We start from the raw sequence: 56,907 nt of genomic DNA, 5'->3' as shown, positions 1-56,907 counted from the left end.
GAGTGGATCCACGAGGCGCACCGGCTCGCCCAGCGCAGCGGGTATCGCCACCCGCTGCTCGGGTTCGTCGGGGTGCTGGAGCGGATGTTGCAGGGCCCGGCGGAGTTTCTCCCCGCGTTCGAGCCGCTCATCGCCGACGACGATCCGTGGGTGCGCGCGCAGGCCAGGCTCGCTCGTGGCCGGCTGCGGCTGATGCTCGGCGGCGATGAGACCGATGTGGACATCGACGCCGAGATCGCCCTTGCCGAGTTCCGGACGCTGGGCGAGCGGATGGGGATCTCGCTGGCGCTGACCTTCCTGGCCGATCGGCTCGCCATGCGCGGCGAGTTGGCACGCGCGTGTGAGCATTTCGAAGAGGCGATCGTGGCGCTGACCGAGGTGGGCGGGGCCGAGGACGTGGTCGGCCTGCTGGCGCGGCAGGCTCAGCTGTACTGGCTGCTCGGCGACGAGCGGTCCAGCGCTCGCGCCATGGCGGAAGCGCAGCGGCGCGCGGGCGGGATCGCCTGGCCGGACTCACTCGCCGAGCTGGCGCTTGTGCAGGCACAGCTGGCGCGCTGGCGCGGCGAGCCGGACCAGGCACACGAGCATCTGGCCACGGTGCGTGCGGTGCTGAACGACGCGGAAAGGGGCGACTCCGTCCGTGCCTCGATCATGGACCTGTACGCCTACCTCACCGAGGATCTCGACAAGGCCCGCGCGTATCGGACCGAGGCGCTCCGCGCGGTCATGAAGTACGAGTATCCGCCGGCGATCGCCGAGGTGCTGATCGGGATCGCGGATCTCGCGCTGCGCCAGGGAGACCACGAGCAGGCCGCGCGACTGCTCGCGGCGAGCGACGCCGTGCGCGGCACGCCGGATCGTTCGCAGCCGGATGTTTCCAGGATCGCCGCGGACGCGCGGAATCGCCTCGGCGAAACCGTGTTCACCGAGGCGATCCGTGACGGCGGGAGGCGGGACTGGCGCGAGCTGGCCGAGATCACGCTCGCTTGTTGAACGACGCGCGCGCCCACAGGTAGCCGACCAACGTCAGCCCGGCACACCAGGCGATCGCCGTGATGGCCGAGCCCGCCGACGGCGCGCCGGTCAGCAACCCGCGCAGGGTTTCGATGATCGGGGTGAACGGCTGATACTCGGCGAACTGCCGCGCGCCGGGCCCCATCTTGCCGGCCGGCACGAACGCGCTGCTCAAGAAGGGCAGGAGCATCAGCGGGACAGCGGCGAGGCCCGCGCTTTCCGGCGTCTTCGCCGCGAGACCGAACGCGACGGTCAGCCAGCCGATCGCCAGCACCGTCAGCGCGACGATGCCGATCACACCGAGCCATTCCGCGAAACCCGCCGACGGCCGGAATCCCATCAGGAACGCGACGCCGGTGACGAACGCGATGGCCACCAGGCTCCGCAGCATGGTGACGATCACGTGCGCGTTCAGCACCGCGGCCCGGGACACGTCCATGACGCGAAGCCGGTTGATGAATCCGGTCGTCATGTCGGAGTTCACCGCGATCGCGGTGGCACCGATGCCGTAGCAGATGGTCGTCAGCATCAACCCCGGCGTCGCGTAGTCGGCGTAGTCGACGCCGACGCTGAACGCGCCGCCGAACACGTAGACCATCAGGAACATCAGGAAGACCGGCATGACGATGCCGTTGAACAGCGCCACCGGATTGCGCATCGTGTGCCGGAAGTTGCGCCGCAGCATGGTCGTGGAATCCGCGATGACCTTCATCGGGCGTTGACCTCCTTGTTCGCGGTGCCGGTAAGGGCGAGGAAGACGTCATCCAGGTCCGGGGTGTGCACCGACAGCTCCTCGACGTCGACGGAGTGCGCGTCGAGCCGTTCGAGCAGTGCGCGCAACGACCTCACTCCACCGTCGCCGGGCACCTGCAAGGTCAGCTCTTCGTCGTCCCTCGTGGACCCGGGCAGGATCCGTGCCGCGGCGTCGAGTTCGTCCCGGCCGGTGAACCGCAGCCGGACATGGCTGCCGGGAACCCTGCGCTTGAGCTCGCCGGCGGTGCCCTCCGCGACCAGCCGGCCCTGATCGAGCACCGCGATGCGGTCGGCGAGCTGGTCGGCCTCCTCCAGATACTGGGTGGTGAGGAAGATGGTCGTACCGCCGGCGACCAGTTCCCGGATGATCTCCCACATGGTGCGGCGGCTGCGCGGGTCGAGTCCCGTCGTGGGCTCGTCCAGGAAGATGATCTGCGGCTCGCCGACCAGGGTCATGGCGAGGTCCAGCTTGCGGCGCATGCCGCCGGAGTAGGACGCCGCCGGTTTGCCCGCCGCTTCGGCCAGATCGAACCGGTCGAGCAACCGGCCGGCGATTCGTCTGCCCTCCGCCTTGGGCAGGTGCAGAAGATCCGCCATCAGCAGCAGGTTCTCCTCGCCGGTGAGCAGGTCGTCCACCGAAGCGAACTGCCCGGTGACCCCGATCGCCGCGCGCACCGCCTTGGTCTCCGTCGCCACGTCGTGCCCGGCGACGACCACCGTGCCGGCGTCGGGTGCCAGCAGCGTGGTCAGCACGTTCACCGTCGTGGTCTTGCCGGCGCCGTTCGGCCCGAGCAGGGCGAAGATCGTGCCGGCCTTGACGTCCAGGTCGATGCCGTCGAGCACGACCTTGTCCTTGTATGCCTTTCGCAGTCCCGAGGCCGCGATCGCTGATCCGTTCATGGCGTTCACGATCGCCGACCGCTCTGATACCGGGCCGTTGCCGTGCTGACGCGGCCGCTGACACGGGTTGTGTCTCCCGCTTCGCTCGGCGGGACGCTCGGGTTGCCCGCTTCGCTCGTCGCGGTGTTCGGTGTCTCCCGCCTATCGGGACAGGGCGAGGTTCACCACGTCGGCGACGGCGCCGTCGGCGCAGGCGCCGACCACGACGTCCGCCGCGGCCCGGACGTCCGGGTGACCGTCGCCGACCGCGACCCCGAGCCCGGCCAGCGCGATCATGTCGATGTCGTTGGGGTTGTCCCCGACCGCGGCGATCTGCTCGAGCGGCACGCCGTGGGACGCCGCCAGAGCGCGGAGCGCGGTGCCCTTGGTCGCGCCTTCGGGCAGCACCTCCAGGTAGGTGGCCTCGGACCGGACCGTCACGGTGCCGGGGATCGCCAGGTCGGGGAGCGGGTCGCCGATCAGCATGCACTTGGTGATCCCACCGGGCGGCAGGGCCGACCAGTCGCCCGGATCCCGCAGGTCGATGCCGTCGCGCCGGGCGTAGTCCCGCAGCTGCGGCACGTCGTGCACCGCCAGCGCCTCGCCGCCGCAGAACGCCACCGGATAGACGCCCTCGGGGAGGTCGCCGAACATCTCCAGCAGCGTCCGCCACGCGCCCGGCGGCAGGTGACGGGAGCGGAGCACCGCTCCCGTGCCGAGGTCCACCGTACGGGCGCCGTTGTAGAGGATCGCCGCTCCGTCGAGCCCCAGCTCGTCGTAGAACGGCCGGGCCGACAGCTCCATCCGCCCGGTGGCGATGACGACCTCCCCGCCCGCGGCGCGGAAGCGGCACAGCGCGTCCCTGCTGGCGGGCACCATGGCGAGGTCGCGCCCCACGAGCGTGCCGTCCAGGTCGGTCACGATCCAGCGGATCACGAGGCCGCTCCGGCCGCCCCCGCCGCGACCGCCGCCGAGATGCCCGGGAAGACCTCGGCCATCACCGACCCGGCGAGGTCGAACCCGCCGACGCACGCGACGTAGCCGCCGGGGGTGAAGACGCTGCCGGACAGCGGGACGAACACCCCGCCCGCCTGCGCGACCAGGAGCGACCCGGCCGCGACGTCCCAGGCGTTGACGTTCGTGCCGTGCGCGACGTCGGACCAGCCCGCGGCGACGTGCGCGAGCTTCAGCGCCGCGCTGCCGGGACGGCGGGTGGTGGCGAAGGCGTGCTGGATGCGGGCGAACCGGTGCAGCGCGTCGTCGCCACCCGCGCTGAGGTCGCGCGGGGTGGGGTAACTCGACAGCAGCACGGCCTCCCGGTCGGTGCGGGCGCCGGAGCTGCGCAGCGGCACGCCGTTGCAGAAGGCCCCGCCGAGCGAGGCGGTGTACTCGTCGTCGCGCACGGGGTCGTAGACGACGCCCGCCACCACCTCGTCGTCCACGGCGGCGGCGATCGAGGTGCAGAAGAACGGCAGTCCGGCCGCGAAGTTCGCGGTGCCGTCGATGGGGTCGACGTACCAGCGGACCTCACCCTCGCCGCGTACGCCGCCCTCCTCGCCGACCACCACGCTGCCGGGGCACAGGCGGTCGATGACCTCCCGGATGCGTGCCTCGGCCGCCTTGTCGTGCTCGGTCACCGGGTCGTGGAAGTCGCGCTTGGTGGTGATCTCGGGCCGGGAGCGGAAGGCGTGGCGGAGCATGTCGCCGACCGATCTGGCCGCCCTGACCGCGATGGCGGCCAGCTCACGTGAGGTGTTCAGGTCCATGTCTCCTCCAGAAGGGTCAGCAGGCCGCGCGGGTCCTCCACGGTCGCCTGGGGGCTCTGGCGCACCCGGTAGGGGATCTTGCCGGTGCTGCCGGAGACCATCAGGACGGTCGCCCCGACTCCGGCGCGGGCGCCGCACACCACGTCGCGGTCGTAGTTGTCGCCGACGTACCAGACCTGGGCGGGGTCGGCGCCCAGCGCCCGGCAGGCGATCCAGATCATCTCGGGGTTGGGCTTGCGCACGCCGACCTCGTCGCTGTAGACCTGCACGGCCACCTGGCGGTCGAGCCCGGCCGTCGTCATGAAGTCGCGGTGGACGACGCCGCACAGCGCGTTGCTGACGACCGCCGGAGTGACGCCGTTCGCCCAGCAGGCCTCCAGCAGCTCCTCTATCCCCGGCCGGAGCTTGCGCCCGCTGCGCAGCTCGCCCATCCGCCGGCACAGCGGGGTCGCCTCGGCGGTCACCAGGGTGCGGGCCTGCTCGGGCCAGTCGCCCCCGACGTAGTCGGCCCAGAACTCCCGGTGTGTCATCTCCTCGGGCGCGAAGCGCCGGGAGGTCGAGTCCTTCCAGTACTTGTCGGCGCGCGCGCCCGCCCGGATGTCGGTCTCGACCTCCTCGACGGTGAGGCCGTCGAACCCCGCACGGCGCAGGAGCCCGTGCACCTCGGCGGCGAGCTCGGCCGCCCATGACGGGCGGCGGGCGGTCTCCACGATCACGCCGCCGAAGTCCAGCAGCAACGCCACGGGCCTGATCATGCCACCGCCCCCTTCGCCGCGGACACGGCTCCGTCCCAGGCGGACAGCCGCGCGCCGTCCGCGCCGAACAGGTGCATCCGCTCGGTCCAGCAGGTCACCACGTCGCCGGGGGCCGCCTCGACCGGGGTGTAGGACACCGCGTAGAGCTCGGTGTCGAGCACGCGCAGCCGTACGGTCCAGGACGACCCGGCGGGCAGCACGGCCTCGACGACGGCCTCCTCGCACCAGGAGGCGCCGGGCGGCGGCCCGAGGCGCAGCGCCTCGGGCCGGATGCCGACGGCCGCGGGCACGCATCCGGGTACGCGGGCCTCGGCGAAGCGCAGCAGCGACCCGGCCAGGCCGGCGGGGGAGGGCCCGACGTCGACGATCGCCATCGGCGGGCTGCCGACGAACTCGGCGACGAAGCGGTTGGCGGGCCGGTCGTACATGTCCATCGGCGCGGCCACCTGCTGCAGCTCGCCCTCGTTCATCACCGCGACGTCGGTGGCCATGGTGAGGGCCTCCATCTGGTCGTGGGTGACGAAGACGATCGTCGCGCCCGACTCCTCGTGGATGCGCTTGAGCTCGGCGCGCATCTCCAGGCGCAGCCGGGCGTCGAGGTTCGACAGCGGCTCGTCGAGCAGCAGCACCGACGGGTTGACGGCGAGCATGCGGGCGAGCGCTACGCGCTGCTGCTGGCCGCCGGACAACTGGGAGGGATACCGGTCCATGGCGGCGTCGACGTGCACCATCTTCAGCGCGGCCTCGGCCCTGGCCCTGCGCTCGGGGGCGGGCACCTTGCGCATGCGCAGGCCGAACTCCACGTTGTCGCGCACGGACAGGTGGGGCCACAGCGCGTAGTTCTGGAAGACCAGGCCCATGCCGCGCTTCTCCGGCGGGACGTACAGGCCGCGCTCGACGGAGTCGAGCACCCTGTCTCCCACGGCGATGGTGCCGGCCGTGGGCTGTTCAAGACCGGCGATCATGCGCAGGGTCGTGGTCTTGCCGCAGCCGGAGGGCCCGAGGAGGCACATGAACGCGCCGTCGGGGACGGTGAGGTCGAGGTTCTTCACGGCGTGCTCGCCGCCGCCGTAGCTCTTGGCGACTCCGGTCAACGTGATGGCTGGCATCTATCCTCCTAGCCCGGACGCCAGGCTGCTCTTGGTCAGCCGCTGGGTCAGGTACGTCATGGTGAAGGAGACCAACGCGATGACGAGGACGACCGCGTTGGCGAGCTGGGTGTATCCGTAGTCCACGAGGCCGATCGACAGCGTCGTGAGCAGTTCGGTGCCGGTCGTGGTGAGCATGACCACGATGCTGAGCTCCTTGAGCCCGGAGATGAACGGCAGCACGATCCCGGTTACGAGCGCGCCCTTCTGGATCGGGAAGATGATCCGCCCCATCCGCTGGAACCAGGGCGCGCCGGCGATCTGCGCCGCCTCCTCCGGCTCGCGGCCCAGCTGCGTCATCGCCGCGATGCCCGAGCGCGAGCTGTACGGCAGGTGGGTCACCGCCATGACCAGGATCAGCAGGAACGTCGTGCCGTACAGCGCGGGGATCGGGCCGCGGGCCACGGCGAACAACGACAGCGACGCGGCGGCGAACGCGATGCCGGGGACGAGATAGGGCAGGAAGGAGACCTGGCGGAGGAAGAAGGCGACGCGCGGTGCCGTCCCGCGCACCACGACATACCCCACCAGCAGCCCGGCGACCGCGCAGATCACCGAGGCCAGGCCGACGATGCGCAGGGAGTTCCACGCCGCCGCCCACAGCTCGGAACCGCGGAAGACGCCGTGCGGGAACCCGACCGCCCCGGGCAGCCGCTCGGCGAGCCAGTAGTCGAGGGTGAAGGTCGACAGGTCCAGCGGCGTACGGGTGACCGTGGACAGCAGCAGCGTGAACACCGGGACCAGCACGCTCACCCCGAAGACCACCAGGCCGAGCGCGAACGCCGGCCAGCGCATCCGGCGCAGGTCGCTCAGCCGGTCCATGCCGCCCTTGCCGCCGACGGTGACGAACCGGCGGTGCTCGCGGGTCATCCGGGTGTCGGCGAGCACGATCACCACCCCGACGACCACGATGACCGTGGCGAGCACGGACGCCACGCCCGTGCTGCGGTCGCGGATCGACTGGAACAGCCCCGTCGACAGCACCCGGAAGTCGGCGGGCAGCCCCAGCACGTACGGCGTGCCGAACGTGCCGAGCACCCGGCCGACCACCAGCAGCACGGCCGACGACAGCGCGGGGAGCATCAGCGGGATCACGATGCGGCGCACGACCGTGCGCTGCGGCGCGCCGAGGATGCGCGCCGAGTCCACGAGTTGCGCGTCGATGCGCCGCAGCGCGTTGCCGACCAGGAGCAGCACGAACGGGTAGTAGTGCAGCCCGAGGGTCACGATGATCGGCAACGCGCCGTACGCCAGCCAGTCGGGCGTGTGCACGCCCCGCGCCTGGAGGAACCCGACCTGACCGCCGGCGCGCTCGTTCTTGAACAGCGTGAGCCACGCCAGCGAGAAGGTCCACGACGGCAGCATGTAGGGGACCACCAGCGCGCCCGCCAGCCACTTGCGCCCCGGCACGTTGGTGCGGGTCACCAGCCACGCCATGCCGCCGCCGAGCACCAGGGCGAACAGCACGGTGCCCAGCGCGACCACCAGTGTGTTGAGCAGCGGCTGCCAGAACAGCAGCCCGCTGATCTGGGAGCGGAAGACCCGCCAGAGGTAGTAGCCGGTCCACTCGCCGGCCGCCTGCCCGGCGTGCACGTCGTCGCCGTACTGCAGGCGGAAGGCGTCGGACAGCACGGCGATCAGCGGCGCCACGACGAGATAGCCGAGCACGACGACGAGGATCAGCCCGAGCGCGGCAGTCGGGTCGTGGCGCAGGACGCGGAGCCGATAGAGCAGCCTGCGCGATCTGGGTGGTCGGGGCGGCGTCTCCGCCTTGGTGACAACAGCCATGGGGGGTACTTCCTCCGAGGTCGGGGACCGCCGCGGTGCGGGGCCCCGCTTTCAGGGTTGGCGGGAAGCCGGGAAGGGGCGGGGAACGGGCCGTCGGGTTTCGGACGCGGCGGAGCGGGGTTTCCGCCTGGTGGGACGCGGCTCAGTGGCTGCGTTTGAGCATGGCGTCGGCGAGCGCGTCGGCGGCCTCGCCGAGCCGCCGGCCCACCGCGTCGAGGCGGCCCAGCAACTCGCGCTCGCGCAGCGTCTCCATCCGCAGCGGGCCGCGGAACAGCTCGGCGAGCCGGGCCTGGCACAGCTGCCGCAGGCGGTTGCAGCACTTGCGGGTGGCGAGCACGGCGACGGTCACCGAGCCGGGGTCGTCGAGCATCTTCAGCACGGCCGCGTCCAGCTCGGCCAGGCCGTCGATCACCGCCTGCAGCGGCTCGACCGCGAAGCCGAGGTCCTCCGGCCCGAACAGGTCGGTCTCGCGTACGTAGTCGCGCAGGTGGTCGAGGACGTCGTCGATCGACCGGGAGAGCCGGAACAGGTCCTCCCTGTCGATGGGGGTGGCGAGCACCCGGCGCAGGGTCTCCACGAGCTCGCCCCGCGCCGCGTCCCCCTCGTGCTCCACCTCGGTCATCCGGGCCCGCGCGGCCGGCCGGTCCGTCGCGCCGGTGGCGGTGGCGCGGGCGAGCCCGGCCCCGTCCCGCGCGACCGCGATCTGCCCGCGGACCAGGTCGACCACCCGCCGTGCCGACCGCCCCCGCAGGTCGTCCCAGGCCCGCGAGAACCGGCGGGCGCGCCCGCGCGCGCCGGTCACAGCAGCCTGAGCGTCAGCCCCGCGAGGCAGCCCAGCGCCAGCGACGACGGCAGCGTGACCAGCCACGCCGTTCCCATGTTCACCACTGCCTGCCATCGCACCCTCCGTGCTCCTTCGCTTGCCGCCACGCCGACCACACCGGCCGTGATGGACTGGGTCATGCTCACCGGGCTGCCGAGGGCCGAGCTGCCGAGCACGGCGCCGGTGGCCGCCGTCTCCGCCGAGACGACGTGCAGCGGCCGGGTGATGACCAGGCCGCGCCCGAGCCGGGCGCCGACCCGGGGGAGACCCGCCAGCGCCCCGGCGAGGAAGAGCGCCGCGAGGACGGCCATCCACACCGGCGGGACGTCGACGGGTCCCACCCGGCCGAGCCCGCCGCGGCCCACGCCGATCGCGACGCTCGCGACCGCGATCATCTTCTGGCCGTCGTTCACCGCGTACGCCAGGCACTGGGCCGCGTACGCCAGCAGGTGGGCGGTGCCCACGAGCCGGGGCATCCGCTGGTAGGACGGCACCCGGCGGGACGCCGTCCCCAGCAGGTAGCCGAGGACCAGCCCGGCCAGGGGCGCCCCGGCCCCGACCGCGAGGACGGTGGCCACCCCCCGCCACGCCACCGGCAGCCCCGCGCCGAGCCCGGCGCCGGTGATGCCGCCGATCACGGCGAGCGTGAGGCTCGTGGGCAGGCCGCGGCCGGTAAGGATCGCGACCACCGTCACGGCGACCACCACTCCGGTGAGGAACGCCGTCGCCCCCTGCCCGGTGTCCAGCCCCGCCAGCCGTTCCGTGAACGTCCGGGCGACCGTGACGCCCAGCACGTACGGCCCGGCGAACAGGGCCGCGGTGAGCAGGGCGGCGGCCGTCCAGCCCGGTGAGCGGGGGAAGCGCAGCCCGAGCCCGATCAGGGTCGCCCCGTCGTTGGCCCCGCTGATCAACGTGAAGAGCACCGCCGCCGCGGCGAACGCGAGCGTCCACCCCATCAGAGGTAGGGCCGCTGGTCACGCTTGGCCTCGTCGTAGCGCTCGCGCGCGGCGCGCGCCTCGGCGAGCCCGGACACCTCGGCCACCGGCACGTCCCACCACGCCTCGGCGGCGGGCGCGGGGCCGGGGACCGTCTCGACGTAGACCACGGTCGTGCGGGGCGACGCGACGGCCTTGGCGAGCGCGGCACGCAGGGTTTGCGGATCGGCCGCCGTCAGCACGTCGGCGCCGAGGCTGGCGGCGTTGGCGGCGAGGTCCACCGGCAGCCGCTCCCCGTCGAGCCGGCCGTCCGGGCCGCGCTTGCGGTAGGCGGTGCCGAGCCGGAGCGCGCCGACCGACTCGCTCAGCGCGCCGATCGAGGCGAAGCCCTGGTTGTCCACCAGGACGATGACGAGCTTGACGCCCTCCTGCACGGCGGTGGCGATCTCCTGGGCCATCATCAGGTAGGAGCCGTCGCCGACGAGCACGAACACCTCACGCTCCGGGGCGGCGAGCTTCACCCCCAGCCCTCCGGCGATCTCGTAGCCCATGCAGGAGTAGCCGTACTCGACGTGGTACTGCCCGGGGTCGGAGGCACGCCAGAGCCGGTGCAGGTCGCCCGGCATCGACCCGGCCGCGTTGACCACCACCCCGCCCGCGGCGACCTCGTTGAGGACACCGAGCACCACCGGCTGGGTCAGCTCGGTCCCGCCGTAGAACCGGTCGGTCTCGGCCTGCCACCCGGCCGCCAGCTCGGCCGCCCGGCTCGTCCAGCCGGGGTCGGCCCGCCAGTCCACGTCGCCGAGTGCCTTCAGGGCCTCCCGCGCGTCGGCGACGAGCGTCTCGGCCGCGTGCTTGGCCGCGTCGAACGCCGCCACGTTGACGTTGAGGAACCCGGCCTGCCGGAACAGCGTCCGCGAGGCGGTGGTGAAGTCGCTGTAGCGGGTGCCGATCCCGATGACCAGGTCGGCCTCGCGGGCCAGGGTGTCGGCCGCGCGGGTCCCGGTGTGCCCGATCGCGCCCACGGCGCACGGATGGTCGTACGGCAGCGCGCCCTTGCCGGCCTGGGTCTCGGCCACCGGCACGCCGTGGCGTCCGGCGAAGCGGGCCAGCTCGGCGCAGGCGCCGCTGTACTTGACCCCGCCCCCGGCGACGATCAGCGGGCGGCGCGAGCCGCGCAGCAGCTCGGCGGCCCTGGCCAGGGCGGCGGGTTCGGGGACCGGCCGGGCCACGTGCCAGACCCTGCGGGCGAACAGCTCCTCGGGCCAGTCGTGCGCCTCGGCCTGCACGTCCTGCGGCAGCGCCAGCGTCACCGCGCCGGTCTCGGCCGGGTCGGTGAGCACCCGCATGGCCCCCAGCAGCGCCGCCGGAAGCTGCTCGGGCCGGTTGACCCGGTCCCAGAAGCGGCTGACGGGCTTGAGGCAGTCGTTGACGCTGACGTCGTACGACCGGGGGTCCTCCAGCTCCTGCAGCACCGGCGAGGCGACCCGGGTGGCGAACAGGTCGCCGGGCAGCAGCAGCACCGGCAGCCGGTTGATCGTGGCCAGCGCGGCCCCGGTGACCATGTTGGTCGCGCCCGGCCCGATCGAGCTGGTGCAGGCGAGCGTGGACAGCCGGTCGGACTGCCGGGCGTAGCCGACGGCCGTGTGCACCATCGCCTGCTCGTTGCGGGCCAGATAATAGGGCAGCGGGTCGTGGGTGCCCGCGCCCTGCTCGGCCAGGGCCTGGCCGATTCCCGCGACGTTGCCGTGCCCGAAGATGCCGATGCACCCGGCGATCAGCCGGTGCTCCACGCCGTCGCGCTCGATCCACTGCTGCGCGAGGAAGCGCACCAGCGCCTGCGCCACGGTGAGCCTCGTCGTGTTCGTCATGAGACACCTCCCAGCCGGGGATCGACGGGCTGGTCGGCCCACGAGCCGCGGATCCACGCGTGCCTCGGGTCGTCGGAGAAGGCCATGGACCGCTTGTCCGCCGGGCCGGCCAGGACGTTCAGGTAGTAGAGGTCGTAGCCGGGCGCGGCCATCGACGGGCCGTGGTAGCCGTGCGGGACGAGCACCACGTCGCCCGCCGACACCTCGGCCAGCGTCTCGTGCGTGCCGTACACCCGCTGGTAGCCGGGGCCGCCCTCGAAGTAGTAGATCTCCTCGAGCACCGCCTCGTGCTCCGACGGCGTGTCGTGCTTGTGTGGCGGATAGGACGACCAGTTGCCGCCCGGCGTGATCACCTCGACGGCCACGAGCTTGTCGCAGTCGAAGGACTCGGGGGAGCAGAAGTTGTTCACCTGCCGGGTCGCCTGCCCCGCGCCCCTGATCTCCACCGGCACGGCGTCCGCCGGGCCATACCTGATGGGGAAGCGGCGGGTGGCCCGGGCGGCAGGGAGCGCGACCCTGCCCCTGCCGGTGATCGTGACCCGGGCGTCGATCGGCAGGTACGCGAAGTCGGTCGGCCCGGAGAACACCGAGGGGCGTCCGGTGAGCGACAGCCGCAGGCCGTCGGCGACGACGTCGCACGCTCCCGCCAGCGGCAGGACGAGCATCTCCTCCTCGCCGGTGGACAGCTCCACCGGCCGGTCCGCCAGGTCCACGACCCGCAGCCCGGCGTACGTCCAGCCCGCGGCCTCGGGGGTGATCTCGACGTCCCAGGGGCCGGAGGCGGCCGTGCCGTGGGGAATGTAGGTCATGTGGTCTCCAGCAGGGTGACCGCGGCGTCCACGGCCGCCGCGACGTCGTCGTCCGGTGGGTAGAGCAGCGCCCGCCCGGCGACCAGGCCGCGCACGCCCGGCAGGCGCAGGGCCTTGCTCCAGGAGTCCCAGATCTCGTCGGAACCGGGCTCGCCGCCGAGCAGCAGGACGGGCAGCGTCGTGGCCTCGAGGACGCGGTCCATGTCCTCGGTCACCGGGAGCTTGAGCCAGGTGTGGGCGGAGGTCGCCCCCAGCCCCTGGCCGACGCTGATGGCGCGGATCATCGCCTCGGGCGACAGGTCGTGCCGCACCACGCCCCCGACACGATGGGACCAGAACGGCTCGATCATCGCCATCAGGCCGTGCCGCGCGAGCTGGGTCACGGCCTGCCCGCAGCTCGCCAGCGTGGCGACGGTCGCGTGGTCCTCCAGCCCGATGCGGCAGAGCATCTTGCCGCCGTCGAAGCCCATCGCCGCGAGCGAGTCGGCGTCGTAGGCGGTGAAGCGGTCGTCGAACTCGAACGCCGCGCCCTGGACGCCGCCCCGGTTCATCGAACCGATCACGATCTTGTCGTCGAGGGCGCCGAGCAGCAGCAGGTCCTCCACGACGTCGGGAGTGGCGAGCAGCCCGTCCACGCCGGGCCGGGCCAGGGCGGTCGTCAGCCGGTCGAGCAGGCTGATCCGGCTCTCCATCGCCATCGGACGTCCGGCCACGCCGAGCGCGCCCCGGGCCGGATGGTCGGCCGCGATGATCAGCAGCCGGTCGCGCCCGCTCCGCAGCGGACGGCGCCTGCGGGCCGCGGCCGCCTCGGCCACCCGCTCCGGGTGCCAGGCCCGGTCGTCCAGCAGGCGGCGGTAGTCCTCCTCACGCATACCCGGCGTCCCCCCTTCCTGCTTCTCCCCGAGGGGCGTCCCCCTGGATGACGTTCCCCGGGTCCGGGGGGAGTCCCCGTGCGGAACCCCGCGTCACGACGATCTCGATCTCGCCGAGGGTCGGCATCGCCGGAGCGCAGGCCAGCCGGCCGGCGACGATCGCGCCCGCGGCGTTGGCGAACCGCAGCGTCCGCTCCAGAGGCCAGCCCGCGAGCAGCGCGTGGCACAGCGCTCCGCCGAAGGCGTCCCCTGCGCCCAGCCCGTTGACCACCTCGACGTCGACGGGCGGCACCTCGGCCGTCTCGCCGGCCGTCATACCCAGCACCCCCGCCGATCCCCGCTTGATGATCGCGAGTTCGACCCCGGCGTCGAGCAGGGCCCGGCCGGCCGCCTCGGGATCGCGCAGGCCGGTGGCCACCTCGGCCTCGTCGAGGTTGCCGACCGCGACCGTCACGTGTTCGAGCGCCTCGCGCACGTGCCGCCGGGCCGTACGCGGGTCGGACCAGAACATCGGCCGGTAGTCGAGGTCGAGCACGGTGTGCGGGGCGCGTCCCCGGGCCTTCAGCGCCGTCAGGTGCGCGCCACGCGACGGCTCGTCCGACAGCCCGGTCACGGTCGTCCACAGCAGCGCCGCGCCGGTGACGGCGGACAGGTCGAGCTCGGTGGGAAGGATCTCCAGGTCGGGGGCCTTCGGCCAGCGGTAGAAGAACAGCGGGAAGTCCTCCGGCGGCCGGATCTCGCAGAACGTCACGGGGGTCGGCAGGCCGGGCACCGCGGTCACGTACCGGTCGTCCACGCCGTACTCGCGCAGCGCGTCGTGCACGAACCGCCCGAACGGGTCCGCGCCGGTGCGGGTGATCACGGCGCTGCGGCGGCCCAGACGGGAGGCGGCCACGGCCACGTTGGTCGGGCTGCCGCCCAGGTATTTGCCGAAGGTCGACACCTGCCGCAGGGAGACCCCGACCTGCAGGGGGTAGAGGTCCACCCCGACCCTCCCCATGGTCAGCACCTCCGGCGCGGCCGCCTCAGTGCCCGTCTCAGTGCCGGTCACGCGTCCTCCGGGGAGGCCAGGCCCGTGAGGTAGGCCAGGCTCGCACGCACGTCCGCCAGAGGATCGGCGTCGGCCGACGTGAGGATCACGTCCTGCTCCATGACGTACCAGCCGGTGTAGCCGGCGGCCGTCAGGCCGGAGACGATGCCCGCCACGTCGACGTCGCCGCGGCCGAGCGGACGGTACATGCCGGCCCGCACCGCGTCGGTGTAGGTGAGCTCGCCCGCCCTGACCCGTCCGGCGAGGTCCGCGTCGACGTCCTTGAGATGCGCGTGGGCGATCCGCTCGGGGGCCTTCCTGACGACGTCGAGCGGATCGGCGCCGCCGGCCAGCAGGTGCCCGGTGTCCAGGCAGAGGGAGACGGCCGAGCCTTCCAGGACCCGCTCCACCTCCTCGCCGGTCTCGACCATCGTGCCCACGTGGGGGTGCAGGGTGACCAGGTGGGAGATCTCCCGGTCGATCCGGTCGAGGGTGGACAGCAGCGTCCGCCAGCCCTCGTCGTCCAGGGCGGGGCGTCCGTCGTAGCCGTCCACCCCGGTCGCGGCGGCCAGCACGACCACCGCGTCCGCCTCGAAGGCGGCCACGGTGTCCCGCAGGGCGGGCAGCGGGTCGTGCGCCGGGTCGTGCAGGACGACCGGGACGAAGCCGCCGATCGCACGCAGGCCGTAGCCGCCCAGCAGGGCGGCGCGGTGGTCGGGCTCCGGCGGCAGGAACCCGTCCGGGCCCAGCTCGGTGGCCGTCAGCCCGAGCGCGGCCATCTCGGCCAGCACACGCTCCGGGGTGAGCTGGTGGCCCCAGCCGGGCACCTCGCAGACTCCCCAGGAGATGGGGGCGGCGGCGATCCTCACTTCGTCACCTCCGTCACGCGGACGGGACGGTCGGTCCGGCGGGACAGGTCCGCCGCCTCGGCCACGTACAGCGCGGCCAGGGCGTCGCGGACCGTGCAGGGGCTCTCCCGCTCGCCCCGCGCCGCCTCGAGGAAGGCGGTCATCTCCGCGACGTACGCCTCCTCGAACCTGGCCTGGAAGTCCGGCCAGGGGTCGCCGTCCGGCGCGAAGCCCTCGGCCGAGCGCAGCGGGGTGCGCCCGCCGAGCCCCGCCGCCCATGCGCCGCGGGTGCCGGCCAGCTCCATCCGCACGTCGTAGCCCGCGCCGTTGTAGCGCGAGCCCTGCAGGGTGGCCAGCGTGCCGTCGTCCATCGTCAGGATCGCGGCGCTGGTGTCCACGTCGCCCGCCTCGGCGAAGTACTCCTCGCCGCGGTTGGCGCCGGTCGCGTAGACCGTGTCCACCTCGCGCCCGGTGACCCAGCGCAGGATGTCGAAGTCGTGGATGTGGCAGTCGCGGAAGATGCCGCCGGACAAGGGGATGTAGCCGGCGGGCGGAGGCGCGGGATCGGCGGTGATCAGGTGGACGCGGTGCAGCACGCCCAGATCGCCGGAGCGCAGCGCGTCGCGGGCGGCCAGGTAGCCCGCGTCGAAGCGGCGCTGGAAGCCGATGTGCACGACGGCGCCGGTGCGCTCGACGGTCTCGGCGACCCGCAGCGTCTCCTCCGCCGTGGGCGCCGCCGGTTTCTCGCAGAACGCCGGGACGCCCAGCTCACAGGCGCGATCGAGCGCCTCCGTGTGGGTGGACGTCGGAGTCGCGATCACCACGGCGTCCGCGTCGAAGGGGTCGCCGACCGTCGCGGACAGCCGTGCCGTAGAGAACCGTGCCGCCACCTCCTCCGCCCGGCTCCGGTCCACGTCGGAGACCACCAGCTCGTCCGCGAGACCGGCAAGGGTGGCGGCATGGAAGACGCCTATGCGGCCAAGGCCCAGCAAACCCACACGCATGTGTCAGCTCCTCGTCCAGGGGCCTCCAGTTCTAGATGAGCGGAAGGTAAAGGTCAAGAGTTTGTCCTGACATTCGGATGAACTATCATCCCGATGAGATAAGCGTTACTCAGCGCTCGACGAGGGTGACCTCGAGGGAATAGTGCGAGGCGCGGTACACATGCGAGCCGTGCTCGACCGCCCGGCCCTGGTCGTCGTAGGTGGTGCGGACCATCGTGAGCAGCGGGCAGCCGCGCCGCTCCTCCAGTAACCGGGCCTCCGCCGGGGAGGCCGCGCGGGCGCCGATGCGCTGGTGTGCCACCCGCATCCGGATGCCGGTCTGGCGCAGCATCTCGTAGAGCCCGCGCTCCATCAGCGACTCGGCCGTCAGCGGGGCCAGCCCGACCGGCAGCCAGTTGTGCAGCAGGGCGAGCGGCTCTCCCATGGCGAACCTGATCCGCTCCAGCCGCAGCACCTCGGTGCCCGGTTCGACGCCCAGGGCGGCGGCGACCTCCTCCTCGGCCGGTACGGTGTCCAGGGACAGCACCCGGGTCTCCGGCTCCTGTCCGGCCCGGCGGAGGTCGTCGTACAGGCTGGTGAGCTCGACGGCGCGCTTCACCTGTCCGTGCACGACCTGGGTGCCGACGCCGCGTTTGCGGACGACCAGGCCCTTGTCCACGAGGAACTGGATCGCCTGGCGGATGGTGGGGCGGGAGAGGCCGAGTTGCTCGGCGAGCTGGATCTCGTTGTCCAGCCGGGAGCCGGGGGGCAGCTTGCCGGCCTGGATGGCCTGCGTGATCCGCTCGGCCACCTGGAAGTAGAGGGGCACGGGGCTCGACCTGTCGAGGTCGATGTCCAATCTGGTGACTGTCACGACTCGACGGTAGCTGACATCAGAATGTCTTGACCAATGCCACAGTGGCCTGATTAACAGAAGATGTCCAGTTCGCGACTGCGGTCATTATGTCTTGACAAACTGTTCACGTGACGTTCATCGTGGAGCACACCGCGGCGCCGGATCGGGGCTCTGGGCGGCGCCCGACGACCCCCCGAGAGGCAAGAGGAGTGACGCCACCTTGAGGCGTACCCGGAAGATCGTTCCCCTGGCACTGCTCGCGCTCGCCGTCGCCGCCTGCGCGCCCTCCACCGGCCCGGACGCGCCGTCCTCGGCGACGAGCGCCGAGCCGTTGCCCGGCCCCTCGATCGACGCGTCCCTCGACCTGGACGCGCTGGTCGCCGCCGCGAAGAAGGAGGGCGGCCTGCTCGTCTACGACTCCAGCGGCGACATCGAAGAGGTGGCCAAGGCCTTCACCGCCAAGTACGGCATCCCGATGGAGGGGGTGAAGTCCGACACCCCGCAGACCGCCGAGAAGATGACGAGGGAGCACGCGGCCGGCAACGTCACCATCGACGCGGCCATGTACGAGGACGGCGGCGTGCTGGTCGGCCAGCTCATCCCGCAGGGCGTCGCGCGGACGTGGGTGCCGGCCGACCTGAAGGACCAGATCCCCGCCGAGAGCCGGAACCCGCTGCTCGCGCTGTCGAAGGCCACGGTCTTCGCGTACAACACCAAGCTGTCGCCCGGCGGATGCCCGATCAAGAACGTGTGGGACCTGACCGAGCCGGAGTGGGCGGGCAAGCTCGTCATGCAGGACCCGCTCGGCAAGCCGACCGTGCTGTCGTTCTTCACCCAGCTCGACGCCCACGGCAACCAGGCGCTGGAGCAGGCCTACCAGGCCAAGTACGGCAAGCCGCTGCAGACCGAGGAGAAGAGCGCCGCCTACGAGTGGGTCAAGCGCATCTCGGCCAACAAGCCCGTGCTGACCGGCTCCGACGAGGACATCTCGGCCGCGGTGGGCGCGCCGAACGCCACCGACAAGAAGATCGGCTTCATGTCGATCTCGAAGTTCCGCAACAACGAGGACAAGGGATACGCCCAGGCGACCTGTGAAGGGATGACGCCGTTCGCCGGCTTCAGCTACCCCAAGTACGTCGCGATCGCCGCCAAGAGCAGGCACCCCAACGCGGCCAAGCTGTACGTCCACTTCATCATGACCGAGGAGGGCGTTAAGCACGAGATCGGCGAGGGCGGCGTCTCCGGCAACAGCACGGTGAAGCCTTTGGTCACTCCGGACGGCCTGAGCGACTGGAAGGGGCAGCTCTTCCACACCGACCCCGCCGGGCTGCTCGGCGACCTGCGCAACCGGCAGACGGTCTCGGACTTCTGGCGCGTCAATCACGGCTGACCCGGTGAACGGAAAGGCCCCCGGGGATACCCGGGGGCCTTCTGACGCGCCCGCGTCAGTCGCGCGGGTCCCAGCCGTCGGTGTCCACGTCGAGGTCGAGCTTGTCGGCGATGTCGTCCCACTTGGTGAACTTGAAGCCGGTGATCTCCCGGCCGGGCTCGGCGGGGGTGTTCTCCCCGTCGTGCGCGACGAACAGGCCCTCGTCGAAGTCGCCGAGCGGCACGTTCAGCACGGTCGAGCCGTCGCTGTGCTCGACGCCGTCGCTGCCGTTCTTCTCACCCACGCGGAACTGGCCGAGGTAGGAGTTGGATCCCTCCCTGCGGTAGACGGCGAAGGTGCTGTCGCCCTGGCTGGAGGCCAGCAGGTAGCCCTTGCCGTCCTCGCGGTAGTAGATCGTCAGGCCCTCGGCGTCCGCCGCCAGGTGTGTGCCGCCGTAGCCGGGGTCGGTGCCGGGCGTGCACTCGTCGGCCTCGGCGTCGTACGTGCCCGGCACGCCGAACTCCTTGGTCTTGTCCACCAGCACCGGTGTGCCGGTGAGGTCGGCCCGCATCCGCCAGATGCCGACGTCCTCCTGGGCGGCGTAGAGCACGTCCTTCTCCTGGTCCACGACCATGCCCTCGACCTGCGGCTGGACTCCGGGCTCGTCGCACGGGGTCCAGCTCTGCCCGTTGGGCAGGGCGAACGACGCGGGCAGGTCGAGTGTCCTGACCAGCTGGTAGCCGACCTTCCCGCCCGGCTTGGGCAGCAGCTTCACCAGCCCGACCGAGGTCCGGTGCCGCCGGCTGACCAGCGCGTAGGTCCCGGTGGAGTCGGTCCAGGTGGCCAGGCCGTACGCCGTCTCCTTGTCGTCGACCTGCTCCTGCGTGGAGTTGAAGACGAACGGCGCGGCCGGGTCGGTCACGTCGGTGAGCCGGCCGTGGGAGATGGCGTAGATCCTGAGCTGGTCGCGGCCCCGGTCGGAGACCACCGCGAGGTCGCGGTCGCCGAAACCGTAGGCCACGTCGACGTTGTTGAACCTGCCGACCTCGTCGTCGGGGCCCGGCGCGGCGGGCGCGGGCAGGTGCTGGACCTGCCGTCCGTCGAGGTCGTAGACGAAGAGCCCGGCCTCCTTGGCGGTGCCGATCACCACGCTGTCGTCCGAGTCGTGGGGGTCCACCCAGATGGCGGGGTCGTCGCCGTTGGCGTTGCCGCCGGCCTCGTCGTCGTACAAGGCGGGGGTCTCCACCTGCGGGTACACGGTGGCGACGCCGCTGCTCGACGCGGGGACCGCCGCCCCGCCTATCAGGGAGATCGTCAGGGTGGCAAGGAACAGCCCGGACAGGGGACGCATCGCGCCTCCTCGGTTGGGGGATGGTGTCGCCTCGACCGTAATGACCAATTAACACCAATGCAATAGGTCATACTTATGTCATGACATACATACAGCCAAGAGATCGGTTGCGTGGGCCCGGGCCGCGGTGGCACAGTCGCACGCCGGAGGGGAAGGAGCTGGGTGTGGGACCTGGGCAGGGACTGTTCACCGAGGCCATGGGGCAGCTGGCCGCGGGCGTGGCGGTCGTGACGGTCAAGGACGACCGCGACGACCTGGGCACGACGGTCGCGACCCTGATGTCGATGTCGCTCGACCCGCCGCTCGTGCTGATCAGCCTCGACTCGGCCGGATATCTCGCCGAGGTGTTGCTGCGCAGGGATCGCTGGGCCGCGAGCGTCCTCGCGGACGGCCAGCAGGCGGTCGCCTCCAGGTTCGCCGCGGCAGGACGGCCGGGCGCCCGGCTCCTGCTGGCCGGGGTCGCCCACCATCGCGGCGCGCACAGCGAGGCGCTGGTCGTGGAGCGCGGGGTGGCGGCGATCGAGGCCGAGACGATCCAGGTCGTCCCGGCCGGCGATCACACGCTGTTCATCGGGGAGGTCCTCGGCGTCGACTACGTCGACGCCTCCAAGGCCCCGCTCGTACGGCTGCGCTCCCGCTACCGGATCGTCCAGTAGCCGGGCAGCACGAGCGGGCCGTACGCCGGGAGGCCGAGCTGCCCGGCCATCCGCGCCAGCGGCCCCCACGCCTCCAGACGCACCCGGGCGAGCGCGGCCGACTTGTCCTCGCTGGACTCCGGCGGGCGCAGCCGCTCCAGGGGGTGCATGCGGGGATAGGTCCGTACGGGGGCGTCGCCGGCCAGCCCGGCCCGGCGGCGGGCCAGGGCGAGGGCGTCCTCCAGGCCGCCGAGCTCGTCGGCGAGACCGGCCGCCCTGGCGTCGGCGCCGGTCCACACCCGGCCCCTGGCCAGCTCGTGGGCCCGTTCCTTGGTGAGGTCGCGGCCCTGCGCCACCTTGCCCACGAAGTCGTCGTAGATGCGGTCGAGCCAGGCGTTCACCCGCTCCCACTGCTCGTCGGAGAACGCGGTGGACGGCGAGAACATCCCGGCGTTGGCGCCCTCGGCGACCGACTCGGTCACCACGCCGAGCTTGCCGAGCAGCTCGCCGACGACGGGCTTGCCGCCGAACACGCCGATCGAGCCGGTCAGCGTGCCCGGCTGGGCCACGATCACGTCGGCGGCCATCGACACGAAGTAGCCGCCGGAGGCCGCCACGTCGCCCATCGACACGATGACCGGCTTACCGGCCCGGCGCGCCAGCACGACCTCCCGCCAGATCGCGTCGGAGGCGACGTACGACCCGCCGGGGCTGTCCACGCGGAACACGATGGCCTTGACCTTCTCGTCCCGGCGGGCCGAGCGCAGGGCGGCGCAGATGGTGTCGGAGCCCATGGCGCCCCCGCCGCCCAGCGGTGAGCGGCCGCTGCGCCCGAGACGGATCATGCCGTTGCCGTGGACCAGGGCGACCGTGGCCGCTCCGGGGTGCGGAAGCCTGCCGGACAGCGCGCTCTTGGCGTACCGCGACACGTAGAGCAGGTGCGCGCCGTCGTCGACGGTCTCGGCGTAGACCTCGTCGCGATACTTCAGCTCGTCCACGAGCCCGGCCTCGACGGCCTCCGACCCGATGAACGGGCCCTGGTCGATCAGCTCGCGCACCCGCTGGGGGTCGAGGCCGCGCCCCTCGGCGACGCCGGCGACGATCTGCTCGGTGACCGACTCGGCGATGCGCCCGGCCGACTCGCGATGGGCGTCGGTCATGTGGTTCTGGGTGTAGGTGTTGGCCGCGGTCTTGTACTCGTGCCGCTGGCCGATCTGATACCGCACCCCGGCCTTGGCGAGCGCGTCGCGCAGGAACCGCTGCTCCAGCGCCACCCCGGTCAGGCCCACGTCGCCGGAGGGCTGGAGGTAGACCCGCTCGAAGGCGCTGGCCAGGTAGTAGGGGACGGTGCCGGCGCCGAACTCGCCGAACGTCTCGGCGAACGCGACGGTCCGCTTGCCCGCGGCGCGCAGCTTGACCACGGCCGTGCGCAGCTCCTGCACCATGCCGAGGCCGAGGGGGTTGCCGCCGATCTTGACGATCAGCGCGGTGACGCGAGGGTCCTTGCGGGCGCGGCGCAGGCCCGACAGCACCTCGGCGAGGCGCGCCTTGCGCATGGACAGCAGGGCGGTGACGGGGTCGGCGGGCGGACCTTCCGACAGCCCCTCGGTCAGGTCCAGTTCCAGCACGAGCGGTGCGGTGCGGCGCTGCCGCAGCTTGCCGACCGTTTCTACGATCGTCCTCGTCGCGTCCATAAATGCCACCATAAGCGAAGGTTTCGCCAGGATGGCCGGATGATCAGGGCCCCCGCGCGAGACGCGCGGGGGCCCCGATCGGCTCGAAGCGGTTACTTCAGGCCATTGGACATGGCGCCGATCAGTTCACCGTTGGAGGTGTCGCCGCTGAACTCCCAGAAGAAGGCCCCGCCGAGACCCTGGTTTTTGGCGTAGGTCATCTTGCCGCCGATCGTGGCGGGGGTGTCGTAGCTCCACCAGTTCGAGCCGCACTTGGCGTAGGCGGTGCCGGCGACCGTGCCGGTGGCCGGGCAGCTGGTCTTGAGGACCTTGTAGTCCTCGATGCCCGCCTCGTACGTGCCGGGTGCGGCGCCGGTGGCGGTGCCGCCGGGCGTGTCCTGGGTGACGCCGGTCCAGCCGCGGCCGTAGAAGCCGATGCCCAGCAGGATCTTGTTCGCCGGGACGCCCAGGCTCTTCAGCTTCTGCACCGCATTGTCGGAGTAGAAGCCCGCGACCGGGATGCCGGAGTAGGACGTGAGCGGCGAGTGCGGAGCCGTCGGGCCCTTGGCGTCCCAGGCGCCGAAGAAGTCGTAGGTCATGACGTTGTACCAGTCGACGTACTGCGCCGCGCCGCCGTAGTCGGCGAGGTCCATCTTGCCGCCGGAGTTGCCGTCGGCGGTGATCGCCGCGGTGATCAGGTAGTCCTTGCCGAACTTGGCGCGCAGTGCGGCCATGAGGTTCCTGTACGCCGCAGGGCCGCTGCTGTCACAGCTGAGGCCGCAGGCGTTCGGGTACTCCCAGTCGATGTCGATGCCGTCGAACACGTCCGCCCAGCGCGGGTCCTCGACCAGGTTGTAGCAGGAGTTCGCGAACGCGGTGGGGTTGGCCGCCGCCTGCCCGAAGCCGCCCGACCAGGTCCAGCCGCCGAAGGAGTAGAGGATCTTGATGTTCGGGTACATCGCCTTGAGCTTGCGCAGCTGGTTGAACGCGCCGCGCAGCGCGTTGGGGTTGTCCCAGGTGTCGGCCTTGCCGTCCACGCTGTTGGCCGTGGTGTAGGCCATGTCGTAGTCGGCGTAGGAGTCGCCGATCGCGCACTGGCCGTTGGTCACGTTGCCGAAGGCGTAGTTGATGTGGGTGAGCTTGGCGGCCGAGCCGCTGCTCACGATGTTCTTCACGAAGTACTGCCGGCCGTAGACGCCCCAGTCGGTGAAGTAGCCCATCACCTTCTTGCCGCCGGGCGGCGGGGGCGAGCTCGGGCTCGCCGAGGGCGATGCGGAGGGAGACGCGGACGGCGAGGGCGAGGCGGACGGGCTGGGGCTCGGGCTCTTGCTCGGGCTGGCCGAGGGGGAGGTGGTCGGCCCGCCGGCGCAGGGCGCGCCGTTCAGCGTGCAGTTCAGCGGGGTCGAACCGCCGGGCGCTCCGATGAAGCCGAAGCTCGCCGACGCGCCCGCCGCGAGGCCGCCGCTCCAGGAGGGATTTTTGAACGTGTAGTGGTTGCCGCTCTTGGTCATGGTGGCGTCCCAGGCCGAGCTGATCGTCGCGCCCGACGGCATGTCGACCTCGACGGTCCAGCTCGGCAGGGCGTCCGACCCGGCCTTCACGGTGAACTTGCCCTGGAAGCCGGATCCCCAGTCGGAGTCGACGGCGTACGTGGCGGTGGCGGGGGTGGCGGCGGTCGCGGTCCCGAGCGCGAGCGGCGCGAGTAACGCGGCGCCCGCGATCACGGACCCTAGGAGGATCTTTCGCAACGGAGCTCCTGCTCTTGGGGGTAAAGGACAGGAAAGTTTCCTATTAGTTAGGAGAGTAAGCACTGACCGCGAAGGGGTCAACGCCCTTGTGGCCCTCTAAGCGTCGGTTAAGCCTCCGCTAAGGTCGCGGCGCCGTCCTCGGTGACGACCGGGCCTGCTCCAGTGCCGCGACAACCGACAAGATCCGCCTGGGGCGAAGATCGGCGGGAGGGGCACTGGCGTGCCGCAGCATCCGACGTTTGCCCCATGGCCCAGGCGTCGGCCCCACTGCTTGGATCATGCTTCTCGCGATATGAGCTGCTCAGTACGATCCTGAGGATCTCAGGAGCTTTCCACGAAGCGCGCGCCCGGCCCGGGCGTGCGGCAGACGTCTTCCGGGGCGAGGTGGCTGTGCCCCGCAGCGCACTCGAGGACGACCTTGACCGGCTCGTCGCAGGAGCTCGCATCGTCGACGGGCCGGTGCCGGACGATGACCGACGGGCCCTGCGGGTCGGCGAGGTATGTGTCGCCCCATTCCAGGAGCGCCACGAGCGTGGGCCGCAACGCCCGGCCCTGCTCGGTGAGCTCGTAGGCGAAGCGCTGCCGATCCCCAGGCTCCTGATAGGGCACGCGGCGCATCACTCCCGCGGTCACCAAGGTCTCGAGCCGAGTCGCCAGGAGATTCCTGGCGATCCCGAGGCGGGAGTGGAACTCTCCGAACCGGCGCGCGCCGTCCAGCGCTTCACGAACGATCAGCAGCGACCAGCGCTCCCCCACCACCGAGAGGGCGCGCGCCACCGAGCAGTTCACCGGGTCGATTCGCCGCGTCTCCATGGGACGAGTGTACCCATCTGGGTTTACAAGCTGTACTTAGCCCTCGTAGACTCCCGCCTGAGTTGAAGAATTAAACTCATAAAGGAGATCGACCATGCCCATGCTCGACGTGTACATTCCCGAGGGCGCGCTCCAGCCGGACGCCGAGGCGGCCCTGCTGAACCGCATCACCGAGATCCTCGTCCGCAACGAGGGATTCGACCCCGCCGACCCGGTGAGCCGTTCCGTCTCCTGGCTCTGGCTGCACCGACCGGCCGGCATCTACGTCGGCGGAGAACCCGCGGACGCACCTCGCTACAAGGTCGTCCCGTCCGTCCCCGAGGGCCAGCTCGACGAGCAGAAGCGTGCGAGCGTCATCGCCGAGGTCACCGAGGCAATCCTCGACGCGGAGAACGGCGCCTGGCCGCGTGACGCCAGCCGGATCTGGGTATTCCCCACCGAGATCCCCGAGGGTCACTGGGGCGGCTGGGGCCAGATCAGGCCGCTCGCAACGATCCTCGCCCGGCTCACCGGCGGCGACACCAAACGGGCCCGTACGCTCGCGCGTGAGCGGATCGCTGCCACCCGAGCCGAACACGCCCGCCTGCCCTGATGAGCGGCGAACGAAGTGGGGATCGATGCGGCCGGTGACACAGTCGTTAGGATCAGCCCGATTCAGGCGACGTTGGCCTTGGCCACGACCTCGCGGAGGCGTTCGTCGGCGGCGTGCTGGTTCCGTCGGATGATGTAATGGCGGATCATGCTGCCCTGCTTTTTGTGGGTGGCGTGGTCGGTGCTGTCCAGGGTGAAGTAGCGCAGGGCGGTGAACTGGGCCTCGATGCGGTTGAGCCAGGAGCTGTTGGTCGGCGTGTAGGCGAGTTCGACGTTGTTCGCCGCGGCCCAGTCGCCGACGCGGCTGTCCTTCTTCGTGGTCAGGTGCGGGGAGAAGTTGTCGAGCACGAACGCGATGCGGATCTCGGGCGGGTAGAGACCGCGCAGACAGCGGCCTGTGCCGCCCACCGCGCTCGGCCCACTGCCGCCCAGGGTGGGGCTGGAGGTTAAGCGGGCCGAACTCGTCCAGACAGAAGGCGACTTCAGGCTCACCCTCCTCTGGCATGACCTCGCCGTCGGCGATCGCGTAGAGGTGCTCGACGCGGGCCTTCTTCGTGGCGTAGTCCGGGTCGCGGGAGGTCGTCCAGGTCTTTATGCGTTGAAACGACACGCCCTCCCCTCGGAGCAGGACCCACAGGCCCTCATGGCTGATGTCGTCGACCACCTCCTCGGCGCAGGAAGTCGGCCGGCTTGGCCAGGCTCCAGGTCGAGAACGCAGGCCGTGCTCGGCCGGCTTGGACTTGGCGATCTTCTTGATCTGGCGCCGCTCGGGCAGCGTGAACGTCCTGGGCCGCCCGCCCATGTACTTCGGGTAGAGCGCCTCGAAGCCATCGGCGTTGAAGTTGTGGAGCACGGCGGGGCAAACGTTCTCTGATGCGGCACTAGGGAGTGGTTTCCTGCCGGCAGGAAGTGCCGGTGACCATGTTGCCGGTGGCGGCGGTGATGACCGAGTCGAGCCGGTCCCGGGTGCGCAGGAGATCGGTGATGCGCCGGTCGACATGCTCGCGCTCCGCCGCCAACCGCTTGAGCAGAGTGGGAGTGGCGCGGCCGTCGATGACGCACGGCAGGAGCTCGACGATTGTCTTGCTGGACAGCCCGGCGGCGTACAACTCCTGGATCAGCCGGACCCGGTCGACCGCGCTCTCGGGGTAGTGACGCTGGCCGCTGGGGCTGCGCTCGGCGCTGAGCAGATTCTGCTCCTCGTAGTAGCGCAGGGCCCGGACACTGACGCCGGTCCGGGCGGCGAGTTCTCCGACGCGCATCTCGTCTCCTGTGTGACATCCGTCGCGCGACTTGCCTCTCACGTCAACGTCAGGTTTTAGCGTAACCGGCGTGCGCCTCACCGAAGGACTTTCTCCTGGTCGGTCTCCCGACGCACGAGGGCTCGAGCGGGAGGGGCGCGTGAGACGCGTCCTCCACCAGGACAGCCTGACCCCATCCACACGCACCACGCCTGGAAGAAGCACACGCATGCCCACGTACAAGACGACCGGCCTCACCGGCCCCGCGTCCACTCCGACCGTATCGGTGAAGCCGGTCGTGCTGCCCGCACCCCGGCGCGGCGAGGACCTGCACGTACGCGTCTCCGCACCGGTCAGCGGCACCAATCTGCCGATCGTGCTGTTCGCCCACGGATTCGGCTCGAACCTGGACGGCTACGCACCCTTGGTCGACCACTGGGCCTCCCGCGGCTTCGTGGTGATCCAGGCCACTCACCTCGACTCCAGGCGCCTCGACATCGCCGCGGACGATCCCCGCAAGCCCGACATGTGGCGCTACCGCGTGCAGGACATGAAGCGGATCCTCGACGAACTCGACACCCTGGAGGCATCCGTGCCCGGCCTGGCCGGCCGGGTGGACCGCAGTCGCATCGTCGCGGCCGGACACTCCTTCGGCGGCCAGACCGCGGGCATCCTCGTGGGCCTGCGTGTCACGGACCCGAAGACCGGAACCGCGCAGGACATGTCCGACCCCCGGGTCATGGCCAGCATCCAGCTGGCCACAGCCGGCAAGGGCGGCGACGAACTGACCCCCTTCGCCCACGAGGCTGCTCCCTGGCTGCGCGACCAGGACTTCTCCCATATCACCGCACCCGGACTCGTCGTCGCCGGCGACAAGGACGAACTCCCGCTCTCCACCCGGGGACCGTCCTGGATGACCGACCCCTACACCCTCAGCCGCGGCGACAAGAGCCTGCTGACGGTCTACGGCGGCCAGCATTCCCTCGGCGGCATCTCCGGCTACGAGGCGGCGGAAACGACCGACGAAGATCCCGGCCGCGTCGCCCTCGTCCAGCAGGTCACCCTCGCCTACCTGCGCCATGTCACGGGCACCGACCACGCCGACTGGGAAACGGCGCAGGCCGTCCTCGCCGGTGACTCCCACCCGCTGGGACGACTGGAATCGAAGTAACACCCGCGCCGAACCCGGCTTCCACACCCGGCCACGAAACGGAAGCCGGGCTAGGTCGTGTCTGACAAATCATGGCCCTGCTGCGCGTGGCCCAGGCGGCGCCTCGCTGCGTTGTCGTCGTCGCCGATAACGCTGTTATCGGCTCCTCCTCCGCCTTGCGATGCATCCACCTGGATCCACGCTCGCGACGGGCAGCATTTGTCAGACACTCCCTAGGTTCTGCTTCCCATGTCCGCTCTCGTACCATGATGCGGTGCACGGCTTCGTCCGCTCCGTGTGGTTTGAGCCCCGTCCCCCCGATCCACCCGTACGCGTGTGGCGGGACTGGGCGCTCGTCGGGGTGCTCGTGCCGCTCGCGGTGCTCGAAGGGGTGCTGCGGCCGGACCTTCCGTGGCGGCCCTTCGCGGTGGCCGTCACCGCGGGACTGGTGCCCACCCTGCTGTGGCGGCGCACCCGGCCGCTGGCGATGCTCACGATCTGCTTCGTCGTCACGGGTGTGATCCCGATCCTCGTGACCGGCGCGACGCTCGACGCGTACACGCTGGGATACATGCTGATCCTGCCGTACGCGGTGTTCCGGTGGGGATCGGGCAGGGAGATCGTGGCCGGCCTGGGGATCATGCTCACCGCATCCGGTCTGTCCGCGCTCGTCGACCACGCCGCTCTGCCCGACGTGATCGGGCCGTTCGCCGTCATGCTCGCGACCACCAGCCTGGGCGGCGTGTTCCGCTATCGCGCCGGGGCGAGGATGCGCGAGCTGGACCAGGTCAAGCTGCTGATGCGCGAGCAGCTCGCCCGCGACCTGCACGACACGGTCGCGCACCACGTCTCCGCGATGGCCATCCGCGCACAGGCGGGGCTCGCCACGGCGGCGTCGCGTCCGGACGCCGCGGCCGAGGCCCTCCGCGTGATCGAGGCCGAGGCGGCACAGGCCCTCGACGAGATGCGCGCCATCGTCCGCGTCCTGCGCAGGGACCGGCCGGCGGAGCTGACCCCCGGCCTGCGCATCGCCGAGCTCGAACGGCTCGCGAGCCGGGGCGGCTCCCATCACCCGGCGGTCGAGGTGGAGATATCGGGTGACCTGGACGGCCTGTCGCCGTCGGTCGAGTCCGCGGTCTACCGCATCGCCCAGGAGGCGGTGACCAACGCCGTACGGCACGCGCGTCGCGCCACCAGGGTCGAGGTGCGCGTCGCCGCCGACGACACGGCGGTGCGCCTGTGCGTGCGCGACGACGGCGACGGGGGCTCCACCCGTCCGGCCGCGCCTCCGGGATACGGGATCATCGGCATGAGTGAGCGCGCGAACCTGCTCGGCGGCACGTGCGTGGCCGGCCCGGACCGCGATCGGGGGTGGACGGTGACCGCGGTGCTTCCCCGGGCCGGGGCCGCGACATGAGCGAGCGGAGCGAGCGAGTCGGTGGGCACGGCGTCCGGGTGCTGATCGCCGACGACCAGGAGATCGTCCGCACCGGGCTCTCGATGATCCTCGACGCCCAGCCGGACATCGAGGTCGTCGCCACGGCCGCCGACGGGCGGCGGGCCGTCGAGCTCGCGCGGCGCCTTCGCCCCGACGTGTGCCTGTTCGACATCCGCATGCCGGGGACCGACGGCATCGAGGCGACCCGGTCCCTCGCCGGACCGGACGTCGCCGACCCCCTCGCCGTCGTCGTCATCACCACGTTCGACCTGGACGAGTACGTCTACGCCGCGCTGAGAGCGGGGGCCCGGGGTTTCCTGTTGAAGAACGCCGGCGCCGACATGCTCGCGCAGGCCGTGCACGCCGCCGCCGGAGGCGAGGCGCTCATCGCCCCGAGTGTCACCGCGCGGCTGCTCGGGGCCTTCGCCCGCACCGGCCCCGCCTCGTCACCCGCGCAGCCCATCGAGGCGCTCACCTACCGGGAGGAGCAGATCCTCGCCGCCGTGGCGCGCGGCCGGACCAACGTGGAGATCTCCGCCGAGCTGCACATCTCGCTCAGCACGGTCAAGACCCACGTCGCCAGCCTGATGGCCAAGCTCGGCGCCCGCAACCGCGTGGAGATCGCCATCTGGGCCTACGAGACCGGCCGCGTCAGGAGCTGAACGGGGTCCCGGCTCCGGCGCGCGGCGGCGGCGTTCAGCGCGAGATCGCCCAGCCCGGCGCCCAGGTCCCGGCGGCGTCGCGGCCGGCCGCCGTGGCGGCGAGGTGGGCACGGAGGGTGGCCAGCGCGGGGTGGGGGTTGTCGCGGTGCCACAGGAGCGAGTGCGGGTAGACGGGCACGGGGTCGGTCACCGGGATGCGGCGCAGGCCGTGGCCGGCGGGCCAGACGAGGCGGGTCTGCCCGCCCATGAAGGTGGCCAGGGCCGGGGTGTCGGCGATGGTGTCGAGGAGCGCGTCGGAGCCGAAGTTGGGGCCGGTCGCCTCGATGGTGAGGCCGAACTCGGCGACGAGGTCGTCGTAGTAGGCGGTCCACTCGGTTCCGGGGACGAGGCCGGGCATCCAGATCCGGTGTCCGGTGAGCTGGGCGACGGTCACCGACCGGGCGCCGGCCAGCGCGTGGGCGGGGCCGATGAGGAGCTGGAGCGGCTCGTCGAGCACCCGGACGGACTCGATCTCCTCGGGAAGGGGCCGGCCGGGCATGGCGACGGCGCGGAAGGACGCGTCGATCGCACCGGACCGGATGGCGGCGACGGCCTTCTCGATATCGAACAGCATCACCACGTCGAGATCGATCTCGGGGTGCGCGCGGTGGAAGCCGCGCATCAGGCCGGAGGCCGCGCTGCGCGAGGTGAGCATGTCGACGCGCAGCGGACGGCGGCCGGTGCGCACGGACGCGACGGCCCGGTCGGCGGCGCGCAGCAGCTCCCTGGCGTGGGGCAGGAACGCCTGCCCGTCGATGGTGAGCTCGGCGCCGCGCGGCGTGCGGGTGAACAGCCGCACGCCGAGGTCGCGCTCCAGCGCGGCGATGCGCTTGGAGACGGCCTGCTGGGTGACCGCCAGCTCGGCGGCGGCCTCCTGGAACTGCCCCGCGTCGGCGACGGCGACGAAGGTCCGGACGGTGTCGAGGTCCATGCGGGACACCCTATGGATACAACCGCCGGTTGTGCCGGGGCGGCCTCGCGGTTGTTTGATCTCCGGGCACGGTGCTCGCTTTGATGCTTCCGATCGCGGATCGGTTGTGCGGGTGAGTGACGAGGGGCGTCGGACATGAGGAACGGGCACCGGCTGGGGCGGCGGTTCGGGTGGCTCTGGGCAGCGTACGGAACCAGCGCGCTCGGCACGTGGCTCGCCTTCGGCGCGTTCCCGCTGATCGCGGTCCAGGTGCTGCACGCCGGGCCGGCACAGGTCGCGGCGTTGGCCTCCGCGGGAGCCGCGGTGGGCGCGGCCGTGGCGGTGCCGCTGGGCCCGTGGGTGGAGTTCCGCCGCAAGCGGCCGGTGCTGGTCGGGACGGACCTGGTGCGGTTCGCGGCGCTGCTGACGATCCCCGCCGCGTTCGCGCTCGGCGTGCTCTCCTTCGTCCAGCTCCTGCTGGTCTCGGTCGTCGTCGCGGCGGCCGACATCACCTTCCGCGCGGCCTCCGGCGCGTACCTGAAGACGCTGGTGCCGGCCGGGGACCTGCTCGTCGCCAACGCCCGATTCGAGTCCACGGCCTGGACGACCACGATCATCGGGCCGCCGCTCGGCGGTGCCGCGATCGGGCTCCTCGGTCCGGTGGCGACGGTGGTGGCCGACGCGGTCAGCTACCTGCTCTCGGCCCTGGGCATCCGCGCGACGGGCGGCCGGGAGCCGCGGCCCGAGCGCCGGGAGGCCACGCGCCTGCGGGCCGGGGACCTGCTCGACGGCTGGCGGTACATCCTCGCCGACGCGACGCTGCGTCCGCTGTTCTTCAACACCGCGGTGTTCAACGGCCTGGTGATGGCCGCCGACGCGCTGCTGGCCGTCCTGATGCTCGGCCGGCTCGGGTTCGAGCCGTGGCAGTACGGCCTCGCCTTCGCCGCGCCCTCGATCGGCGGGCTGCTGGGTTCGCGGCTGGCCAGGCGGTTCGTCACCCGGTTCGGGCAGCACCGGGTCCTGGTCGTGTCCGGGGCGCTGCGCGCCCTCTGGCTCGTCGGCCTGGCCTTCGTGAGGCCGGGCGCCGGAGGGCTGCTGCTGGTGATGGGCGTCGAGCTCGGGCTCATCTTCTGCTGCGGGGTCTTCAACCCCGTCTGCGCGACCTACCGCCTCGAACGCACCGCGACCGGCCGGATCGCCCGCACACTGTCCGCCTGGACGGTGACGACCAAGGCCTCGACCGCGCTCCTGACGGCCGTCTGGGGCGTGCTGGGCGGCCTGCTCGGCCCGCGCACGGCCATCGGCCTGGCCGGCGTGCTCCTGCTGGCGACCCCGCTGCTGCTTCCCCGGCGTGCCGCGGCGCCCCCTGCCGATCCCCCCGCTGATCCGCCTGCCCAGCCCCTCGACGAGCCCCTCGACGAGACGGAGCCCGCACCGAGCCGCGCCTGACGGGCCGCCACGGCCGTTTCGCGATTTCGTCACCCAAGGAGAGAAAATGACCGTCACGACCCCGGCGCTGGACCCCCGGACGGCCGCACTGCTCGTCATGGATTACCAGCAGGCGATCCTGGCCTCGCTCCCCGGCCCGGCCGACCCGGAAGCGCTGCTGTCACGGGTGGCCGGCGCCATCGCCGACATGCGCGCGCACGGCGCCGCCATCGCCTACGTGCGAGTCGGATTCACCGAAGCCGACTGGGCGGCGATCCCGCCGGCCAACAGGACTTTCTCCTTCCTCGGCCGGCAGCGCCTCATGCACCACGAGGATCCCGCGACAGACATCCACCATCGGCTCGCTCCCGAGCCCGGCGACATCGTCGTCCGCAAGACCCGCTACGGCGCGCTGTCCACGACAGACCTGGACCGGCGGCTGCGGGATCGCGGAATCACCACCCTGGTCATCGCCGGGATCACCACCAGCGGCGTCGTACTGTCCACCGTCACCGACGCCGCCGACCGCGACTACCGGCTCTATGTCCTGTCCGACGGCGTCGCCGACCCGGACCCGCACGCCCACCAGGCCCTGATGACCGGCATCTTCCCGAGGCTGGCCCACATCATCGACACCGCGGAACTGCGCTCGTTGATGTGCTCGCTCCGGGGCGAGAGCCATCCCGATCGGGCGGAGACCGGCAGGGCGTGAGCCGCTTACCTCGCCCCTCTGGACAGAGCCGGGAGTCCGGGGCCTCCCCTGCGGACGGCCCACTCCGCGACGGCGAGGTTGATCACCCATCCGGCGCCCATCAGCAGCGCCCGGGGGAGCGGGCCGGGCTCACCGGCCAACGCCATCCAGGGCCCGACGGTCAGCAACTGGGTGCCCGCGCCCATGCCGATCGCGTAGCCCCGCGTCATCCAGGCGCGATGACGGGCGACGTCCCGGCGCCGGATCGCCGCGAAGCCGAGGACGAGCGACACGATCATGAGAGTGCCGAACACCAGCCGCAGGCCCACGAGGAGGGCGCTGTCGTTGGCCAGATGGGGATAGAACAGCGTCATCCACAGACCCGTGAACGCGCTGACGATCCCGGACGGAAACACGAGCCGCCCGGCGGCGCGGTGCCAGGCGGGCCTGCGGCGGCGCAATCCGTGGGCGAACTGGAGGGCCCCCAGGACGCTGAAGAGGGTGACGGAGATGATGTGCGCGACGACGGGCGCCGGCGTCGCGAAATACCGGACGCTGTCCTGCGTGATCGGCCCGCCGCCGGCCAGTTGCCCCAGCCGGGTGGAACCGGCGATCACCGGGACGGCGCTGAGCGCGATCAGCGCGGCGGGCACGAGCCACCCCGCCCTGCGGTTCCTGCCGGATGAGTCGCTCCGCGCGAGCGTGGGCCGTTCCATCGATTCGGTCATGCGCCGATCGTGGCCTCCGAGGGGGCGGTGGTTCATCGGCGGAACGGCCGGATCCGTGCCGCCCGATCGGCTGCCGATCGGGCGTACTTTCGGCCGATACGCCCTGCGCGCGGCGCTTCTTACGCTGGCACTCCCCACCGCCGAGGTGACGAGGAGAATGCGATGAAGGCGTACGTCCTACGCTCGTACGGTCCGCCCGACGTCCTGGAGCTCACCGACGTCGGCACGCCCGTGCCCGGCCCCGGCGAGGTGCTGGTCCGGGTGCGCGCCACCTCCGTCCAGCCGTACGACTGGCACCACATGAGAGGCGAGCCGTACGCCGCGCGTCTGATGGGCGGCACGCTCGGCCCGCGCAGACCGCGAATCGGCATCCTGGGCGCCGACGTGGCGGGACAGGTCGAGGCCGTCGGCGCCGGCGTCACCGCGTTCCGCGTGGGCGACGAGGTGTTCGCCCTGCTCACGCAGGGTGGCTTCGCCGAGTACGTGTGCGTACGGGAGAGCGCGCTGGCCCGGAAGCCGGAGAACCTGTCGTTCGAGCAGGCGGCCGCGGTGCCGATGGCGGCCGTCACCGCACTGATAGCGCTCGATCAGGGGCGGGTCCAGGCGGGGCACGAAGTTCTCGTGAACGGGGCCTCGGGCGGCGTGGGGACCTTCGCCGTGCAGCTCGCCAAGGCGTTCGGCGCCGAGGTCACCGGCGTGTGCAGCGGCCGGAACGCGGACCTGGTGCGGTCGATCGGCGCGGACGAGGTCGTCGACTACACGAAGGAGGACTTCACCCGGCGCGGGCGGCGCCACGACCTGCTGCTCGACATCGCGGGCACCCGCGCGCTGCGGGCCTGCGCGCGGGCGCTGAAGCCCCGGGGGACGCACCTCGTCGTCGGCGGGCCGGCCGGACGATGGCTGCAGCCCGTCGGCCACATCCTCGCGACGCTCGCGGTGTCGCCGTTCGTGTCCCAGCGCGTGGTCGTGACCCAGGTGTCCTACGGCGAGAAGGTCCGGGGCGACCTGATGCGGCTGACCGACCTCATCGAGGACGGCGAGGTCACCCCGGTGATCGACCGCAGCTATCCCTTCGACGAGATCCCGGCGGCCATCGAGTATGTGGAGCGGGGGCACGCCGCGGGAAAGGTCGTCATCACGGTGTGAGCCGCCCGGCGAGGCTCTCCCCGGCCCGCCGCCCGCGCTCCGCGACCGGAAACCGGGGGAGCCACGCGCGACGGGCACGGCCGGCAGGCGGGCTCAGGATTCGGCGACCAGGCCCTCGGGCTCGGCCTCCGCGTCCTCGGCGGCGGTCTCGGCGCGCTCCTCCATCTCCGGGCTCACGGCCGTGGGGCTCTCCACCGGCCGCAGCCAGACGACGCCCAGCGGCGGCACGCGCAACCGGGTCGAGCAGGGCAGCCCGTGCCGCGGCTCCTCGACCGACTCGACCGCGCCCATGTTGCCGACGCCGCTCCCGGCGTACTCGTACGCGTCGGTGTTGAGGATCTCCTCCCATCGCCCGGGGGTGGGCAGGCCGAGGTGGTAGTCCTGGTGCGGGGCGCCGGAGAAGTTGGCCACGCAGGCCAGCACCGAGCCGTCCGCGCCGTACCGCAGGAACGACAGCACGTTGCCCGAGGCGTCGTCGGCGTCGATCCAGCGGAAGCCCTCGTGGGTGTTGTCGCGCGAGTACAGCGCGGGCGACTCCCGGTAGACGCGGTTCAGGTCCTTCACCAGGCGGCGTACGCCCTGGTGGTAGTCGAAGTCCAGCACCCACCAGTCGAGGCCGTTCGCCTCCGACCACTCGGCCCCCTGGCCGAACTCGCCGCCCATGAACAGCAGCTGCTTGCCGGGGTGGGCCCACATGAAGCCGTACAGCGCGCGCAGGTTGGCGAAGCGCTGCCACTCGTCGCCCGGCATCTTGCCCAGCAGCGAGCCCTTGAGGTGGACGACCTCGTCGTGCGACAGCGGTAGCACGAAGTTCTCCGAGAAGGCGTACATCAGGGAGAACGTCATCTGGTGGTGGTGATACTGCCGGTAGATCGGCTCGCGGGACATGTAGCTGAGCGAGTCGTGCATCCAGCCCATGTTCCACTTGAAGCCGAAGCCGAGCCCGCCGAGGTGGACGGGCCGCGACACGCCGGGCCAGGCGGTCGACTCCTCCGCGATCGTCATGATCCCCGGCTCCTCGCGGTAGACGACGGAGTTCATCTCCTTGAGGAACTCGATCGCGTCGAGATTCTCCCTGCCGCCGTACACGTTGGGCGTCCACTCGCCCTCGCGGCGCGAGTAGTCGAGGTAGAGCATCGAGGCCACGGCGTCCACCCGCAGGCCGTCGACGTGGAACTCCTTGAGCCAGTAGAGCGCGTTGGCCACGAGGAAGTTGCGTACCTCGTTGCGGCCGAAGTCGAAGACGTACGTGCCCCAGTCGGGGTGGGTGCCGCGGGCGGGGTCGGCGTGCTCGTAGAGCGGAGTGCCGTCGAAGCGGGCCAGCGCCCACTCGTCCATCGGGAAGTGTGCGGGCACCCAGTCGACGATGACGCCGATGCCGGCCCGGTGCAGTTCGTCCACGAGGTGCCGGAAGTCGTCGGGGGAGCCGAACCGCGAGGTCGGGGCGTAGTAGGAGGTCACCTGGTAGCCCCACGAGCCGCCGAAGGGGTGCTCGGCGACCGGCAGGAACTCCACGTGCGTGAATCCCATGTCCTTGACGTACTCGACCAGCTCGCGGGCGAGCTTGCGGTAGGACAGGCCGGGCCGCCAGGAGCCCAGGTGCACCTCGTAGGTGCTCATCGGCTCGGCGAGGGCGTCGCGCGACGGCCGGGCGGCCATCCACTCCTCGTCGCGCCACTCGTACGTCGACCTCTCGACGATGCTGGCGGTCGCCGGGGGCACCTCGGTGCGGCGGGCCATCGGGTCGGCCTTCTCCCGCCAGATCCCGTCGAGGCCGAGGATCTGGAACTTGTACCGCGTGCCCTCGCCGATCTCCGGGAGGAACAGCTCCCACACGCCCGACCGGCCGAGCGAGCGCATGGGGTGGGCGGCGCCGTTCCAGTGGTTGAAGTCGCCGATCACCCGCACGCCCTGGGCGTTCGGGGCCCACACCGAGAAGGCCGTCCCGTCCACGTCCTCGTGACGTACCACCCGCGCTCCGAGCACCTCCCACAGCCGTTCGTGCCGGCCCTCACCGATCAGGTGGAGGTCCAGCTCGCCCAGCGTCGGCCAGTGCCGGTACGGATCGTCCGTCTCGTACGGCGGGGCGTCGGGATAGGTGATGCGCAGGCGGTAGTCGGGGACCTTGTCGACGCCGGGCAGCGTCACCTCGAACACCCCGAACGCGAGATGGCTCATCTCGTGCGCCGACCCGTCGACCAGCACCTCGACCTTCTCCGCGAAGGGGCGCAGGGCCCTGATCGCGACGCCGTCGGGCCCGGGATGGGCCCCCAATATGGAGTGGGGGTCGTGATGCGCGCCCCCGGCCAGCCGGTCCAAGTCCATGTCGCCCAACCTGCCCTAGATATATCCCTCCGAACACCCTGATCTTGTCAGCGAAAGGCCGCGAGCGGGATGGGCAGCCACGAGGGGCGGTTGCGCGCCTCGTAGACGACCTCGTACACCGCCTTGCTCAGTTCGAGCGCGCGCAGCAGCACGGCGTCGTCGCCGCGGATGCGCCCGCCGCCCTCCGAGTAGCCGGCCAGGAACGCGGCCCGGTTGCGCTCCGACCACTCCCTGGCCCGGTTCTCCAGGTTCCCGGCGTCGGGGCGGTCGGCCAGCAGGTGCCGTGCGGCGTAGTCGAACGAGCGCAGCATGCCCGCCACGTCGCGCAGCGGCGAATCGAGCGCCCGCCGCTCGGCCAGCGGCTGGCCCGGCTCGCCCTCGAAGTCGAGCACCACCCAGTCGGTCATGGTCCGCATGACCTGACCGAGGTGGTAGTCGCCGTGCACCCGCTGCACCGGGATCTCGTGGCCGAGATCGGACAGCCGGTCGAACGCGTCGGCGGCCACGGCGGCGTGCTCGCCGAGGGGCGGCACCTCGGCGACCGCCTTGTCCAGGCGGCGGCGGAACCGCTCGGTCATCCGCTTGATCTCGGGCGGCTCGATCGTCCCCGTGGGGAAGGCCCGCGCGAGCTCGCGGTGCACCTGCGCGGTGGCCAGCCCGAGCCGCCGCGCCTCGGCGGCGAAGTCGCCTCCGGCGTCCTCCGCCGGCATGCCCTCGGGGCACGCGTAGAGGTCGCGCACGCTGGTCAGCGCCATCGACCAGCCCTCGTTGGCGTTCTGCAGATACTCCTGCATGATCGCCAAGGTCGTCGGCTCGCCCTGGAGCTCGGTCTCGATCCAGCCGTACGGCCTGGCCACATGGGCCGAGCCCGCGTCCGCGAGCGCCGTGATGATCTCCAGCTCGGGGTTGACCCCCGGGTTGAGTTGGCGGAACAGCTTGAATATGTACTTGTCGCCGTACACCAGCGAGGTGTTCGACTGCTCGGCGGTCAGCACGAGGCTGCGTTGCGAGGTGTCGATCTCCGCCCCGTGCGCGAGGTGGAAGCCGACGCCGTCGAACCGTCGGTCGGCGGCCATCCCCTCCAGCAGGTGCCCCGTCAGGGCGGAGTCGTGCAGCGCGTCGTATATCTCGACCTCGCGGCCGCCCCGGCGGCAGGCGCCGATCCGGACGTGACCGAGCCGGTCGGGCAGGTGCTCACGCAGCCCGACCGGGATCTGGTAACGCGTGTGGCGCTCCCCCTGACGCACGCACACGATCAGATGGAGCAGCGCCGGGTCACCGGCGGTGATCTCGATCTCGGAGTCGATGGACAGGTCGTCGATGGCGCGCCCCTTGCCGGCGAACCACCGTTGTCCGGTGATCCAGCCGGCCAGGAGTCCCTGAAGTGAAGTCGTCACTCCTCCTTCGTGCCGGCCGTCCTATGCGTGACGGGCAGTGTGAACCAGTAGAACCCATGCCCAGGGAGCGTCAAAAGATACGGAAGCTCGCCGATCGGCGGAAAAGGAACTCCGCCCATGCACTCGACCGGCGTGGATCCCTCGAACCTGCGCAGGTCGAGCTCGACCGGCTGGGGGAAGCGCGACAGGTTGTTGACGCACAGGACCCGGTCGTCGCCCAGCTCGCGCACGAACGCGAGCACGCTCGGGTTGGACGAGTTCAGCTCGGTGAACTCACCGAGGCCGAACACGGGGTGACGCTTGCGGATCTCGATCATCCGCTTGGTGAAGTGCAGCAGCGAGCTGGCGCTCTTCTGCTGCGCCTCGACGTTGATCGCCTGGTACCCGTAGATCGGGTCCATGATCACCGGTAGGTAGAGCCGGCCCGGGTCACAGCTCGAGAAGCCCGCGTTGCGGTCGGGCGTCCACTGCATCGGCGTGCGGACGCCGTCCCGGTCGCCGAGCCAGATGTTGTCGCCCATGCCGATCTCGTCGCCGTAGTACATCACGGGTGAGCCGGGCAGGCTGAGCAGCAGCGCGGTGAACAGCTCGATCTGGTTGCGGTCGTTGTCGAGCAGCGTCGCCAGCCGGCGGCGGATGCCGACGTTGGCCCGCATGCGGGGGTCCTTGGCGTACTCGGAGTACATGTAGTCGCGCTCTTCGTCGGTCACCATCTCGAGCGTGAGCTCGTCATGGTTGCGCAGGAAGATGCCCCACTGGCAGTTCTCGGGGATCTTGGGTGTCTGGGCCAGGATCTCCGAGATCGGGTAACGCGACTCCCGCCGCACGGCCATGAAGATGCGCGGCATCAGCGGGAAGTGGAAGGCCATGTGGCACTCGTCGCCGCCGGTGACCGGGTCGCCGAAGTACTCCACCACGTCGGCCGGCCACTGGTTGGCCTCGGCCAGCAGCACCCGGTCGGGGTAGAGGCGGTCCACCTCGGCCCGCACCCGCTTCAGGTACGCGTGGGTCGCCGGCAGGTTCTCGCAGTTGGTGTCCTCCTGCTCGAACAGGTAGGGGATCGCGTCGAGCCGGAACCCGTCGATGCCGAGGTCGAGCCAGAAGCGGATGACCTCCATCATCGCGTCCTGCACCGCCGGGTTCTCGAAGTTGAGGTCCGGCTGGTGGTGGAAGAACCGGTGCCAGTAGTACTGCCCCCGGACGGGGTCGAAGGTCCAGTTGGACGCCTCGGTGTCGATGAAGATGATCCGGGCGTCCTTGTACCTCTCGTCCGTGTCGCTCCAGACGTAGAAGTCGCCGTACGGGCCCTCGGGGTCGTGGCGGGACGCCTGGAACCACGGGTGCTGGTCGCTGGTGTGGTTCATGACCAGGTCGGCGATGACCCGGATGCCCCGCTTGTGCGCCTCGTCCACGAGCCTGATGAAGTCCCCCAGATCACCGAAGTCCGGAAGGATCTTCATGTAGTCCGAGATGTCATACCCGCCGTCCTTGAGGGGGGACTCGTACAGCGGGAGCAGCCAGAGGCAGTCGATGCCGAGCCACTGGAGGTAGTCCAGCTTCTCGATGAGGCCGCGGATGTCGCCGGTGCCGTCGCCGTTCGAGTCGGCGAAGCCCCGGATAAGCACCTCGTAGAAGACAGCCCGCTTGTACCAGCGCCGATCCCGCGGTTCCTCCTCGGTGAAGGTGTTCGGGACGGGCTGGGTGTGGCTGGGCTGGATGTGGCTGGGCTGAGGTGTCGTCGAGCTCACCTTTTGACTCCCCGGATGTGCCGAGCTGCGCTCACGGGCGGTGCGCTGACCCGTGGCGGAGCGTGAGAATGTGTGCGGGATGGACGTGCGGATCGAGGCGCACGTAGTTCGCCTGCCCCCAGCGGTACGACTCGCCCGACAGTTGGTCGTCCACGACGAACTCGGCATGCCAGTCGAGACCGAGGGCGGGCATGTCGAGCCGGACCGTCGCCTCGTGTGTGTTGTGTGGATCCAGATTGACGACGGCCAGCACGACATCGCCTAGTCCGTGCCGTCGTGAGGCCGTGTCATAGGCGCCGGGCAGCCGCTTGGAGAAGCAGATCACGTTCGGCTGGTCGACGTTGTGAAACCGTAGGTTACGCAATTCCTGGAGCGCCGGGTGTGCTCTTCTCAACAAATTGAGCTGGGTAATGAACGGGGCAAGGCTGCGGCCCTCACGCTCCGCCTCCGCCCAGTCACGCGGCCGATACTGATACTTCTCGCTGTCGAGGTACTCCTCGCTGCCCGGACGGACCGGGACGTTCTCGGCCAGTTCATACCCGGAGTAGACCCCCCAGGTGGGCGCCATAAGCGCCGCCAGGACCGCGCGGATCCTGAACGCCGGCACGCCCCCGTGCTGGAGGTACTCGTGCAGGATGTCGGGCGTGTTGACGAACAGGTTCGGCCGCAGGTAGTGCGAGGTCTCGTGGGACAGCTCCCGCAGGTACTCCTCCACCTCGGGCTTCGAGTTGCGCCAGGTGAAGTACGTGTACGACTGGTGGAACCCGATCTTGGCGAGCGTGCGCAGCATGGGCGGGCGGGTGAACGCCTCGGCGAGGAACAGCACGTCGGGGTCGGTCGCGTTGATGTCGGACAGCAGCCGCTCCCAGAACCGGACCGGCTTGGTGTGCGGGTTGTCCACCCGGAAGATCCGCACGCCGTGGTCCATCCAGTGCCGGACCACCCGCTTGATCTCCGCGTAGATCCCCTCGGGGTCCTTGTCGAAGTTCAGGGGGTAGATGTCCTGGTATTTCTTCGGCGGGTTCTCGGCGTACGCGATCGAGCCGTCGGCCCGGATGTTGAACCACTCCGGGTGCTCCTTGACCCAGGGGTGGTCGGGGGAGCACTGGAGCGCGAGGTCGAGGGCGACCTCCATGCCCAGCTCGCGCGCCTTGGCGACGAACTCGTCGAAGTCCTCGATCGTGCCCAGATCCGGGTGGATCGCGTCGTGCCCGCCCTCCTGCGCGCCGATGGCCCAGGGCGACCCGGGGTCGTACTGGTCGGGGGTCAGGGTGTTGTTGCGGCCCTTGCGGAACTGCGACCCGATCGGGTGGATCGGCGGCAGGTAGACCACGTCGAAGCCCATCTGGGCGACCGCCGGGAGCCGCTTGGCCGCCGTCTTGAACGTCCCCGACTTGGGCGCGACGCCCTCCTGCCCCACCACGGCGCCCTCGGAGCGGGGAAAGAACTCGTACCAGGAGCCGAACAGCGCCCGACGCCGGTCCACCCGTACGCGGTTGCGGCCCGACCGGGTGAGCAGGTCGCGCAGCGGGTGCGCGGCGATCAGCGCGGCCGTCTCGGGCAGCTGGGTCACCGCGAAGCGCGCCCTGGGGTCCACCGCCTCGTCCCGCAGGCGGGCCGCGAGGGCCAGCAACGCGGCCCGGTGCCCGCAGGTGCCGCCCGCCTCCGTCGCCGCGCAGTCCGCCGCCCGCACGCCCTTGGCCGCCCGCTCGAACAGCCGGGCGCCCTCCTCGCACATGAGGTCGGCGTCCAGGTCGCGCGGGATCTTGATGCCCGCGTCGTGCGTCCACGTGGCGATCGGATCACTCCAGGCCTCCACCCGGAACTGCCACAGGCCCTCGGCGGGCAGCGTCACCTCCACGCTCCACCGGTCGGTGCCGGGCGCGACCTCGCGCATGGGCAGCATCCGGCCCGGCGTGCCGCTCGGGTCGATCAGCACCACGCCGGCGGCGACCGCGTCGTGTCCTTCGCGGAACACCGTCGCGCTGATCTCGAAGGTCTCTCCCGCGGCGGCCTTGGCGGGCCACTGGCCGCAGTCGACGACGGGCTGGATGTCCTGGATGGGAATGCGTCCGATCATCGTCACTTCGTACTCGGGGGCGGCACACCGGGTGCCGCCGGGGCTTGCGGGGCAGGAACAGCTGTGGTCGGGCGGGCAGCACGGGAAACAGGAACCGCTGGCCGCGGTCCTTCCTCGTCCATACACAGGGGTTGCCCTAATAGTCCACTCTTACCCCTGCCGAACGAAAGACCGCTCGCCGTGTTTGGGACGGCGTCCCCGGGAGATCGATCATTGCGTGCCGGCCGTCGCCGTCCGGCGCGGACATCACCAGGTCAAGGGTACTTTGGTGAGGTTTGAACCGGTTTGATGGTGGTGAGAGCGTTCGAGAACTGGCATCGCAGTACGACAAGTTTGATTCGGTCGCGCGTCGTGGCGCTGAGTAACTAGGGTCTGGCCCCGTGAGAGCTATCCGCAGGTTCACTGTCCGAACCGTTCTTCCCTCACAGCTCGCACCTCTGGGCGAGTTGGTCCAAAACCTTCGATGGTCGTGGCACCCCGAGACCATGGACCTGTTCGCCGAGGTGGATCCCGAGGTCTGGGAGCGCGTCGATCACGACCCCGTGGCGCTGCTCGGCGCGGTCGAGGCCGACAGGCTGCGCGAGCTCGCCCAGGACCGGCGCTTCCTGCGCCGCCTGGCCGACGCCGCCGACGATCTGCGCGAGTACATGACCGCCCCCAGGTGGTACCAGTCGCTGGAGGGCGCGCCGAAGGCGATCGGCTACTTCTCGCCCGAGTACGGCATCTCCGCCGCCCTTCCGCAGTACTCCGGCGGTCTCGGCATCCTGGCCGGCGACCACCTGAAGGCCGCCAGCGACCTCGGCGTGCCGATCCTCGGCGTCGGCCTGCTCTACCGGCACGGCTACTTCACCCAGTCGCTGTCCGCCGAGGGCTGGCAGCTCGAGCACTACCCCTCCCTCGACCCCGGCGGCCTGCCGCTCACCCTGCTCAAGGAGGAGGACGGCGCGCCGGCCCGCATCAAGATCGGCCTGCCGGAGGGGCGCGTCCTGCACGCCCAGATCTGGGTGGCCCAGGTCGGCCGGGTGCCGCTGCTCCTGCTCGACTCCGACGTCGCCGAGAACGACACGGTCGCCAGGGACGTGACCGACCGCCTGTACGGCGGAGGCGGCGACCACCGCCTGATGCAGGAACTGCTGCTCGGCATCGGCGGTGTGCGGGCCATCCGGGCCTACTGCCGGATCACCGGCCACCCCGAGCCCGAGGTGTTCCACACCAACGAGGGCCACGCCGGCTTCCTCGGCCTGGAGCGCATCCGCGAGCTCACCGAGGCCCGGCTGTCGTTCGAGGAGGCCCTGGAGGCCGTACGCGCCGGGACCGTGTTCACCACCCACACGCCCGTCCCCGCGGGCATCGACCGGTTCCCGGCCGAGATGATCGCCCGGCAGTTCGGCGGGTCCAACGCCTGGCCGACGGTGTCGGTGGACCGCATCCTCGAACTCGGCGCCGAGCCGGACGGTCCCGAGGCCGACAAGTCGGTCTTCAACATGGCCGTCATGGGCATGCGGCTGGCCCAGCGGGTCAACGGCGTGTCCGAGCTGCACGGCCACGTCAGCCGGGAGATGTTCCAGGGCCTGTGGCCGGGCTTCGACGTGGACGAGGTGCCGATCGGCTCGATCACCAACGGCGTCCACGCCCCGACGTGGGTCGGCCGGGAGATGATGGAGCTCGCCGGCAAGGAGTTGCCCTCGCTGATCGACGAGGCGCAGGGCTGGGAGGGCGCGCACAGGCTCTCCGAGGCCGACATCTGGGGCATCCGCGCCAACCTGCGCGCCCGCCTGGTCGAGGAGGCGCGCCGGCGGCTGCGCAAGTCGTGGCGGCAGCGTGGCGCCAGCGAGGCCGAGCTGGGCTGGGTGGACGAGGCGCTCGACCCGGACGTGCTGACGATCGGCTTCGCCCGCCGGGTGCCCTCCTACAAGCGGCTGACCCTCATGCTCTGCCAGCCCGACCGGCTCCGCAGGCTGCTGCTCGACCCGGACAAGCCGGTGCAGATCGTCATCGCCGGCAAGGCGCACCCGGCCGACGAGGGCGGCAAGAAGCTCATCCAGCAGATCGTCCGCTTCGCCGACTCCGAGGACGTGCGGCACCGCATCGTCTTCCTGCCCGACTACGACATGGCGCTCGGCCAGCTCATGGTGACGGGCTCCGACGTGTGGATGAACAACCCGCTGCGCCCGCTGGAGGCGTGCGGCACGTCCGGCATGAAGGCGGCGCTCAACGGCGGCCTCAACCTGTCCATCCGCGACGGATGGTGGGACGAGTGGTACGACGGCAACAACGGCTGGGCGATCCCCAGTGCCGACGGCGTGGACGACCCCGAGCGCCGCGACGAGCTGGAGGCCACGGCGCTGTACGACCTCATCGAGCGTGAGGTCGCCGACCGCTTCTACGACCGGGCCGCCGACGGCCTGCCGCGGCGCTGGCTGGAGATGGTCAAGCACACGCTGAGCTCGCTCGGGCCGAAGGTGCTCGCCGGGCGCATGCTGCACGACTACGTCACCGACCTGTACACCCCGGCGGCGGCCTCCGCCCGGTCGCTCGCGGCCGAGGGCTACGGCAACGCCCGGCTGTTCGCGGCCTGGAAGCTGCGCGTGGCCAAGGCGTGGCCGGGCGTACGGGTCGAGCACGTCGAGGCGACCGGCGTGGGGGACACCCCCGAGCTGGGGGCCCGGCTGGAGCTGCGGGCCACGATCGCCCTGGGCGAGCTGTCGCCCGAGGACGTCCAGGTCCAGGCCGCCTACGGCCGCGTGGGCGCGCACGACGAGCTGCTGTCACCCGGCTACGTCACGCTGAAGGTCGACTCGGTGGGCGACGACGGCCGGGCGCACTACACCGGCGTCGTGCCGCTGGACCGCACCGGCGCGTTCGGCTACAGCGTGCGCGTGGTCCCGTTCCACCCGCTGATGGCGTCCGCGGCGGAGCTCGGCCTCATCGCGGTGCCGGAGGAGCCGGTCGGCATGACCAACGGCACCCTGCGCTAAGGGTGTCCTCGCCCCTCTCGCCTGCTTCCGTCGCAGGTGAGAGGGGTAGACCAGCACCATGGCACAGGCCCTGCACATCGGGATGGTCGCCCCGCCGTGGTACGACGTGCCGCCCCGCACGTACGGCGGCATCGAGGCGGTGACCGCCGCCCTGGTCCGCGGCCTGCGGGCGCGCGGGCACCGGGTCACCGTCATCGGGGCGGGCCGCGACGTGGATCTGCGGACCTACGACGAGCCGCCCTCGGCGCGGATCGGCGAGCCGTTCCCCGAGGTGGTGCACGCGGCCGAGGCGGCCCGCCTCCTGCGGGGCCTGGACGTGGACATCGTCCACGACCACTCGCTGGCCGGGCCGCTCACGGCCGCGGGGCGGCTCGTGCCGACGGTCGTCACCTGTCACAACGACGTGAGCGGGGAGCTCGGGAACTACTACCGGAGCCTCGGCGCGGACGTGTCCCTGGTGGCCATCTCCTCGGCCCAGCGCGCCCACGCGCCCGACCTGAACTGGGTGGGGCGGGTGCACAACGCGGTGGACGTCGCGGCGTGGCCCTTCCGGGAGCACAAGGACGACTGGGTGCTGTGGCTGGGACGGCTCAGTCCGGACAAGGGCGCTCACCTCGCGATTGAGGCGGCGCGGGCGGCGGGGCGCCGCATCCTGCTGGTCGGCAGGCGAGCCGAGCGGGCGGAGCAGGCCTACTTCCGCGAGCGGGTGGAGCCGCTGCTCGGGCCCGACGTCGAATACCTGGGGGAGGCGGACGGCCCGCTCAAGAACGAACTGTTCTCCCGGGCCCGGTGCCTGGTGCTCCCGCTGTTGTGGGACGAGCCCTTCGGCATGGTGATGATCGAGGCGATGGCCTGCGGCACGCCGGTGGTGGCGCTGCGGCGGGGCGCGGTGCCCGAGGTCGTGGCGGACGGGGTGACCGGCTACGTCCGCGACACGCCCGACGAGCTTCCCGCCGCGATCGAGGCGGTCTCCGCCCTCGACCCGCACGCGGCGCGCGACCGCGTGGTCCGGCACTTCGACGTGCCCGTGATGGTCGAGGGATACGAGCAGGTCTACCGGAACATCACGGCCGCGACGCCGGCCACTCCCCGGCGGGCTCTCCCGCTCGGCCGCTGATCGCCCCTTTATCGTGGGGGCCATGGGTGAATTCGTCAGGGTGGAGATCTCCGAGCACATCGCCACGATCCGGCTCGACCGGCCGAAGATGAACGCGCTGAACCGGCAGGTCCAGGAGGAGATCGCGGAGGCCGCGCGACTCGTGGACGCCGATCCGAACACGCACGCGGTCATCGTCTACGGCGGCGAACGCGTCTTCGCGGCCGGCGCCGACGTCAAGGAGATGGCGGTCATGTCCTACGCCGACATGGCCGTGCACTCGCGCACTCTGCAGGACTGCTTCACCGCCGTCGCGCGGATCGGCAAGCCGGTGATCGCGGCGATCACCGGGTACGCCCTGGGCGGCGGCTGCGAGCTCGCGCTGTGCGCCGACTTCCGGGTGGCCGGGCAGAGCGCGAAGCTCGGCCAGCCGGAGATCACCCTCGGGATCATCCCCGGGGCGGGCGGGACCCAGCGCCTGCCCCGGCTCGTCGGGCCCGCCCGGGCCAAGGACCTGATCTTCACCGGGCGGCACGTGGACGCCGCCGAGGCGCTCGCCATCGGCCTGGTCGACCGGGTGGTGCCCGACGGCGAGGTCTACACCGCGGCGCTCGAACTCGCCGCGACCTTCGCCGAGGGACCGGTCACCGCGGTCCGGGCGGCCAAGCTCGCGATCGACCACGGCCTCGAGGCCGACCTCGACACCGGCCTGGAAATCGAGCGGCTCCAGTTCTCCGGCCTGTTCGCCACCCAGGACGCCCGGGAGGGCATGACGGCCTTCACCGAGAAGCGCCGCCCCAAATTCACCGGCAGCTGAGTTCACCGGCGACCGACACCCGGCCGACGGGACGGGGTCACCCGGCCGACGTGTGGGCGAGGATGGCGTCGGCCAGTTCGGCGTGCACCTCGGGCGGCAGAGTGTGGCCCATGCCGGTGACCGTCGTCAGCCGGGCACCGGGGATCTGCTCGGCGATGACGGCGCCGTGGCCCGGCTTGGCGGGCTCGTGCGTGCCCTCGACGACCAGGGTGGGCGCCTTGACCCGGTGCAGGACGCCCACCGGCTCGAAGTCGGGCTTCGCCGCCGCCGCCAGCCGGTGGTTGGCCGCCGCGTCGAGGTCCCGCGCCCGGTCGTACAGGCGTTCCTGCAGCCTGCGCGAGGCGTCCTCGTCGAACGGCAGCCCGGTGCCGTGCAGCACGCGGTCCTCCGCGATCATGCGCTCGATCCGCTCCCGCCGGTCGCGCGGCGGCGGCGCGGCGATCAGCTCGCGGTAGAACGCGACGAACTCCGGCGTGGGCTCGGGCAGGCTGCCCTCGGGCTGCGGCTCGCCCATCAGCGCCCGCATGAGCACCGCGCCCTCACCGCCGCCGAGCGGCGATGAGGCGATGACGGTGAGCGTCCGCACGCGCTCCGGCCGCTCCACCGCGATCAGCTGCCCGAGCAGCCCGCCCGCCGAATGGCCGACCAGATGAGCGCTGTCCAGCCCGTGCGCGTCCATCACCCGCAGCACGTCGTCCTTGATGTCGTCCCATGTGTACGGATCCTTCGAGAAGTCGATGACGTCGGACATCCCGGTGTCGCGGTGGTCGTAGCGGATCACGCGCCGGCCGCCGGCGGCGAGCCGGCCCACGAACTCGTCCGGCCACAGGATCCCCTGCGACATCGAACCCATCACCAGCACGATCGGCGCGTCGGCCGCGGCCCCGAACTCTTCACTCCAGATGTTTGGCATGGGCTAAAGCATGTCGCCCGGGGCCGCCGGCGCCTTCCGTAGAACTACTAGCCGCGCCAGTTCCGTACGTGAGGTGATGCCGAGCTTCGGATAGATCTTGTACAGGTGGTATTCGACCGTGCGCGGGCTGAGGAACAGCCGGGCGGCGATCTCCTTGCTGGTCGCGCCGCCCGCCACCAGGGTGGCGATGCGCAGCTCCTGCGGGGTGAGCGTGTCCAGCGCCGTCCCCCGCACGTCGGGGATCGCCTCGGGAACCGCGGCCGTGCTCGTCTCTACCGGGACGCTCTCGCCCGCCGCGCGCAGCTCCCCGTACGCGCGCCGCGCCCACGGCGCGGCTCCCGCGCGCTGGAACGTCTCGAACGCCGCGCGCAGGTGCGCCCTGGCCTCTCCCGGCCGGTGGGTGCGGCGCAGCCGCTCGCCCAGCAGCAGCCCCGTCCTGGCCGCCTCGAACGGGTTGTCGTGCAGTCGTGACGCCTCGCCGAGCGCCTCGACCGCCTGGTCGTCCGGCAGGACCAGGCCGCGGCACCGGGCGAGCAGCGCCCGGGACTCGGCCGTCCCCGCGTGGGCCGACCAGCGTTCGTACGCCTCCAGCGCCTTCCGGGCGGCCTCCGGGTCGCCCGCGCCGACGGCGGCCTCGATCCGGTCCGGCGTGCTCCGCCAGACCACCGTCGGATGGCCGGCTCCCGGGCCCGCGGCGACGATCGCCGTGAACCGGTCGTGCGCGGCGGAGAACCGGCCCAGGCACAGGTCGAGCATGGCCAGGGCGTACGCCGCGAGTCCGGCGCGCAGGCCCACCCGGTGCGGGACGGCGATGGCCAGCGCCTCCCGGGCATATCGGGCGCAGGGCTCCTCCTCGCCGCGCAGGGCCGCCACGGCCGCGAGGTTGGCCAGGTGCGCGGCCACGGTGTTGACGTATCCGGCCTCGCGAGCCAGCTCCAGGCCCTCCTCCGAGACGGCCTGGCTCTCCGCGAGGCGCCCCGCGAGCCGTTCCGCGGTGGCGACGAACTCCAGCACCACGGGCAGCTGGCCCGTCATCCCGGAGACCCTGGCCACCCGGCCGGCCCGCTCGGCCAGCTCGGAGGACAGGTCCACCTCGCCCAGATGGCTGGCCGCCGCCGTCGCCCACAGGAACTCGGCCGCCTCGCGCAGCTCACCCGTACGGCCGAGCGCCCGTTTGAGCAGGTCGTGCCCGCCCTCGCCGGCGAGCGTCGCGCCGACGCCCACGACCACGTCGCGCAGGAACCCCTCGGGGAAGGCGGCCGCCCGCCGCCCGATCTCCACGATGGCCGCCGCGTCGCCGACGTACGACGCCGCCTCCGAGGCGTCGGCCAGCATGTCCAGAGTGTCGCCCGCCGCGAGGATCCGCACGGCCTCGGCGGCGTCGCCGGAGTTCAGCTCGAACCGCCCGCGCAGCTGGGCGATCTCCATGGTCAGCGCGGTGTCCGCCCCGGCGAACTCGCGAGCCTCGGCCAGCAGGGACTCCGCCTGGCCGGGACGGCCCCCGAGCCACGAGGCCACGGCGGCGTCCTTGAGCCGCCGGGCGCGCACGAGCGGTTCCGGGGTGAGTTCGGCGGCCCTGGTCAGGGCGGTGGCGGCGGCGCCGTACCCGCCCCGGTCCCTGGCCCGTTGCGCGGCCCGCGTGAGCGCGGCGGCGACCGATTCGTCCTGGCCGAGCGCGGCCCCGGCCAGATGCCGGGCCCGACGGTCCCCGCCCGACACCTCGGCCAGCGCCGCGTGCGCCTCGCGGCGTGCGGCGGGGGAGGCCGCCTCGTACACCGCCGACCGGATCAGCGGATGGCGGAACCGCACGTGCGTCCCGGACACGCTCGCGAGACCGGCGGACTCGATCTCGGGCAGCGCCGCTTCTCCCGCGCCCAGCCGGTCGGCGGCCCGCAGCACCAGGTCGAGATCGCTCTCGACCGCCGCCAGCAGGGCCGCCAGCCGCGCCCCTGCGGACAACGCGGCCACCCGGTCGCCGAAGAGCCGGTTCCCGCCGGGCAGGGGGTCGGGCAGCGGTTCACGGCCGGCCCGCTGGGCGGGGGTGAGCAGCCGGGCCGTCTCGCGCAGCGCCAGCGGGTTTCCCCCGGTCAGCACCACGAGGTCTCGCCTGACCGGCGCCGCGAGCGTGAAGCCGGCGTCGAGCAGTTCGGCGGCCGCCGGTTCGGCCAGCCCGGCGATCTCCAGCGCGGGCAGGCCCTTCACCGGCGTGTCGCCCCGTACGGCCAGCGGCATCGCGATCGGCTCGGTGCCGAGCCGCCTCGCCGCGAACAGCAGGGCGTCGGCCGACGGCCGGTCCACCCATTGGAAGTCGTCGACCACGCAGATCAGCCCGTCACGCGCGGCGGCCTCGGCCAGCAGCGACAGCACCCCGGCCGCCAGCAGGAACCGGTCCCCCGAACCGGCAGGAGCCAGCCCGAGCGCACCGTGTACGGCCTCGGCCTGCGGTTCCGGCAGCGCGTCGAGCAGCCCGGTCACCGGCAGCAGCAACTGGTGCAGGGCGGCGAACGCCAGATCGGCCTCCGCCTCGACCCCCGTGGTCCGCAGCACTCGCATGGGCCCGCCGCGGGAGGCCGCCAGGTCGAGCAGCGCCGTCTTGCCGACACCGGCCTCGCCGCGCAGCACCAGCGCGCCCCCGGAGCCTTTCCTGGCCCGATCGATCAGGTCGTCGATCGCGGCCGTTTCCACCGATCTGCCGTAAAGCACAACCGCTGACTGTATTGCGTGGCGAGGCGCGTCCGACGCCCCTGTTCGGTGTCCCTGTTCGGTGTCCCTGTGCGGCGAGACGGCCGGATGGCCGTCTCTCAGCAGGCTCTGAGCAACTCCGCACTTTGTGTCAGGAAAGGATGCACAATGCCGCTATCGTGGCGGCTCATGATGAGGTTGCGAGTGCTGGGCCTGTCACGGCTGCGCCGGGCGCTGCTGTCCCGGCTCGACTCTCGGTACGTCACCAAGCCCGACCACCGGCAGGATCTGAAGGACGCCCTCTGGGAGGTGCAGATGCTCCGCCGGGAGGTCGTGGCGCTGCGCGACGAGGTCGACCGGCTGCGGCGGGCCCCTGTGAAGCCGCCCGCGGCGCCCAGGGCGACGGCGGACCCCAAGGCGGCCGAGGCGCACCGGCTGGCGACGGAGACCGCCCAGGCGGTGGACACGTTGCTGCAGAGCGAGATGCGCATCTGGCAGGCGATCGACGACCTGTCGGCGCGGGTCGGCGCTTCCGGGCGGGCGGGGTAACCGGTCGTGCGAGTGCAGTGGACGAGTGACGCGGACGTCTGGCGGCTGGTCTTCCTGCTCGACGCGGAGGACGAGACCGCGGGGGCCTGCGCCGACGGCCAGGCCATCGAGCTGCGGACCAATTCCTGCCACGTCCGGATCGGGGACGCCGGCGCGTCCCCGCATCCCGACCTGCTCGCGGTCGCCGCGTGGACCGTCGTCGCGCCGTGGACCAGGCGGCGGGTGACCTTCGACCGGCCGATCTCCGCCGGGCTCGCCGAGGCGCTGCGTACGGGGTGGGGAGTGGACGCCGGGCCCGTCGGGGCGGACGCCAGGAGCGGCACCCGTCTGGCCATCTCCTACAGCGGGGGCGCGGACTCGATGGCGGTGGCCGCGATGTTCCCCGACGCGCCGTTCGTGCACTTCCAGCGGGTGAGCCACCCCCGGGTGCCCAACCGGTGGACGCACTACCGCTCGGACGTGCTGGCCCGGCTCGCCCGGCGGACCGGCCGGGAACTCCACATCGCCCAGTCGGATCTGGAGTTCCTGCTGAGCCGTCCGCGGCCCGGCTTTCCCGAGCACCACGCCGTCACGGTGGGGGCGCTGCTCCTCGCCGACGACCTCGACCTCGGGGGCGTCGCGCTGGGCTACGAGATCGGGTCGCGCTGGCTCGGCGGCGACCGCTACGTCCTCCGCTACACCCCGGACAACCCCATGTGGGCGCAGGAGGGGAAGTGGGGACGGCTGTTCACCGCGGCCGGGCTGCCGATGGTGCTTCCCGTCGGCGGCGTGAGCGAGGCCGTGACGATGCGTGTCGCCCTGGAGTCGGATCTGCGTGAGCACGTCCGCTGGTGCCTGCGCGGCTCTGGCGACGGCCCCTGCGGGCTGTGCGGCAAGTGCCTGTACAAGGAGCTGATCCAGGCCGCGGTCGAGCGCCGTCCGATGCGCACCACCCTGACCGCCGAGAGCACTCCTGCCCGCTCCTGGCAGAAACCGCCGCCGTACGGCGGGCAGGAGATGATCGAGTACGGGTGCGCCCGCGTGCCGAACATCGCGCAGACGCCGTTCGCGAAGGCGGCGGAGCACCTCCAGGCGACCGAGGAGTCCACACGCTGGCTGGACCACTGCTACCGGCCGGCCGTCGACGAGGTCCCCGAACCGTGGCGCGAGCAGGTCGCCGCCTTCGTCGGTGAAAACATCGGGCTGATGACCGAGGACGAGGCGCTCCGGGTGGAGACATGGGGGGAACGATGAAGATCTACCTGTCGGTGGACATGGAGGGGGTCACCGGGCTGACCGATCCCGAGGAGATGCACCTCGGGGGACGGGGGTACGAGCGCGGCTGCGAGCTGATGACCGGGGACGCCAACGCGGTGATCCAGGGCGCCTTCGACGCGGGCGCCGCGTCCGTGCTGGTCAACGACGCCCACGGGTCCACCAAGAACCTCAGGATCGACCTGCTGGACGAGCGGGCCACGCTGATCAGGGGCCCGGGCAAACCGCACCGCATGGGGCAGGGCCTCATCCCCGACATGGCCGCCGCCTGCTTCGCCGGCTACCACGCCCGGGCCGGCGTGCCGCACGGGGTGCTCAACCACACGTGGATGGGCAAGGAGATCCAGAACGTCTACCTGAACGGCGAGATCTGCGGCGAGACCCGGCTGGTGGCGGGCTTCGCGGGCTCGATGGGCGTGCCGGTCGCGCTCGTCGCCGGCGACGAGGCGGTGTGCGAGGAGGCCAGGGAGCTGCTCGGCGAGGTCGAGACGGTCGCCGTGAAGAAGGGCATCGACAAGTTCTCCGCCGAGCTGCTGCCCCCGGCCGTCGCCTGGCGGCGCATCCGCGAGGGCACGGCCCGCGCCCTGGGCAGGCTGGCGGACTTCCGGCCTTACGTGGTCGAGCCGCCGTACACGCTGGGCGTCGAGTGGAACTCCACCGCCATCGCGGCGGCCTGCTCGATCGTGCCCGGCGTGCGGCTCGCCGGGCCGCGGCACACCGAGTTCACCACGAGCGACTACCACGAGATCATGGCGCTGTTCGGCATCTTCTCGATGATCGGCGGCCAGGTGGCCTGCGGCAGCGGCCGGTACGGCTGACGCCGTTCTTCCCCCAGCACGGCTGACGCCGGTTCACCCCGATCACGGCCGAAGCCGGTTCCCCCAACGACGAAGGCAGGCAGGGTGGCTAGCAGTGACCGCGGGACGCGGGAGCGTACGGGGGCGCTGACGCGGCGCGCCTTCCTGGTGGGCGTCGGCGCGGCCGGAGGCGCCGGAGCGATGTACGCGGCGATGGGCGCGCTCGGGCTCGCACCCGACGACCAGCAGAAGGACTACACACCGCCGAGCCGTTCCGACTTCGCCCTCAGCGGGAGGGGCGCCGGCTCCGTGGTGATCCTCGGGGCGGGGATCGCGGGCCTGGCCGCCGCGTACGAACTGGGCAAGGCGGGCTACGACTGCACCGTCCTTGAGGCCCGCGACCGGGTCGGCGGGCGCAACCTCACGCTGCGCGGCGGCGACCGGCTGCACGAGCTGTCCGGCCCGAATCAAGAAGGCCCGAATCAAGAAGGCCCGAATCAAGAAGACACAGTGCAGGAGGCGCGGTTCGGGGAGGGCGTCTATTTCAACGCAGGGCCGGCCCGCATCGCCCAGTGGATGGTCACCCTCGATTACTGCCGGGAGCTGGGCGTCCCGATCGAGTTGTTCGTCAACGACAACTCCAGCGCGTACGTCTACAACACGGGCATGAAGGCGCCGGTCCGGGCGCGTACCGCCCGTGCCGACACGTACGGCTACATCAGCGAACTGCTGGCGAAGGCCACGAACGCGGGCGCGCTCAACCGGCGGCTGACGGCGGGGGACAAGAACCGCCTGCTCCATTTCCTGTCGGAGTTCGGCGACATCGGCAGGACCTACACCTACACCGGGTCGGAGCGCAGAGGGTTCTCCGTGAACCCGGGCACGGGCGCGGGCGTGCCGCTGGGCTCGCCACCGCCCCTGTCGGAGGTGCTCGCTTACGGGCTCGGCCGCTCGATCACGTTTCCGTTCGGCTACGAGATGGCCATGCCGATGTTCCAGCCGGTGGGCGGCATGGACGCGATCGCGGCCAAGCTCGCCGACGCCGTGGGCCGCGACCGCATCCGCACCTCTGTCGAGGTCAAGAAGATCACCAACCTGCCCGACGGCGTGGAAGTCGAGCACACGGGCGGCGCCACCAAGGCGGACTTCTGCATCGCGGCCCTGCCGCCGCACGTGCTCGCGCGGATCCCCGGCAACCTGGACGCCCGGGTCGTCGCGGCGCTGCGGACGCCCACCCCGGTGTCGGGCGGGAAGATCGGGCTGGAGTACCGCCGCCGCTGGTGGGAGACCGACGAACGCATCTACGGCGGCATCACCGAGACCGACCTGGACATCGCGCACATCTGGTACCCCTCGTACGGTTTCCACGGCACGCGCGGGCTGGTGGTCGGCTACTACAACCTCGACGAGGACGCCGAGGCGTACGCCCGTCTCACCCACGCGGAGCGGGAGCGGCGGGCGCTCACCCAGGGCAAGAAGATCCACGGCGAGAAGTACCGGTCGGAACTGCTGTCCAGCGTCTCGATCGCCTGGCAGCGGCAGCCGCACATCGAGGGCGCGTGGGTCGCCTGGCCCTCCTACGAGGGCGCCTTCACGCTTCTGCAGCGGCCGGCCGGCCGCGTGTACTTCGCGGGCGACTGGCTCACGCACCTCATCGCCTGGCAGGCGGGGGCGCTGGAGTCGGCCCGTAATGTGGTCACCCAACTGCACCAGCGCGCCGTCAAGGAGGGCTAGATGCCGCTCGAATGGGTTCCCGCGTCCGACCGGCCGGACCTGCTCGCCGATCCCGTCGCCAAGGCCGTGGCCGGTCTCGACGTCAAGGTGGAGGTGGCCGAGATAGATCCCACGCTCTCCGACACCGCCGCGTTCTGCGAGCGGTACGGCGTGGCGATGGAGGACTCGGCCAACTGCGTCATCGTCGCCGCCAAACGGGGCGGGGAGACGCGGTACGCCGCCGTCATGGTGCTCGCCACCGGGCGGGCCGACGTCAACGGAATCGTGCGCCGCCATCTGGACGCGCGCAAGGCGTCATTCGCACCGCAGGCGGAGGCCGTCGAACTGACCGCGATGGAGTACGGCGGCATCACCCCGATCGGTCTTCCCGAGGGCTGGCCGGTGCTCGTTGACGAAAACGTGACCCGGCGGCCGTTCGTCGTGATCGGCAGTGGCGTCCGCCGCTCCAAGCTGGCGCTTTCCGGCGAGGCGCTGGTCGCGGCGACGCGGGGGGAGGTCCTCGCGCTCACCATTTGACCGCTTGCCTGGAAACCGTTGGCGTCTTTTCTCCGTTGTGCTGAGCGGAGATGTGGCGCGATGGTTCACTCATGGGCGTTCTTTTAGTCGGTATGGTGCTTAGGCAATGAATCAGGACGACCGACTGGGCCCGTACCGGCTGCTGAGGCGGCTCGGTGAGGGCGGCATGGGCGTGGTTCACCTCGCTCTCGACCCGCAGGGCAGGCAGGTGGCCGTCAAGGTCCTGCGCTCGGAGGTGGCGGGCGACGACGTCGCGCGCAGGCGTCTGTCGCGCGAGGTCGAGACCATGCGGCGGGTGCGCGGGCCGAACATCGCGGAGGTCGTCGACGCCGACGTCACGGGGCGCAGGCCGTACATCGTCACCCGCTACGTGCCGGGACGGCCGCTCGACGAGATCGTCAAGAACGACGGCCCGCTGCCTCTCGACGCCCTGCTCAAGGTCGCCGTCGGGGTGGCCCAGGCCCTCGCCGCCGTGCACGCCGCCGGGGTGATCCATCGCGACCTGAAGCCGGGCAACGTGCTGATGCTGGACGGCCAGCCGGTGCTGATCGACTTCGGCATCGCCCAGGCGGTCGACGCCACCCGGCTCACCCAGACCGGCATGTTCATCGGCACGCCCGGCTACCTCGCCCCCGAGATCATCGAGGGCCACGAGGCCGGGCCGCAGGTGGACGTGCACGCGTGGGCCGGCACCGTGCTGTACGCCGCCACCGGCCAGCCGCCGTTCGGCAAGGGCACGCTGGAGATGATCTTCTTCAACATCACCTCCGGCCGGGCCAACGTCGAGGCCGCCCCTCCGCCGATCCAGCCGATGCTGCGTGCCGCGTTCAACCGCGACCCGGCCAGGAGGCCGACCGCGGCCGAGCTCGTACGGCAGCTCGCGCGGCTCATGCCCCAGTCGCCGGGCGGCAGGCCCCGCGTGCCCGACGAGATCACGACGGTGCCCAATGTCGACGACACCGGCGGTCAGCAGGCGCCCGGCTCCGGCCGGCCGGGCGGGCCGGTCACCGGCCCGCCGCCGACCGGGTCGCCGATGCCCCCGATCACCCCGCCGGTGGCGCCCGTGGCGACGCCGCCGGTCACGCCGTCCCAGCCGGGCGGCCGGGCCGAGGAGTTCGTCTCACTGCTGCGCGAGACGCCCGCGGCGGGCCAGGGCGGCGACCCCTTCCCGACCGTGCGGGTGACCGGAGAGGACCTGCGCCGGGCGGGCCTCGGGCCGGCCGCCCCAACGAACGGCCCAGGGAACGGCCCAGGGAACGGCCCGGTGGAAGGCCCGGC

50 protein-coding genes (2 of these 50 running past the window's edge) are annotated in these 56,907 nt (G+C 71.7%); 20 read left to right on the top strand and 30 right to left on the bottom strand.

Features of this window, described 5'->3' with window-relative positions:
• Positions 1–993, top strand: partial view of a BTAD domain-containing putative transcriptional regulator gene (locus HHX35_RS16570; RefSeq protein ID WP_182899673.1) — the 3' portion only. The gene continues 2,175 nt to the left of window position 1, outside the view; only the last 993 of its 3,168 coding nucleotides appear in the window; its start codon lies off the left edge, out of view; the stop codon is at positions 991–993.
• On the opposite strand, the gene HHX35_RS16565 is transcribed toward HHX35_RS16570, so the two are convergent.
• The 16 genes from HHX35_RS16565 to HHX35_RS16490 form a co-directional block, all read right to left on the bottom strand.
• The gene (locus HHX35_RS16565; RefSeq protein WP_220505478.1) at positions 977–1,726 is read right to left on the bottom strand and encodes an ABC transporter permease; all 750 of its coding nucleotides are present in this window, start codon (positions 1,724–1,726) and stop codon (positions 977–979) included. The two genes, HHX35_RS16570 and HHX35_RS16565, sit on opposite strands and share 17 nt — an antisense overlap.
• Entirely contained in the window at positions 1,723–2,667 is a 945-nt protein-coding gene (locus HHX35_RS16560) for an ATP-binding cassette domain-containing protein (protein WP_182899672.1), read from the bottom strand. Before HHX35_RS16560 ends, HHX35_RS16565 begins: the two co-directional genes overlap by 4 nt.
• 141 nt (positions 2,668–2,808) lie before the next feature.
• The gene (locus HHX35_RS16555; RefSeq protein ID WP_220505477.1) at positions 2,809–3,582 is read right to left on the bottom strand and encodes a Cof-type HAD-IIB family hydrolase; all 774 of its coding nucleotides are present in this window, start codon (positions 3,580–3,582) and stop codon (positions 2,809–2,811) included.
• On the bottom strand, positions 3,579–4,412 hold the full coding sequence (locus HHX35_RS16550) for an inositol monophosphatase family protein (protein WP_182899671.1): 834 nt from the start codon (positions 4,410–4,412) through the stop codon (positions 3,579–3,581). Before HHX35_RS16550 ends, HHX35_RS16555 begins: the two co-directional genes overlap by 4 nt.
• Positions 4,403–5,167: an HAD family hydrolase gene (locus HHX35_RS16545; RefSeq protein WP_182899670.1), complete on the bottom strand. Its 765-nt coding sequence runs from the start codon at positions 5,165–5,167 to the stop codon at positions 4,403–4,405. The genes HHX35_RS16550 and HHX35_RS16545 overlap by 10 nt, the downstream gene beginning before the upstream one ends.
• A complete protein-coding gene (locus HHX35_RS16540; RefSeq protein ID WP_182899669.1) occupies positions 5,164–6,276 on the bottom strand; it encodes an ABC transporter ATP-binding protein in 1,113 nt (370 codons plus the stop codon). The genes HHX35_RS16545 and HHX35_RS16540 overlap by 4 nt, the downstream gene beginning before the upstream one ends.
• Positions 6,277–8,103 (bottom strand): iron ABC transporter permease, encoded by a 1,827-nt coding sequence (locus HHX35_RS16535; protein ID WP_182899668.1) that lies wholly within the window; start codon positions 8,101–8,103, stop codon positions 6,277–6,279. It lies immediately after the preceding gene.
• A 142-nt stretch (positions 8,104–8,245) separates the two neighbouring features.
• Positions 8,246–8,905, bottom strand: a complete 660-nt coding sequence (locus HHX35_RS16530; protein WP_220505476.1) for a DUF47 family protein — start codon at positions 8,903–8,905, stop codon at positions 8,246–8,248.
• Entirely contained in the window at positions 8,902–9,882 is a 981-nt protein-coding gene (locus HHX35_RS16525) for an inorganic phosphate transporter (protein WP_182899666.1), read from the bottom strand. The genes HHX35_RS16530 and HHX35_RS16525 overlap by 4 nt, the downstream gene beginning before the upstream one ends.
• On the bottom strand, positions 9,882–11,732 hold the full coding sequence (gene iolD, locus HHX35_RS16520) for a 3D-(3,5/4)-trihydroxycyclohexane-1,2-dione acylhydrolase (decyclizing) (RefSeq protein WP_182899665.1): 1,851 nt from the start codon (positions 11,730–11,732) through the stop codon (positions 9,882–9,884). Before iolD ends, HHX35_RS16525 begins: the two co-directional genes overlap by 1 nt.
• Complete coding sequence (iolB, locus tag HHX35_RS16515; protein ID WP_182899664.1) at positions 11,729–12,541, bottom strand: 5-deoxy-glucuronate isomerase; 813 nt, start codon at positions 12,539–12,541, stop codon at positions 11,729–11,731. The genes iolD and iolB overlap by 4 nt, the downstream gene beginning before the upstream one ends.
• Complete coding sequence (locus HHX35_RS16510) at positions 12,538–13,413, bottom strand: deoxyribose-phosphate aldolase (RefSeq protein WP_139578306.1); 876 nt, start codon at positions 13,411–13,413, stop codon at positions 12,538–12,540. Before HHX35_RS16510 ends, iolB begins: the two co-directional genes overlap by 4 nt.
• A complete protein-coding gene (gene iolC / locus HHX35_RS16505; protein WP_182899757.1) occupies positions 13,406–14,413 on the bottom strand; it encodes a 5-dehydro-2-deoxygluconokinase in 1,008 nt (335 codons plus the stop codon). The genes HHX35_RS16510 and iolC overlap by 8 nt, the downstream gene beginning before the upstream one ends.
• 47 nt (positions 14,414–14,460) lie before the next feature.
• Positions 14,461–15,312: a sugar phosphate isomerase/epimerase gene (locus HHX35_RS16500; protein WP_182899761.1), complete on the bottom strand. Its 852-nt coding sequence runs from the start codon at positions 15,310–15,312 to the stop codon at positions 14,461–14,463.
• Positions 15,309–16,295, bottom strand: a complete 987-nt coding sequence (locus HHX35_RS16495; RefSeq protein WP_182899663.1) for a Gfo/Idh/MocA family oxidoreductase — start codon at positions 16,293–16,295, stop codon at positions 15,309–15,311. Before HHX35_RS16495 ends, HHX35_RS16500 begins: the two co-directional genes overlap by 4 nt.
• A gap of 109 nt (positions 16,296–16,404) precedes the next feature.
• Positions 16,405–17,148, bottom strand: coding sequence for a GntR family transcriptional regulator (locus HHX35_RS16490; protein ID WP_182899662.1), 744 nt, complete (start codon positions 17,146–17,148; stop codon positions 16,405–16,407).
• Between the two features lie 202 nt (positions 17,149–17,350).
• On the opposite strand from HHX35_RS16490, the gene HHX35_RS16485 reads away from it, so the two are divergent.
• The gene (locus tag HHX35_RS16485) at positions 17,351–18,520 is read left to right on the top strand and encodes an ABC transporter substrate-binding protein (RefSeq protein ID WP_182899661.1); all 1,170 of its coding nucleotides are present in this window, start codon (positions 17,351–17,353) and stop codon (positions 18,518–18,520) included.
• A 55-nt stretch (positions 18,521–18,575) separates the two neighbouring features.
• On the opposite strand, the gene HHX35_RS16480 is transcribed toward HHX35_RS16485, so the two are convergent.
• Positions 18,576–19,850 carry a phytase gene (locus HHX35_RS16480; RefSeq protein WP_182899660.1) on the bottom strand — a complete coding sequence of 425 codons (1,275 nt, stop codon included), beginning with the start codon at positions 19,848–19,850 and terminating at the stop codon, positions 18,576–18,578.
• A 197-nt stretch (positions 19,851–20,047) separates the two neighbouring features.
• On the opposite strand from HHX35_RS16480, the gene HHX35_RS16475 reads away from it, so the two are divergent.
• Positions 20,048–20,506 carry a flavin reductase family protein gene (locus HHX35_RS16475; protein WP_259405132.1) on the top strand — a complete coding sequence of 153 codons (459 nt, stop codon included), beginning with the start codon at positions 20,048–20,050 and terminating at the stop codon, positions 20,504–20,506.
• Here the strand turns inward: HHX35_RS16475 and sppA are convergent.
• The 3 genes from sppA to HHX35_RS16460 all read right to left on the bottom strand — a co-directional run bounded on the left by sppA (position 20,488) and on the right by HHX35_RS16460 (position 24,719).
• On the bottom strand, positions 20,488–22,179 hold the full coding sequence (sppA, locus tag HHX35_RS16470) for a signal peptide peptidase SppA (protein ID WP_182899658.1): 1,692 nt from the start codon (positions 22,177–22,179) through the stop codon (positions 20,488–20,490). The two genes, HHX35_RS16475 and sppA, sit on opposite strands and share 19 nt — an antisense overlap.
• Before the next feature lie 92 nt (positions 22,180–22,271).
• On the bottom strand, positions 22,272–23,906 hold the full coding sequence (locus tag HHX35_RS16465) for a glycosyl hydrolase family 18 protein (protein WP_182899657.1): 1,635 nt from the start codon (positions 23,904–23,906) through the stop codon (positions 22,272–22,274).
• A 321-nt stretch (positions 23,907–24,227) separates the two neighbouring features.
• Positions 24,228–24,719, bottom strand: coding sequence for a helix-turn-helix domain-containing protein (locus HHX35_RS16460; RefSeq protein WP_139578314.1), 492 nt, complete (start codon positions 24,717–24,719; stop codon positions 24,228–24,230).
• A 94-nt stretch (positions 24,720–24,813) separates the two neighbouring features.
• On the opposite strand from HHX35_RS16460, the gene HHX35_RS16455 reads away from it, so the two are divergent.
• A complete protein-coding gene (locus tag HHX35_RS16455) occupies positions 24,814–25,311 on the top strand; it encodes a tautomerase family protein (RefSeq protein ID WP_182899656.1) in 498 nt (165 codons plus the stop codon).
• Positions 25,312–25,373: 62 nt separating this feature from the next.
• Here the strand turns inward: HHX35_RS16455 and HHX35_RS43450 are convergent, their stop codons facing one another.
• Positions 25,374–25,718, bottom strand: coding sequence for a transposase (locus tag HHX35_RS43450; RefSeq protein WP_310739135.1), 345 nt, complete (start codon positions 25,716–25,718; stop codon positions 25,374–25,376).
• Between the two features lie 25 nt (positions 25,719–25,743).
• Between HHX35_RS43450 and HHX35_RS16445 the strand changes: the two genes are divergently transcribed.
• On the top strand, positions 25,744–26,184 hold the full coding sequence (locus HHX35_RS16445; protein WP_182899760.1) for a hypothetical protein: 441 nt from the start codon (positions 25,744–25,746) through the stop codon (positions 26,182–26,184).
• A gap of 7 nt (positions 26,185–26,191) precedes the next feature.
• Here the strand turns inward: HHX35_RS16445 and HHX35_RS16440 are convergent, their stop codons facing one another.
• Positions 26,192–26,572, bottom strand: coding sequence for a MerR family transcriptional regulator (locus HHX35_RS16440; RefSeq protein ID WP_182899655.1), 381 nt, complete (start codon positions 26,570–26,572; stop codon positions 26,192–26,194).
• Between the two features lie 208 nt (positions 26,573–26,780).
• Here HHX35_RS16440 and HHX35_RS16435 point away from each other — a divergent pair, with 208 nt between their 5' ends.
• The 3 genes from HHX35_RS16435 (at position 26,781) to HHX35_RS16425 (ending at position 29,801) form a co-directional block, all read left to right on the top strand.
• Positions 26,781–27,722, top strand: coding sequence for a chlorophyllase/cutinase-like alpha/beta fold protein (locus HHX35_RS16435; RefSeq protein WP_182899654.1), 942 nt, complete (start codon positions 26,781–26,783; stop codon positions 27,720–27,722).
• A 253-nt stretch (positions 27,723–27,975) separates the two neighbouring features.
• Complete coding sequence (locus HHX35_RS16430) at positions 27,976–29,118, top strand: sensor histidine kinase (RefSeq protein ID WP_182899653.1); 1,143 nt, start codon at positions 27,976–27,978, stop codon at positions 29,116–29,118.
• Entirely contained in the window at positions 29,115–29,801 is a 687-nt protein-coding gene (locus tag HHX35_RS16425; protein ID WP_139578319.1) for a response regulator transcription factor, read from the top strand. Before HHX35_RS16430 ends, HHX35_RS16425 begins: the two co-directional genes overlap by 4 nt.
• A 34-nt stretch (positions 29,802–29,835) precedes the next feature.
• Here HHX35_RS16425 and HHX35_RS16420 read toward each other — a convergent pair whose 3' ends face one another.
• Complete coding sequence (locus HHX35_RS16420) at positions 29,836–30,771, bottom strand: LysR family transcriptional regulator (RefSeq protein WP_182899652.1); 936 nt, start codon at positions 30,769–30,771, stop codon at positions 29,836–29,838.
• A gap of 135 nt (positions 30,772–30,906) precedes the next feature.
• Between HHX35_RS16420 and HHX35_RS16415 the strand changes: the two genes are divergently transcribed.
• A complete protein-coding gene (locus HHX35_RS16415; RefSeq protein WP_182899651.1) occupies positions 30,907–32,199 on the top strand; it encodes an MFS transporter in 1,293 nt (430 codons plus the stop codon).
• A gap of 46 nt (positions 32,200–32,245) precedes the next feature.
• Positions 32,246–32,890, top strand: coding sequence for a cysteine hydrolase family protein (locus HHX35_RS16410; protein WP_182899650.1), 645 nt, complete (start codon positions 32,246–32,248; stop codon positions 32,888–32,890).
• A gap of 5 nt (positions 32,891–32,895) precedes the next feature.
• Here the strand turns inward: HHX35_RS16410 and HHX35_RS16405 are convergent, their stop codons facing one another.
• Positions 32,896–33,597 (bottom strand): DUF2306 domain-containing protein, encoded by a 702-nt coding sequence (locus tag HHX35_RS16405; protein ID WP_259405096.1) that lies wholly within the window; start codon positions 33,595–33,597, stop codon positions 32,896–32,898.
• A gap of 162 nt (positions 33,598–33,759) precedes the next feature.
• On the opposite strand from HHX35_RS16405, the gene HHX35_RS16400 reads away from it, so the two are divergent.
• Positions 33,760–34,743, top strand: a complete 984-nt coding sequence (locus HHX35_RS16400) for an NAD(P)-dependent alcohol dehydrogenase (RefSeq protein ID WP_182899649.1) — start codon at positions 33,760–33,762, stop codon at positions 34,741–34,743.
• A 93-nt stretch (positions 34,744–34,836) separates the two neighbouring features.
• On the opposite strand, the gene glgB is transcribed toward HHX35_RS16400, so the two are convergent.
• Genes glgB through HHX35_RS16380 form a run of 4 tightly spaced genes read right to left on the bottom strand, consistent with a single transcriptional unit; the run spans position 34,837 to position 42,293 of the window.
• Positions 34,837–37,068, bottom strand: a complete 2,232-nt coding sequence (gene glgB, locus HHX35_RS16395) for a 1,4-alpha-glucan branching protein GlgB (protein WP_182899648.1) — start codon at positions 37,066–37,068, stop codon at positions 34,837–34,839.
• Between the two features lie 47 nt (positions 37,069–37,115).
• A complete protein-coding gene (locus HHX35_RS16390) occupies positions 37,116–38,465 on the bottom strand; it encodes a maltokinase N-terminal cap-like domain-containing protein (protein ID WP_182899647.1) in 1,350 nt (449 codons plus the stop codon).
• Positions 38,462–40,213: a maltose alpha-D-glucosyltransferase gene (treS, locus tag HHX35_RS16385; protein WP_310739134.1), complete on the bottom strand. Its 1,752-nt coding sequence runs from the start codon at positions 40,211–40,213 to the stop codon at positions 38,462–38,464. The genes HHX35_RS16390 and treS overlap by 4 nt, the downstream gene beginning before the upstream one ends.
• Before the next feature lie 31 nt (positions 40,214–40,244).
• Entirely contained in the window at positions 40,245–42,293 is a 2,049-nt protein-coding gene (locus HHX35_RS16380; RefSeq protein ID WP_182899646.1) for an alpha-1,4-glucan--maltose-1-phosphate maltosyltransferase, read from the bottom strand.
• Positions 42,294–42,673: 380 nt separating this feature from the next.
• Here HHX35_RS16380 and glgP point away from each other — a divergent pair, with 380 nt between their 5' ends.
• Genes glgP through HHX35_RS16365 form a run of 3 tightly spaced genes read left to right on the top strand, consistent with a single transcriptional unit; the run spans position 42,674 to position 47,184 of the window.
• Entirely contained in the window at positions 42,674–45,271 is a 2,598-nt protein-coding gene (gene glgP / locus HHX35_RS16375) for an alpha-glucan family phosphorylase (protein WP_182899645.1), read from the top strand.
• A gap of 58 nt (positions 45,272–45,329) precedes the next feature.
• Positions 45,330–46,388, top strand: a complete 1,059-nt coding sequence (locus HHX35_RS16370) for a glycosyltransferase family 4 protein (protein ID WP_182899644.1) — start codon at positions 45,330–45,332, stop codon at positions 46,386–46,388.
• 22 nt (positions 46,389–46,410) lie between these two features.
• On the top strand, positions 46,411–47,184 hold the full coding sequence (locus HHX35_RS16365) for an enoyl-CoA hydratase/isomerase family protein (protein WP_182899643.1): 774 nt from the start codon (positions 46,411–46,413) through the stop codon (positions 47,182–47,184).
• Positions 47,185–47,221: 37 nt separating this feature from the next.
• On the opposite strand, the gene HHX35_RS16360 is transcribed toward HHX35_RS16365, so the two are convergent.
• Both HHX35_RS16360 and HHX35_RS16355 read right to left on the bottom strand, forming a co-directional pair.
• A complete protein-coding gene (locus HHX35_RS16360) occupies positions 47,222–48,097 on the bottom strand; it encodes an alpha/beta fold hydrolase (RefSeq protein ID WP_182899642.1) in 876 nt (291 codons plus the stop codon).
• Positions 48,098–48,100: 3 nt separating this feature from the next.
• Positions 48,101–50,800, bottom strand: a complete 2,700-nt coding sequence (locus tag HHX35_RS16355) for a LuxR family transcriptional regulator (RefSeq protein WP_182899641.1) — start codon at positions 50,798–50,800, stop codon at positions 48,101–48,103.
• Between the two features lie 168 nt (positions 50,801–50,968).
• On the opposite strand from HHX35_RS16355, the gene HHX35_RS16350 reads away from it, so the two are divergent.
• The 6 genes from HHX35_RS16350 to HHX35_RS42625 form a co-directional block, all read left to right on the top strand.
• Positions 50,969–51,328, top strand: coding sequence for a hypothetical protein (locus tag HHX35_RS16350; protein WP_182899640.1), 360 nt, complete (start codon positions 50,969–50,971; stop codon positions 51,326–51,328).
• Positions 51,329–51,334: 6 nt separating this feature from the next.
• Complete coding sequence (locus HHX35_RS16345) at positions 51,335–52,561, top strand: DUF6395 domain-containing protein (RefSeq protein WP_182899639.1); 1,227 nt, start codon at positions 51,335–51,337, stop codon at positions 52,559–52,561.
• A complete protein-coding gene (locus HHX35_RS16340; RefSeq protein WP_225898502.1) occupies positions 52,546–53,400 on the top strand; it encodes a M55 family metallopeptidase in 855 nt (284 codons plus the stop codon). The genes HHX35_RS16345 and HHX35_RS16340 overlap by 16 nt, the downstream gene beginning before the upstream one ends.
• A gap of 84 nt (positions 53,401–53,484) precedes the next feature.
• Complete coding sequence (locus tag HHX35_RS16335) at positions 53,485–55,113, top strand: FAD-dependent oxidoreductase (RefSeq protein ID WP_310739133.1); 1,629 nt, start codon at positions 53,485–53,487, stop codon at positions 55,111–55,113.
• The gene (locus HHX35_RS16330) at positions 55,114–55,629 is read left to right on the top strand and encodes a YbaK/EbsC family protein (protein ID WP_182899638.1); all 516 of its coding nucleotides are present in this window, start codon (positions 55,114–55,116) and stop codon (positions 55,627–55,629) included.
• Between the two features lie 106 nt (positions 55,630–55,735).
• On the top strand, positions 55,736–56,907 hold the 5' portion of the coding sequence (locus tag HHX35_RS42625) for a serine/threonine-protein kinase (RefSeq protein WP_220505474.1). It continues 1,111 nt past the right edge of the window; 1,172 of the gene's 2,283 nt are visible here — the first part of the coding sequence; it begins with the start codon at positions 55,736–55,738; the stop codon falls past the right edge of the window.

The organism is Microbispora sp. H10830, from assembly GCF_014161375.1.
GTDB classification, from domain to species: Bacteria; Actinomycetota; Actinomycetes; order Streptosporangiales; family Streptosporangiaceae; genus Microbispora; species Microbispora catharanthi.
The sequence above is the reverse complement of the archived record's forward strand: the minus strand, read 5'-3'. Positions and strand labels throughout refer to the sequence as shown.

Excerpts from the sequence above, each read along its gene's own strand:
- HHX35_RS16565 (WP_220505478.1), bottom strand. The coding sequence starts at position 1,726 with ATGAAGGTCATCGCGGATTCCACGACCATGCTGCGGCGCAACTTCCGG.
- HHX35_RS16560 (WP_182899672.1), bottom strand. The coding sequence starts at position 2,667 with ATGAACGGATCAGCGATCGCGGCCTCGGGACTGCGAAAGGCATACAAG.
- HHX35_RS16550 (WP_182899671.1), bottom strand. The coding sequence starts at position 4,412 with ATGGACCTGAACACCTCACGTGAGCTGGCCGCCATCGCGGTCAGGGCG.
- HHX35_RS16545 (WP_182899670.1), bottom strand. The coding sequence starts at position 5,167 with ATGATCAGGCCCGTGGCGTTGCTGCTGGACTTCGGCGGCGTGATCGTG.
- HHX35_RS16540 (WP_182899669.1), bottom strand. The coding sequence starts at position 6,276 with ATGCCAGCCATCACGTTGACCGGAGTCGCCAAGAGCTACGGCGGCGGC.
- HHX35_RS16535 (WP_182899668.1), bottom strand. The coding sequence starts at position 8,103 with ATGGCTGTTGTCACCAAGGCGGAGACGCCGCCCCGACCACCCAGATCG.
- HHX35_RS16525 (WP_182899666.1), bottom strand. The coding sequence starts at position 9,882 with ATGGGGTGGACGCTCGCGTTCGCCGCGGCGGCGGTGCTCTTCACGTTG.
- iolD (WP_182899665.1), bottom strand. The coding sequence starts at position 11,732 with ATGACGAACACGACGAGGCTCACCGTGGCGCAGGCGCTGGTGCGCTTC.
- iolB (WP_182899664.1), bottom strand. The coding sequence starts at position 12,541 with ATGACCTACATTCCCCACGGCACGGCCGCCTCCGGCCCCTGGGACGTC.
- HHX35_RS16510 (WP_139578306.1), bottom strand. The coding sequence starts at position 13,413 with ATGCGTGAGGAGGACTACCGCCGCCTGCTGGACGACCGGGCCTGGCAC.
- iolC (WP_182899757.1), bottom strand. The coding sequence starts at position 14,413 with ATGGGGAGGGTCGGGGTGGACCTCTACCCCCTGCAGGTCGGGGTCTCC.
- HHX35_RS16495 (WP_182899663.1), bottom strand. The coding sequence starts at position 16,295 with ATGCGTGTGGGTTTGCTGGGCCTTGGCCGCATAGGCGTCTTCCATGCC.
- HHX35_RS16480 (WP_182899660.1), bottom strand. The coding sequence starts at position 19,850 with ATGCGTCCCCTGTCCGGGCTGTTCCTTGCCACCCTGACGATCTCCCTG.
- HHX35_RS16475 (WP_259405132.1), top strand. The coding sequence starts at position 20,048 with ATGGGGCAGCTGGCCGCGGGCGTGGCGGTCGTGACGGTCAAGGACGAC.
- sppA (WP_182899658.1), bottom strand. The coding sequence starts at position 22,179 with ATGGACGCGACGAGGACGATCGTAGAAACGGTCGGCAAGCTGCGGCAG.
- HHX35_RS16460 (WP_139578314.1), bottom strand. The coding sequence starts at position 24,719 with ATGGAGACGCGGCGAATCGACCCGGTGAACTGCTCGGTGGCGCGCGCC.
- HHX35_RS16455 (WP_182899656.1), top strand. The coding sequence starts at position 24,814 with ATGCCCATGCTCGACGTGTACATTCCCGAGGGCGCGCTCCAGCCGGAC.
- HHX35_RS16440 (WP_182899655.1), bottom strand. The coding sequence starts at position 26,572 with ATGCGCGTCGGAGAACTCGCCGCCCGGACCGGCGTCAGTGTCCGGGCC.
- HHX35_RS16435 (WP_182899654.1), top strand. The coding sequence starts at position 26,781 with ATGCCCACGTACAAGACGACCGGCCTCACCGGCCCCGCGTCCACTCCG.
- HHX35_RS16425 (WP_139578319.1), top strand. The coding sequence starts at position 29,115 with ATGAGCGAGCGGAGCGAGCGAGTCGGTGGGCACGGCGTCCGGGTGCTG.
- HHX35_RS16420 (WP_182899652.1), bottom strand. The coding sequence starts at position 30,771 with ATGGACCTCGACACCGTCCGGACCTTCGTCGCCGTCGCCGACGCGGGG.
- HHX35_RS16415 (WP_182899651.1), top strand. The coding sequence starts at position 30,907 with ATGAGGAACGGGCACCGGCTGGGGCGGCGGTTCGGGTGGCTCTGGGCA.
- HHX35_RS16410 (WP_182899650.1), top strand. The coding sequence starts at position 32,246 with ATGACCGTCACGACCCCGGCGCTGGACCCCCGGACGGCCGCACTGCTC.
- HHX35_RS16405 (WP_259405096.1), bottom strand. The coding sequence starts at position 33,597 with ATGACCGAATCGATGGAACGGCCCACGCTCGCGCGGAGCGACTCATCC.
- HHX35_RS16400 (WP_182899649.1), top strand. The coding sequence starts at position 33,760 with ATGAAGGCGTACGTCCTACGCTCGTACGGTCCGCCCGACGTCCTGGAG.
- glgB (WP_182899648.1), bottom strand. The coding sequence starts at position 37,068 with ATGGACTTGGACCGGCTGGCCGGGGGCGCGCATCACGACCCCCACTCC.
- HHX35_RS16380 (WP_182899646.1), bottom strand. The coding sequence starts at position 42,293 with ATGATCGGACGCATTCCCATCCAGGACATCCAGCCCGTCGTCGACTGC.
- HHX35_RS16370 (WP_182899644.1), top strand. The coding sequence starts at position 45,330 with ATGGCACAGGCCCTGCACATCGGGATGGTCGCCCCGCCGTGGTACGAC.
- HHX35_RS16365 (WP_182899643.1), top strand. The coding sequence starts at position 46,411 with ATGGGTGAATTCGTCAGGGTGGAGATCTCCGAGCACATCGCCACGATC.
- HHX35_RS16360 (WP_182899642.1), bottom strand. The coding sequence starts at position 48,097 with ATGCCAAACATCTGGAGTGAAGAGTTCGGGGCCGCGGCCGACGCGCCG.
- HHX35_RS16350 (WP_182899640.1), top strand. The coding sequence starts at position 50,969 with ATGATGAGGTTGCGAGTGCTGGGCCTGTCACGGCTGCGCCGGGCGCTG.
- HHX35_RS16340 (WP_225898502.1), top strand. The coding sequence starts at position 52,546 with ATGGGGGGAACGATGAAGATCTACCTGTCGGTGGACATGGAGGGGGTC.
- HHX35_RS16330 (WP_182899638.1), top strand. The coding sequence starts at position 55,114 with ATGCCGCTCGAATGGGTTCCCGCGTCCGACCGGCCGGACCTGCTCGCC.